Genomic DNA, 57671 nt, shown 5'->3' on the forward strand with positions numbered 1-57671 from the left:
GAAGTCGAGGTTACGGCTGCCCAGGTTGCAGCCGCCGATGCCCTCGATCACGGCCTCGCCGAGCCGGTGCAGCAGCGCCGGGACGAACAGCACCGAGCCGCGGAAGCGGCGGGCGATCTCGGCAGGCAGCACCGCGCTCGTCAGTTTGGAGGCGTCGATCACCAAGGTGCGCTCGGCCTCGTGCAGCTCCACCCTGGCGCCGACGGCCTCGGCGAGCTCGACGGCGCGGCGGACATCCTCGATGATCGGCACGTTGCGCAGCACCGTGCGGCCCTCGGTCGCCAGCAGCGCCGCGCCGATCATCGGCAGCACGGCGTTCTTCGCACCCTGGATGAAGGCGGTGCCACGCAGTGCGTTGCCACCACGCACGCGGTAACGGACCATTCGCGTCAAGCTCCTTGGCAGTAACGGGGGTGGCTCACCGGGGGGGAATTTCGGCTAGTGAGCTTCCGCAGGGGTTATCGCGGCCCACAGTAGCCGTTGTGGGGGGATGACCCGGCCGATTCCAAAGGGTCCGATGGTGAAGATGTGACCGCCCGCTGCACATGCCCGCTCCGGCCTGCGGCCGGGGTTCAGAGCGTGCCGTCGGTTTCGCGGCTTTCGGCGGCTGCGGCGGCGATGTCCGTGCGGTGGTGGGCCCCCGCCAGGCGTACCCGGCCGAGGGCGTCGTAGGCCGCGGCGCGGGCGGCGGCGAGGTCTTCGCCGGTGCCGACCACGTTGAGCACCCGTCCGCCCGAGGCGATGACCCGGCCCTCGTCGTCCAGCGTCGTGCCCGCGTGCAGTACGTAGGCGTCCGGGCAGTCGGTCTCGACGGCCGCAAGCCCCTCGATGACCCCGCCGGTGACGGGGGAGGCCGGGTAGTTCTCCGCGGCCAGGACCACGGCCACGGCCGCGCCGCCCCGGTAGGTGAGCGGGGGCAGCCCGGTCAGGCCGCCGGTCGCCGCCGCGTGCAGCAGCCCGCCCAGCGGGGTGGCCAGCCGGTCCAGCACGACCTGGGTCTCCGGGTCGCCGAACCGGGCGTTGAACTCGATGACCCTGGGGCCCTCGGCGGTCAGCGCCAGCCCCGCGTAGAGCACCCCGATGTACGGTGTGCCGCGCTTGGCCAGCTCGTCGATGGTGGGCTGGACCACGGCCGCCATGACCTCGTCGGTCAGGCTCGGCTTGGCCCAGGGCAGCGGCGTGTAGGAGCCCATGCCGCCGGTGTTGGGCCCGGCGTCGCCGTCGTAGGCGCGCTTGAAGTCCTGCGCGGGGCGCAGGGGCACGGCCGTCTCGCCGTCGCAGAGCGCGAACAGCGACACCTCGGGGCCGTCCAGGTACTCCTCGATGACGACCCGCTCGCAGGCCGCCGCGTGCGCCAGCGCCGCCTCGCGGTCATCGGTCACCACGACGCCCTTGCCGGCCGCCAGGCCGTCGTCCTTGACCACGTACGGGGGGCCGTACGCGTCGAGCGCGGCGGCGGCCTCCTCCGGCGTCGTGCACGTGCTCGCGCGGGCCGTGGGCACTCCCGCCGCCGCCATGACCTCCTTGGCGAACGCCTTGGACCCCTCGATCCGCGCCGCCTCGGCCGACGGGCCGAAGCACGGCATGCCCGCCTCCCGCAGCGCGTCGGCCACCCCGGCGACCAGCGGCGCCTCGGGGCCGACCACGACCAGATCCGCGCCGACCCGCCCGGCGAGCGCCGTGACGTCGGCCGGATCGGTCGCCCGGACGGGATGCACCGTCGCCACGGACGCGATCCCGGCGTTACCGGGGGCGCAGTGAACCTCTTCCACCTGCGAATCCGCCGCGAGCGCCCGGCACAGGGCGTGCTCGCGTCCGCCGCTTCCAATCACAAGTACCCGCACGCGAACGACCCTACCGGTGCCGGATGCCCGGCAGGTTGCCCTCGTGCCCCGGCCGGGGCGGCGTCGAGACTCGATGGGGATTTTGTTGGGTTCCGCATGATCCTGGGGACTCCTTCCGGGTAGGGTTGACCTTCGGTGCGAGGCCCTGTGGTAACTTGGGGCGGCTTTGGTGCCTGCTTGGGATTGGAGGTGGTCCGGGATGAGCTCTGGTGATCCTTGCAGTACGTGCTCGCGCACGTACGTCGTGCGCACGATCGTTCTCCCCCGACCACTCCGATTCGGTCGCCCGGCCTGAGGGCCCACGCGCTTTTCTCTGTCTGACCGGCCTGTCAAGGTCGCGTCGTGCCTCGCGTGGCCCCGCCGACCCGGGCGGGAAGGGAGCGCCATGCGCTCGTCCATGATCTTCCCCCGCATTCGTCACCACCGCGCCGCGGGCGCGCAGCACGGCCGCCGCAAGCCGCCGGTGACCGCCACGCCGGTGGCCCCCGTCGAGTGCGCCCCCGCGGGCGGGTGCGTGCCGCCCAGCGACTCGCTGGTCGACTCCGCGGCCTACCTGGCCGGGGCCAAGGTCGAGGCGGCCGGCATCGAGGCCGCGCTGAGCCTCGTCCGCGCCCACAACGCGAGCAACGGCGGCGGGGGCTTCGTCTGGGTGGGCCTGCACGAGCCGGAGTCGCCCGAGGTCGAGTGGCTGGCCGAGGTCTTCGGCCTGCACCCGCTGGCGGTGGAAGACGCCGTCAAGGCCCACCAGCGGCCCAAGGTCGAGCGCTACGGCGACTCGCTGTTCGTCGTGCTCAAGACCGTCGCCTTCGTCGAGGAGGAGCCGGACAGCGAGATCATCGCGACCGGCGAGATCATGTTGTTCGTCGGGCCCGACTTCGTGGTGACGGTGCGCCACGGCCGGCACTGTCCGCTCACCGGCGTACGCGACAAGCTCGAAGACGACCCCAAGCTGCTCGGCCGCGGCCCGGCGGGCGTGTTGCACGCCATCGCCGACCACGTGGTGGACGAATACCTCTCGGTGGCCGACCAGATGCAGGAGGCGCTGGAGGAGGTCGAGGCGGCGGTGTTCGCCGACGTCAGCTCGCGTGACATCGGCCGGATCTACCACCTCAAGCGCGAGATGATCGAGATGAAGCGGGCGGTGACCCCGCTGGTCGCCCCGCTGGGCGCGCTGCCGCAGCGGCGGGTGATCCCGCCGGAGATGCGCGACTACTTCCGCGACGTGGGCGACCACCTGTCGCGGGTGTGCGAGCAGGTGGAGTCCTCCAACGAGCTGTGCAACTCGGTGCTCCAGGCGGCCCTCGCCCGCTCGAACGCGCTGGCCAACGAGGACATGCGCAAGATCTCCTCATGGGTGGCGATCATGGCGGCGCCCACGATGATCGCCGGCGTCTACGGAATGAACTTCGACTTCATGCCCGAGACCAAGTGGGTCTTCGGCTATCCGCTGATCGTCGGCCTGATGCTGCTGACCTGCATGCTCCTCTACCGCAGCTTCCGCAGGAAGGGCTGGATGTGAGCGGGCTTGCGGGGTTCAGGCCGCGGCGACCGGGCGGAGCGGGCCGACCGGCACGGCGAGCGGCAGGCCGCGTTCGGCCCACAGCGCCCGCATCCGGTCAGGATAGTCGGTGACCAGCCCGGCCACGCCCATGTCGATGAGCCGGGCCGCGTCGGCCGGGTCGTTGACCGTCCACGGCACCACCGGCAGGCCCGCCCGCGCGGCCTGAGCCATCATGTCCTCGCTCACCAGCACGTGCTGCGGTGAGAGCGTGGTCGCGCCGGCCGCCGCCGCGGCGGCCGGGACATCGCCGCCGAAGTCGACGAGGTCCAGCCCGTCCAGCCACTCCGGGTGCATCGTCACCGACTCGACCAGCGCGAACCTCGGCACGTCGGGAGCCAGCTCCCGGGCCGCGCGCAGCACCCGCCAGTCGAAGCCGAGCAGCGCCGACGAACCGAGCCTGCCGTGCCGGTCCAGCTCCTCCACCACCATCGCGGTGAACTCCGCCGGGTCGGCGGTCAGGTCCGGCCGGGTCGGGTCGGTCTTCAGCTCCACGTGCAGCCGTACGTCGTCGGCCTCGTAGGCGCTCACCAGGCCGAGCACCGCGCCGAACGTCGGCATCCGGGTCTCGGGCAGCGGCACCTGCGTCAGCGCGAACGGGTCGTCGGGGTGGCGCGGCAGGCGGACCCCGCAGTCGAGCGTCCGCAACTGCGCGAGGGTCAGCGACCTGATCGGCTTGCCGACATAGGGGTAGCCGGGGTCGCCGCGATGCGCCGGTCGGGTGTCCGCGCTGGTCACCGAGGACACGATCAGATCGTGGCTGAGCACGATCCGCCGGTCGGCGGTGAGCACGAGATCGAACTCCAGAGCGTCCACACCGAGCTCCAGCGCGTGCAGCAACCCAGGAAGCGTGTTCTCCGGCCGGAGCCCTCGGGCCCCGCGGTGTCCGTGGATCTCGACGCGCACACTCGGACCCTACCGGCACCGGGCGAGGAACTCTCGCATCCCCCGCCCGACGCGCCGTCTCGACCTATATCGGCATCACATCGATCGTCGCTCTGGCCGTCACTCTGGCCATCGCTCTGGCCATCGCTCTGGCCGTCATACCAGGGGCCGGAGCTGGAGGGTCTGGGTACGGCCCGGGCCGACGCCGATCGCGGAGATCGGCGCGCCGGACATCTCCTCCAACGTCCGGACATAGGCGCGGGCGTTGGGCGGCAGGTCGTCGAAGGACTTGGCCTCGGAGATGTCCTCCTGCCAGCCGGGGAACTCCTCGTAGATCGGCTTGGCGTGGTGGAAGTCGGTCTGGGTCATCGGCACCTCGTCGTGCCGCACGCCGTCGATCTCGTACGCGACGCAGACCGGGATGCGCTCCAGCCCGGACAGCACGTCCAGCTTGGTGAGGAAGAAGTCGGTGACGCCGTTGATCCGGGTGGCGTAGCGGGCGATGACCGCGTCGAACCAGCCGCAGCGGCGGTCCCGGCCGGTGGTCGTGCCGTACTCGTGCCCGGTGGTGCGCAGCCAGTCGCCGCGCTCGTCCAGCAGCTCGGTGGGGAAGGGCCCGGAGCCCACCCGCGTCGTGTACGCCTTCAGGATCGCGATCACCCGCGTCAGCCTGGTCGGCGGGATGCCCGCCCCGGCGCACGCGCCGCCCGCGGTGGGGGAGGAGGAGGTCACGAACGGATAGGTGCCGTGGTCGATGTCCAGCAGGTTGCCCTGGCCGCCTTCGAGCAGCACCACCCGGCCCTGGTCGAGGGCCTTGGACAGCACGAGCGAGGTGTCCGCGATGTACGGCTTCAGGCGTTCGGCGTAGCCGAGGTACTCCTCAAGCACCTTCTCCGGGTCGATCACCCGGCGGTTGTAGACCTTGGTGAGGACCTGGTTCTTCTCGTTGAGCGCGACTTCGATCTTCTTGCGCAGAATGCCCGGGTCGAGCAGGTCCTGTACCCGCACGCCCATCCGGGCGATCTTGTCGCCGTACGCCGGGCCGATGCCCCGGCCGGTGGTGCCGATCTTGGCCTTGCCCAGGTAGCGCTCGGTGACCTTGTCGAGGGCCTTGTGGTGCGGCATGATCAGGTGCGCGCTGGCCGAGATCAGCAGCCGCTCGCAGGAGATGCCCCGCGCCCTCAGCCCCTCGATCTCCTCCAGCAGCACCCCGGGGTCGATGACCACGCCGTTCGCGATCACCGGGACCACCTCGGGCGACAGCACCCCGGTCGGCAGCAGGTGCAGCGCGTACTTCTGGTCGCCGATCACCACGGTGTGACCCGCGTTGTTGCCTCCCTGGTAGCGGACGACGTAGTCGACCTGGTCGCCCAGCAGGTCGGTGGCCTTGCCCTTGCCCTCATCGCCCCATTGAGCACCCACGAGAACGACAGCCGGCATCGCGAAACTCTCCCCAGCACAAAGCGAAACCCCTGGCGCAAGCGCGTCAGGGGCTCTTGCATACGGATTCTACCTGCTCGGCCCCGGTCAGGTCCCGTTCAGTTCGGCCACGGCGGCCGGGCTCGAATCCTTGAGGAACTGCGAGCAGCGCTCGGCCTCGTCCTTCTCGCCGATCGCCAGGGCGGCCCGGGCCAGCGCGTGCAGGCAGCGCAGGAACCCGCGGTTGGGCTCGTGCTCCCACGGGATCGGCCCGTGCCCCTTCCACCCGGCCCGCCGGAGCTGGTCCAGGCCCCGGTGGTAGCCGGTACGCGCGAACGCGTACGAGGTCACGGCGTGCCCCTGGGCGAAGTACTCGTCGGCCAGCGCCGCCCACGCGGCGGAGAAGGCCGGGAAACGTGCGGCGACATCCGACGCCGCGGCACCGGATTCGAGCGCCTCCCTGGCCTCAGGGGTGTCCGGCAGGTGAGTCGGCGGCGGTCCGGCGAGAAGGTCCCTCTGCGTCTCCATGCACACAGTCTTACCCGTACGGCGTGCGTAACGGGTACCGGGAGGGGGCCTAGATAGCCTGATATTTCGCCCTATCGGAAGATCGCCGACAATCCGGATGCCGATGCCCCTCACCAGCCCGTCCTTCCCGCCCCACCGCACGGCCCTGGCGATCTGCACCCTCGCCACCCTCACCGCCTGCGCCACCCTGGAGACTCCCGCCTCCCGGTCCCTGGGAACCGCGCCGCCCCCCGGACGACACCTCCCGGTGACGCTGACCTTCGACGACGCGCTCGCCTCCCAGGAGACGGCGGTCGAACTGCTCCGTCGGCACGGCCTCACCGCCACCTTCTACATCCCGAGCGGCCTGCTGGGCCGCGAGGGACGCATGACCGCGGACCAGGTACGCCGCCTCGCCGCGGCCGGCCACGAGATCGGCGCCCACACCCGCACCCACGCCCGCCTCACCGACCTCCCCCCGGAGGCCCGCCGCCACCAACTCTGCGCCGACCGCACCGCCCTGACCCGCCTGACCGGCACCGACGTCCGTTCCCTCGCCTACCCCTACGACGCCACCGACCCCACCACCGACCGCCTCGCCCGCGAATGCGGCTTCCACCACACCCGCCCCAACAACGCCCTCACCGTCCTCGACACCACCACCCCGGCCACCCTCCGCCACCACGCCACAAAGGGCGGCACCTTCGTCTTCCACAAGGTCTGCCACCCCCCTTGCGGCCGCTACGCCATCGCCCCCAAGACCCTGGCCGACTTCCTCACCTGGCTCACAACCCGCTAGCCGACCGGTCGCCCTTCGGCGAAGAGTTCTTCGGCAGAGGTGATGCTGATGCACCGCTGTGCCCAGATGCTCATTAGTGCGGGATCGGTACAGGTGGCGATGCGTTCGCGGTCGGCGTCACTGAGCGGGACTGCGCGACGCCCGAGTACGTACAGCAGGAAAGATGCCTTCCCTTCGAACTTTCCCTCTTCCCAGCCGTCGTAGTAGCCCCTGCTGTAATGCTTGTGGGCGAAAGGGCTGCTCACTGGCCAACCTTTGGGAGTGATGAACATCAGATCCTCCGGTGTGGGGGTGGGGCTGGCGGATGCGGATGGTCAGTTCTTGGCGAAGAGTTCTTCGGCGGAGGCGACGGTGAGGCATCGGTCTGCCCACGTGTCGATCTTTGTGGAGTTGCCATAGAAGGTGATGTACTTAATGTCGGCGTCACTGAGTGGGATTCCGCGGTTGGCGAGTATCTCCAGCAGGATGGACACCCTTCCTTCTCGCCTGCCCTCTTCTCTGCCGAGTTCTTGGCCCTTGGAGTAGTGCTCGCGGGCGATGGGGCCGTTCTCGGACCAGTATCCGGTCGTCATGGGTCCTCGGGTGTGGGGGATGAGTCGGGTCTCGCCCTGGGGCGGGTGGGTCAGACCCGGCGGTTGTGGGCGGTCAGTTCTCGGCGAAGAGTTCTTCGGCGGAGGTGATGGTGAGGCATCGCCGTGTCCATATGGTCATCAGTGTGGGGTTGGTGCAGGTGGTGATGCGTTCGCGGTCGGCCTTGCTGAGCGGAACTCCACGCTCTGCGAGGATTTCCAGCAGCATCGATGCCTTTCCGGCGAGTTCGCCCTCTTCGCGGCCCTTGCCGTAGTGCTCGCGGGCGAAGGGGGTGTTCACGGGCCAGGTGGTGGAGCTCATGATCTCCTCCATGAGTTTCCGGGCGGCCAGCGGGGCCATGTCGTATGCGTGTTCATAGTATCGCGTAGCGTGACGAGGATCGAGGCTGTTGCTGCCGTTGAGGACCGCCCTGATGACCTCGGGGCGGTTGCCATGGGCGGCGATGGAGAGGAGGCCGAGTTCGCCGTTGTCGCCGATTTGGGACGGGTCGGTGATGGCCGGGATCTGCTTGGGGCCGATGGCCACCGGGGTGAGGGTGTAGTCGCGGAGGGACGTGACGACGGGCTCGGCGGCCCAGTCGGCGACGGAGCCGGTGGGGCAGACGACGGCGACCGTGATGGGGCAGTCGTACTGGAGCCACAGCGCGGCGGCGTAGCGGGCCAGGGAGTCTCGTTTGTCCTGATCGGGCTGGAGCTGGATCTCGATGATGATGCCGTGCTGGGGTTGTTCGTCGCGGTGGCCGAGGGTGATGACCGTGTCGGCGTAGAAGTCGCGCGACGGGCGGTCGTTGAAGTCACTGGAGACGAGCTGGACCGGATATTCGTCGGGGAGCTTGACGCCGAGTTGGTCGCGAAGCAATTCCACGGCGAACTCGGGCCGTTCGCGGAACAGCTCGTTGAGCGTGTCGTGAATCTTGGACGGCATGTTGCCGAACGTTACATGGTCACTACTTTACGTGAGAGGCGTTCGCTTTCAGCGAAATAGGCGACGTCGCCGTACATGGGAGGACGGCGGGCGTTCCGCGCGCAGCCGGTCCAGTTCCTCGGTGAGCTGGGCGACGCGCAGCGCGAGGCGTTCGTTGTCGGCCTTCAGCCGGGCGGTCTCGGCGCGGTCGCGTCCGCCGGCGGGGCTGGTACCAGGCTTGGTGGCGGTGGCCTCCGCGGCGCGCTGGAAGCCCCAGGTGGCGCCGTCCAGCCAGTACGTGCCCGCGACCTCCTCGACCACGTCGTCCAGGGCCTCGCCGGGGGCGGCGAGCAGCCGGGCGCGGGCGAACGCGCCGGTGTGCTCCAGGCGGGCCGTCACCACCACGTCCGTCTCGTCCAGCGCGATGCTGACCAGCCCGTAGCCGTGCTCGGCCGCGTCCGCGAGCAGGCGGCGCAGTACGTCCGGGCGGGGCACCCACCCTGGCGGGCACAGCAGCCGGTACGGCACCGGCACCGCCGACCTCGGCGTCCGCTCCACGAACCGCACCCGCGGCTCGTTGCGATAGAGCCCGTGGACGAGCAGCAGGTCCAGGTTGGGGCTGTGCTGCGGCGCGCGCCGGTCCTCCGCGAGCGACGCCCACGGCCCTGTCAGCGTGACCCGTACGTCGTGCAGGTCACTGGCCAGTACGCCGTCCACCGTCGCCCGGATGTCCTCGTACGTCGCCCCCGCCGCCTCGACCGTCACGTCCAGGTACGGGACCAGGTACTGCCGCCGTGGATGCGTGCGCTGCCAGCGCATGTGCGGGACGCGGTCCGGTACGAACACCGCGTTGTACCGGGTGACCTGCTCGCGGTCGCGCATCATCATGGACCTGCCGAGATGCCAGCTCCGCGCCCCCGGCTCCAGGATGAACGCGGCCCCGTGCTGGGCGAGCCGGTAGCCGAGTTCGGTGTCCTCGCCGAGCACGAGTTCGGTGGAGAGCGGCCCGGCCGCGCGCAGCAGGCGGGCGTTGACCGAGGCCGCGTTCGTGATGTGGACCCGGTAGGCCATGTTCTTGGCCGTGCGCATGCCGTCCGTGCGTTCGCCCAGGTTGACGATCCACTGGTGGGGTTCGCTCGCGTCCAGGTCGAACAGCTTCTCCCCGGCCCCCGCGGACACGGCGGCGTGCACTTCGGCCGGGGCGGGCCACTCCTCGTCCACGTACCGGACGTAACCCATGACCACCAGGTAGTCCGCGAGGTGGTGCCAGCGCATGTGCGCCTCGACCTCGTCGTGGTGGGTGACCATGTCGGCGTCCAGCCAGTGGATCACATGGCCCTCGGCGACCTCCAGCGCCGCGTTGCGGGCGTTGGACCGGCCCCGGGAGTCCGGGGTGGTGCGCAGCAGGCGGGTGTTGTCCGGCCGGATCTCGCCGAGGGTGAGCGGCGGGTCCGTGCCGTCGTCCACGACGATCACTTCGAGCAGGTGGGCGGGGTAGGTCTGGGCCGCGAGCGCGGCCAGCGTGAGGTCCAGTTTGTCCTGGTGGCCGTAGGCCGCGATGACCACGCTGACCGGCAGGTACGGCTGCCAGTCGCCGATCTCGGGCGGGGACAGGACGGAATAGTCGTTGTGGCGGATGCGAGGGGAGTTCACGCCTGCTCCATGAGTGTGCTCGGACGGAAGCCGCGCCACTGTTCCTTGGCTCTGTGCAGGAAATAGCCGATCGGCTCCTGCCAGGTGTGGCGTCGCCGGGCCGACCTGCGGGCCATGAACCCCAGGCCGTGGGTGCGATAGATAGAGCCCCCCGCGCGCAGGAGGGCCTGGAAGAGTTCGATGTCCACCGAACGGGGGACCGGCCGGAAGCCGCCCAGCGCGCGTAGCGTCTCGCGGGAGATCAGGAAGGTCCCGCCCGCCACGTGGTCGGCCATCACCTCGCTGGTCCACCGCCGGCGGATCGTGAGGTCGATCTGCTCCAGGTAGAAGAACTCCGAGGCCACCCCGACCAGGTCCGCGCCGCTGTAGCGGCGGGCGAGCACCAGGTCGGCGAGGTGGTCGGGCCCGTACCAGTCGTCGTCGTCCCATTTGGTGACGTACGTGCCGGAGGCCCGGTCCACCGCGCGGTTCAGGATCTCCCCGAACGGCGTGGCCGCGTCCGCCGTGACGACGGTCAGCGGCAGCGGGAAATCGGCCACCGCGCCGGCCACCGCCTCCTCCGGCACGCCGTGCAGCCCGAGTACGACCTCGATGTCCACGCCGCGCTGCGCGGCGATCTGGCCGAGCGCGAAGCCCACGAAATCGGGCCTGCGGGTGCAGAGCACCACGGAGATCGGCGGGTCGGGCGGGATGGGCTTCCCAGCCGCCGCGGCGAGGGCCTGCCAGCGGGCGGTGGTGCCGTGCGCGCGCAGGGCGTGGCGGCGCAGACGTACGCTGTGCTCCTCCCTGCGCAGGTCGTCGGCGATGTCGCCGGGTGTGGCCAGATGCGACAGGAGTTCTGCGCCCAGTAGCGGTTCCGCCCAGATGGGGGCCGGGCCGGTGGACACCAGCGGTACCCCGGCCGCCGCCAGTCCGGCGACGACGCGGGCCGCGGCGACCGGGCCGGTGTGCGCGGGACGCCAGTGCAGCCGCAGGCCGCGCAGCGGGCGCAGCCGGTCCACGTCGGCGTCGGCGACCAGGCCGGATTCATGGAAGCGGACCAGTTCCTGGCCTTCGCTGGCCACGCCCCACGCGCCGGTGCGGCCGGTCAGGTCCGCGATGCCCTTGGACGGGTCGCGCAGGAAGCCGCGCGGGTTGACCGACCGCTCGTCTATGGGCGGCAGGTGGTCGGGGGTGGCCGCGGACGCCGCGCGCAGCACCGGGTAGCCGCCGGGCGAGCCGGCCTTGGTCCATGCGGTGTCCCGCCACGAGGCGCGTCCGGCGGCCGGTACGCGATCGTCGGGCCATGCGCTCTGCGGCGCGCGAACGGCCAGGTCACTGGAGGAGATGCCGGACGGTTCCGGCTCGCCCCCGACGGTGACGTCCGGGTCGCCGGGCCGCCAGTCGGCCAGCCCCGGCTCGCCGAGCCCGGCGGCGGGCAGCGGGTACGCCGTCAGGTGGAACCCCGTCCCCCCGGCCGCGACGGCGGTCACGATGTCGCCGGCGGGGGTCTCCTTGCCGAGCCGGGTGGCGACCAGCCAGCCGGACGCGCCGTACCGGGTGATGTGGACCTCGCGCACCAGGCGCTGGCCGACACCGCGCGCCAGCGCGACGTGCGGCGCGTCGTACCACGACGGCGTCGCGGCGATGGCCACCACGACGCGCTTGACGGCCGGGAGCACGTCCCGCAGCGAGACGATCCGCCGTAGGTCGGTGGGGGTGCGGGCGAGGACGACGACGGCTTCGGGCGCGCGGATCGTCCACGGGGAGTCCGCGAGGTCGTCCGCGTCGGCCCACGAGATCGCCGCCTTGGGCAGCAATTCGGCTAGGACGTCACCGGCATCATGGACACCCGAAACCGCGGCGACGACCTTGGTCCCCGCCCCGACGATCCCGCCCGGGATCACGATGTGCTCCGCCGGAACAGCATCGCGCCTTTCTCCGCGGCGTAGGACGTGGCCGTGAGTTCGGGGTATTCGCGCAGCCAGCGTTCGGCGATCTGCTGCTCGTCGGCGCGTACGGTGTCGTCGAGCACGATCCACGCGTCCGGCGCGCAGTGCGGCAGCAGCAGCGGCACCGCCGGGTACCGGGCCTGCGGGCCGGTCTGCTCCGGCGGGCCGTCCACGAAGACCAGACCGGCGTCGCTGAGGTCGTCCAGCGCGGTGGTGTCGTACCACGGCTGCCCCTGCCAGTCGGTAAGCGGCGCGTGCCTCACCTCGACGATCGAGTCGAGCCCGTGCGCCGCCACCAGATCCTGGGACGCCCGCGCGAACCGCTCCTCGTGCTCCAGCGCGACGATCCGGCCGCCGCCGAACCGCTCGATCGCGTACCCCAGCCAGATCGAGGACGAGCCGCTGCCGCACTCGATGACCAGCTTGGGCCGGTCGGCCGCGATCCGTTCCACCAGAAGCCGGATCACGTCGGGCGAGGCCGCCCACCCGCGCAGCCGGGGCATGGGGGCCCGCGGCTGGAGCATCGCGCGCAGGTCGATCATGGCCTCGACCTGGTTGTACTCCGTGCGCGCCCGCAACGCCCTGACGACCTGGTCACGGACCGCCCGGTCCACGCCCTCGATCGACCGCTTCACCTCGGCCAGCCCCGCATCGACCGTACTCCGCTGCGCGTCGAGGGCCTTGGCCTGCCGCTTCAGCAACTCGGTCTGCCCGGCCAGCTCCGCACGGTCCTCCCCGAGCGCGGCCACGACCGTGTTCACCCCGGCCTGCTGCCCGGCCGAGGTCTCCTTGAGCTGTACGGCGAGCGCGCGGACGCTGTCCCGAAGCTGCGCGAGGGCCGCCTCGTTCCGCTTCACCCGCTGGTCGATGCGCAGCGCCTTGCCGTCGGCCCGCCGTACGAGGAGCACGGCGACGGCCAGCCCGGCGAGCCCGGCAGTGGTCAGGGCGAGCTGGACCGCATCGGTCCACTCCACGGTCCCGGACGCCGACAGTAATACCAGGCCCACGATCACAACACCGCCGGTCAGGGCGGAAATGATCAGCAGCCGCCGGGTGGTCGGTGCGGGTAAACGTAGCCTTTCCACTCAGAGAGGATATGAGATGTAAAACGGAAGGACAGGGCATCTCTACTAAGAGTTAGCTGAGAGCTACCTGATCCTCGACTGCCACGGTGGTCGTGGTTCGTCACCCCAGGCACGGCCCTTGCCCAGGCCACGGCGGGGGAGAGGGGGTGCGGCGGCGATTCGGTCACTGGCGTGCCCGAAACCCTCGATCCGGCGACCGGAATACAGTTCAGCGGCAGCCGGCGAGACCCTGTAGTCCCGCCCTTGACCAGGATGTCCGGGGCCTGTAGGACCCGATCACCACGGCGTACCGGAACCCCCGCCGGCCAATCCGACGAGCCTTGCCCCGGCACCCACAACAGGCGTCACATATCCGTCCGGCCCCCACCACACACCCGCAGCCACACCACCCGCCCACCCGGCACCAAGCCCCCACCTCCGGCGAGATAATGCGCCCCGCGCTGAGGGCCCCGCCTCCGGCGAAAGGCCGCGCTGCGCGCCGGGGGACGCCTCCGGCGGGAGTCGCGCTCCGCGCGGCGGGGTCGCCTTCGGCGGGGGTGCGCTTCGCGCAGGTAGTCCGCCTCCGGCGGGAGTCGCGCTCCGCGCCGAAGAACCGCCTCCGGCGAAAAGGCCGCGCTGCGCGCCAGGGGACGCCCTCGGCGGGTGGTGCGCTTCGCGCAGGTAGTCCGCCTCCGGCGGGAGTCGCGCTCCGCGCCGAAGAACCGCCTCCGGCGAAAAGGCCGCGCTGCGCGCCAAGGGCCCGCCTCCGGCGGAAGGCGGCGCTTCGCCAGCCGTCGCGCTACCGCGCGCAAAGGTCCTCGCTGACGCTCGGCCTGTTCTTCCCCATGTCGGGCTCCGCCCGACGCTAGCGCCCCCAGCCCGTCACTCACACCACCCGATCCACCGGTAACGCCCCCGCCAGGGGCAGAATCCATAGAAGTGGATCACCGACAAACCCCGACATCACAACACCGCAGGTCGGCTGTATCCTTGCCGCTCACGAAGGGTGCTCCCCACGCGTGTGGGGATGGACCGCATACGGCCGTGCGGTCCGGTGATCGTCACGTGTGCTCCCCACGCGTGTGGGGATGGACCGGACACCGCCCAGGCTCGGGGCGTCGATATGGAGTGCTCCCCACGCGTGTGGGGATGGACCGTCCTCCTTACCTGCCTCGCGGTCGCCCACGGCGTGCTCCCCACGCGTGTGGGGATGGACCGCTGAACCGGATGATCCGCTGTTTGCTGCCTTTGTGCTCCCCACGCGTGTGGGGATGGACCGGAGGCTGGGGACTACCGGGCCGCGCTGAAGGAGTGCTCCCCACGCGTGTGTGGGGATGGGCCGGACTACAAGGTCGAAGGCCACAAGAACCTGGCGTGCTCCCCACACGTGGGGGGCCAGCTGAGGTCCGGGGCATGCTCACGGCATGCGTGCTCCCTACCCGCGTAGGGGCGGATTTCCGGTTTCTCTGCGATACGCGCGGGGTCCGATGTACTTCCTACACACCTGTCGCTAGACCATGTGCAGGGAGCTTGTGCCGCTCCTTCACTGTCTCCTCCCGGCGGTGGACCGCTGTGTGTGCGGGCCGCGGCGTCTATCCCCCGAGGCCCCCCACACGCACGCGTGGGGTTAACCGAGGGCTAGACGATCATCATTGCGTAGCCCGGTGTGATTCCCACGCAGGTGGGGGTGGACCAGAACGCAATGGCGACCTCGCCGAGGAAAAGAACTGATTCCCACCCACAGGGCCATGCACGTCGCGGAGCCTCTGCTCGGCGGCCTCCTGATCCCTACACACGTGTGGATGACCGACACACCTCTTGGGGCCATCCCCATGCCGCCCACGCTCTCCCACACACGTGGGGGACCAGGGGCGGCTCTTGAGCGGCAGTGTGCTCCCCACACGCGTGGGGTAGAGCAGCGGCGATCACCCATATCGGCGCGTTTGGCGAGCTCCCATATGAGTGCGGTGGACCGGATCCCGTAACGCGTTCGTACTATCTCAGCGGTGCTCCCCGTACGTGAGGGGGTGGACCGCAGACCGAGGTCCTGATCGCCGACATCCGGGTGTATCGAAAAGGCCGCGATCCTGCTTTCCACACCTGTGGGGTGGACCGTTCGCAGCGCTGAACTGGCCCGGCGATGGCCACATGATCCACTCACGCTTAGGAGCGAACCGCGACTGGCCGTGGCCATGGCAGCCAGCGCGGTGTACTCGCCGCACGCGTGGGGTTAACCGCTACCACCCTCATGACGATTTCCTCTCGGGTGCTCGACGCCGCCGGGGCTGGCCTATGGAGATCATGGAGATCATGGAGATCATGGAGATCATCGCGCTGCCCATAATCGTGGACATGGACCGTTGGCTAGGTCCGACTTGGGGACTCGCCGGCGTGCTCCTATGCGCGTGGGGTGATCCTGACCGCCTGGATCTACGGGCTCTGTCCTCTCTGGTCCCCGCACATGTAGGGATGAACGGCCGCCGACGCAGTCCGGGTGGGCGGAGGCCCGGTGGTCCCTATACATGGGGTGGACCCGAGATCCGCATCGGTGACGGGAATGGGGAGTACGGGCGATCCCATACGCGGGGGGGTGGCGGAGACTCGCGGCGCGGAGGGGGCCTCACGTGGGTAGGGATGAACCGGGGCCATGCGCGAGGCTCAGGGGGCTCCTCGCATTCCCCGCACGCGTGGAGATGGCTGCTGGGCGCTCCGCATTTATGTAGGGATGAACCGGTAGCGCTGAGGCGTTCCGCCGAGTGGGGTACATCGGACTTCGGTTGCGAGATCCACGATGGGTCCCACATACGGCACTGTCGCGAAGATCTCAGGGCCACGCGGCCCCGTGGACGCCGACATGGGCCCCGGGAGGCTTCCTCGCCAGTCCGAGACGGGCTGTGCCCGCGGCTCAGGCAAGGGAAGAGCCCGGGGACATGGCGGTCTGTATGTCCGCTTAAGTGGGGAAACACCCTGTAAGGGTTTTCTCTCACCGAGGAACGTGATAGGGATCACAGAAGATACCGGAATGTCCTATCTGTTGAGGAGGTTTGATCGCCTCGTGAGGTACTTCCCGGTGGTCGTACGGCTCGTGCATCGCCTGCACGTGGATCTGTGCCGTCTGAACAGCCAGCTCTGTCCCTGAACGCAATCCCACTCCCTTACCCTCCCTCCCACATGCCCACCTCAGCGTGAGCATGCTGTCCTGCCGGAGTCGCGTTCATGAAGAAAATCTCCTTCTCACTCCAGTTGCTGCTCGGTCTGGTGATAGGCGTCGCGCTAGGTTTCGTGGCCCGCGCCGGTGAAGTCGAATGGCTCACCACCACCCTGACCGAAGTCGGTTCGATCTTCATCCAGCTCCTCAAGCTCGCCGTTCCGCCGCTGGTCTTCACCGCGGTCGTGGTCAGCGTGGCGAATCTGCGCAACGTCAGCGGGGCCGCCAGGCTGGCGAGCAGGACGCTGATGTGGTTCCTGATCACCTCACTCATCGCGGTGGTCTTCGGCCTGGCCCTCGGATTGATCATCAACCCCGGCCAGGGCATCAACATCTCCACCGCCGGGGCCAAGGCCATTGACCAGGAGGACGCCGGAACCTGGCTGGACTTCCTGACCGGCATCATCCCGACCAACGTCGTCACCGCGTTCACCGAGCTCAACGTCCTCCAGATCGTCTTCCTGGGAGTCGTCCTCGGTGCGGCCGCGCTGGCGATCGGCGACAAGGCCGAGCCGTTCATCGGCTTCAGCCGGTCCGTACTCGAACTGGTGCAAAAGGCCCTCTGGTGGGTCATCAGGCTGGCCCCGATCGGCACCGCCGGTCTGATCGGCAAGTCCGTGGCCACCTACGGCTGGGACCTGCTCGCCCCGCTCGCCAAGTTTAGCGCGGGCGTCTACATCGGCTGCGCGCTGGTACTCGTGGTCAGCTACCCGCTGCTGCTGTCCTTCGTCGGCAAGGTCAACCCGCTCACCTTCTACCGCAACGCCTGGCCCGCGCTGGAACTGGCCTTCGCCTCCCGTTCCTCGGTCGGCACCATGCCGCTCACCCAGCGGGTCACCACCGACCGCCTGGGCGTGGACCGCGACTACGCCGCCTTCGCGGTGCCGTTCGGCGCGACCACCAAGATGGACGGCTGCGCCGCGATCTACCCGGCGCTGGCGGCGATCTTCGTGGCTCAGGTGTACAACGTTCCGCTCAACGTCGGCCACTACCTGCTGATCGCGTTCGTCTCGGTGATCGGCTCGGCCGCGACCGCCGGACTGACCGGCGCGATCGTGATGCTCACGCTGACGCTGAGCACGGTGGGCCTGCCCCTGGAGGGCGTCGGCCTGCTGCTGGCGATCGACCCGATCCTCGACATGATCCGTACCGCGACCAACGTCGCGGGACAGATGGTCGTACCGGTACTGGTCGCCCGCTCCGAGGGCCGCCTCGACGAGGCCGTACTCAACGCCCCGCCGCAGCCCCTGGACGAGGCGCCCACCTCGGTCCGCCCCGCCGCGGGCCCGACCCCCGGCCCCGAGCCCGCCCCGGCCTGACCTCAGCACCCACCTGATGAACCGGCACACCGTGGCCCCACCCGCGACCTCAAGGCGCAGGCGGGGCCACGGTACGTTCACCGATCGGCCAGCACCGGTCGGCTGAACCCCGCCGAACCTCGTTGATCGTGGTGGGTGAGCAGGTGACCTGAACGCGGCGTGCGCCGGGGTTCGGTCGCCTTCGCCCGCCAGTCCCATCCCTGCCCACTGGCCGAAGGGCGGGGATGCGGCCATGGTGGGTCTTGGCTGGTGAGGTACGTGTCCGGTGAGCCTGGTGGCCCCCTGCGACCTCAGGGACAGGCGGAGCCGTACGTTCACCGACCCGGCGCGGTACGGCAGGCTGACCTATCAGGGCCTACAGGTCGAAGGGCGGGGATGCGGCCATGGTGGGTCTTGGCTGGTGAAGTACGTGTCCGGTGAGCCTGGTGGCCCGCAGCGGACCGTTGGGCGCCGCCGTCGGCTGTGAAGGGCCGACCGTTGTGGCCCCGGCTGCGACCTCGAAGGATCGTGGCGGGCTTTCCCCACAGCCGGAGTGGCAGACCGGGACGCCATCACCTCGAAGCGCGGGCGGGGCCACAGTATGTTCGCTGATCCGGCGTGGTACGGCAGGCTGCCCCATCACGGTCTCCGGGCGAAGGCCGGGGATGTGGTCTGGCCGGGAGGGGTGTGTGGTGGAGACCCGCGTCGATCCGGGTTCGGGGCGTATTGGATCGCTTGGCCGAGCCGGGGCTCACCGCCGCCGCCACGGTGAAGGGGGGCCGTGCTCAATTGCCGGCGATGTGGGCCGGGAGGCTTTGGGCGACCTTTCTGGCGGCGTCGGAGACGACCTGTTCGTCCAGAGGCTTGGCGGTGACGTCGGTGGAGAGGCTGGTCGTCGTTTTGGAACCGGCGTACTCGACGCGGACGATCCGGTCGCCCGTGAGGAACCACACCTGGCCGCCGCGGGAGTGCTGGCTGCCCATTTTGACCTCGGTGACCTGGGAGAAGGCGCCCTCGGCGAGGCCGGGGATCTCGCGGACGGGTCCGCTGCGGCTCAGGCCATTCTTGGTGGTCGCCCGGTACTGGGCCGTCTTGCGTTCCCTTGCGAACGCCTCGCCCGGCTCGCGTTCGTAGGTGTTCACCTCGATGGTCAGGCGGCTGAGCCGGTACGTCGCGCCCGGGGACGCGTCCGGGTGGCTCGCCCAGGCGCAGTGGACCGACCTGATCGTGCCGTGGGCGCGGTTGGAGGTGCTCCAGTTCTTGGCGTTGACGGAGGCGTTGGGGGTGAGTTGGTCGACCGTCTGCTTGGCCACGACCTTGCACAGGTCCTGGCCGCGGATCTTTCCGGTGAGCCGTCCGATCGGGCCCGCGTCGCCGGGCTTCTTCTCCAGGGCGGCGATGATCTCTTTCGCCACGGTCTGGGCGCCGTCCATGACGGTCTGGGGGGAGATGGCCGAGCGCTTGCCGTACAGTCCGGCCGCCCGGTCGAAGCCGCGGTACTCGACGATCACCACGCCGCCGGGGACGCGGAAGGTGAGGTCGGCGCCGGTCATGAGCCGGTCGGGCTCGGGGGAGCGGTAGGTGGTGCCGAACGCGGCCTCGCCGATGCCCGGCAGGTCTTTCAGCTCGTCGTAGGCGTAGCCGGCGTCGCTGCCGCTCTTGGCCCTCAGCTCGGCGTTCTCCCGCTCCCTGGCGAGCTTGCGCTCAGCGTTGTCCTGCGGGCCGGTGAACGAGGTCAGGGCCACGGTGAGGGTACGGTTGCGCTCGGTCTTCCCGGCCTGCTCGCCGGACTTCCATTCGCACTTGGCGTCCTTCTGGTCGCCGAAATTGGCGTCGCTCGGGTTCTCTTCCCCCTCGGGGACGAGCTTGTCCAGCGTCGCGGGCGTCAGGGCGGAGCAGATGTGCTCGCCCTTGAAGGCGGTGAGGTCCACCTTGGCGGTCCCTTCCGGGCGGGACTCGCTCTCCCTTTCCTTGCCGGGATCAGACGCGGTGTCAGTGTCGTCGCTCGCGGTGGGGGCCGCGGTGCCCTGGCCCGGATCGGACAGCAGCCCGAAGGCGCCCACGGCGACGACGCCGATGAGCAGTACCGCGGCGAGCCCTACCGCGATGAGCACGCCGGTCTTCCGGCCCTGCGGCGGACCGGGCGGACCGGGTGGACCTGGCGGACGCGGCGGCCGGTGATGCCCAGGCGGCATGCCCGGCGGTGGCCCAGGTGGCATGCCCGGTGGTGGTCCAGGCGGCATCCCCGGAGGCCGGTAGGGAGGGCCGGGAGGTGGACCCTGCGGTGGTCGTCCACGCGGTGGCCCGCCCTGTGGGGGTGGCCAGTGCGGCGGGGGTGTGCGGCGATGTGGCGGCTGCGGTTCAGACATGGCGGCCCGCCATCACTTCCCGCCGCCGCGCCCTCCGCGGCGACCGTGCCACGCGGCCGTCGTGTTCAGGTGTGTGCTCGTGGGTCTCCTGGTGGCGGATCGTGCGCGGTGGTGCCAACGTCTACAGCTCCGTGCTCTTCCTCATCGTTTTACAACGTGGGAAACGCTACCGAGGATGCAGTCGCCGAACGCCCGCTTCGGCTTTTCTGAAAGCTTGGGGCGGCGGAAGAGGGCCCGAACCCCCTGCCCGCCGCCCCGCGGCGTGAGGACTCCTCGGCGCGGTCAGGAGAGCTTGGTGCCGGCCGACTTGAGGTTCTGGCACGCCTCGACCACCCGCGCGGCCATCGCGGCCTCGGCCGCCTTGCCGTACGAGCGCGGGTCGTAGGCCTTCTTGTTGCCGACCTCGCCGTCGACCTTCAGCACGCCGTCGTAGTTCTTGAACATGTGGTCGGCGATCGGCCGGGTGAACGCGTACTGGGTGTCGGTGTCGATGTTCATCTTCACCACGCCGTAGGAGATCGCCTCGTGGATCTCGCTCAGCAGCGAGCCCGACCCGCCGTGGAAGACCAGGTCGAACGGCTTGTCCTTGCCGTACTTGGCCCCCACCGCGTCCTGGATCTCCTTCAGCACGCTCGGGCGCAGCTTGACGTGCCCCGGCTTGTAGACGCCGTGGACGTTGCCGAAGGTGGCGGCCAGCATGTAGCGGCCGCGGTCGCCGACGCCGACCGACTCGGCGGTGGCCAGGGCGTCTTCGGCGGTGGTGTAGAGCTTCTCGTTGATCTCGCCGACGACGCCGTCCTCCTCACCGCCGACGACGCCGATCTCCATCTCCATGATGATCCGGGCGGCGGCGCACTTCTCCAGCAGCTCGGCGGCGATCTGCAGGTTTTCGTCCAGCGGGACGGCCGAGCCGTCCCACATGTGGGACTGGAACAGCGGGTCCTGGCCCTTGGCGACGCGCTCGACGGAGATGTCGACCAGCGGGCGCATGAAGCCGTCGAGCTTGTTCTTCGGGCAGTGGTCGGTGTGCAGGGCCACCGTCACCGGGTACTTGGCGGCGACCACGCGGGCGTACTCGGCCAGCGCGACCGCGCCGGTGACCATGTCCTTGACGGTCGAGCCGGACAGGAACTCCGCGCCGCCGGTGGAGACCTGGACGATGCCGTCACTCTCGGCCTCCGCGAAACCGCGCAGCGCGGCGTTGAGGGTCTGCGACGAGGTCACATTGATCGCCGGGTAGGCGAATCCGCCCGCCTTGGCCCGGTCGAGCATCTCGGCGTAGACCTCGGGCGTTGCGATAGGCATCGGTCATCTCCCTGGAGACGGCGGTTTACGGCTTGTCGGCGGGCAGGCCACGGAGAGTGCGGCTGTTGTGCCCGCCTGGCCAGTATCGCGGGTCAGCGACCCTCCCGGGTAGGTGGACCCCACCCCTGTGGACAACCTGGACGACCTCTCCCTCTCCCCTTCCTCCCTGTGGACAAACCCGTGGCGTGTCGCGTGATTTCCCTTACCGAGCCTGGCGGACCGGTAGGCTCCATCCCTGATGAACCTCACGAATCTGCTCGACGCCGAGTGGTGGATCGTCACCTTCGGGCTGATCGGCATTCTCGCCATCATTTTCGCCGAGACGGGGCTGCTGATCGGCTTCTTCCTGCCCGGTGACTCGCTGCTGGTCGTGGCGGGCATCGGCGCGTCGGCGAAGGTGGCCGCGAGCGTCGGCCTGGACGAGCCGTTCCCGCTGCCGGTGCTGCTGGTGGGCGCGCCGCTGTGCGCGATCGCGGGCGCGCAGCTCGGCCATCTCATCGGCGCGAAGACCGGTCCGCGGCTTTTCTCACGCCCGGATTCACGGCTCTTCAAGCAGGAATACGTGGAGAAGGCCAGGCACTACTTCGGCAAGTTCGGCCCGGCCCGCGCGGTGGTGCTGGCGAGGTTCATCCCGATCGTCCGCACGTTCCTCAACCCGGTCGCGGGGATGCTCGGCATGAGCCGCGGCCAGTTCCTGCTGTGGAACATCCTGGGCGGCGTGATCTGGACCGACGGACTGCTGATCTTCGGCTACCTGATCGGCGACCGCATCCCCAACGTCGACCGCTACATCCTGCCCGGTGCGGCGGTGATCATCGTGCTGTCGGTCATCCCGATCCTGCGCGAGATCCTGAAGGGTCGCAAGGAGGCCAAGGCGGCGGCGTACCCGGCGGGCAAGCACCACCGCCCCCAGGCCGCCGCGCAGGCGCCCGACGAGCCCAGCCGCCACGAGCCCTGGTAACACCCGCTCTACACAAGCGGCGGCTACCCTCCGAAGAGTGGGACGCCACAGGTCTGGCCGGATCGGCGTCGCCCGGGTGGCCCTCGCCGTGCTCGGGTGTCTCGTCGTGGCCGCGCTGGTCGTACTCGGGGTCCGCGCGCTGAACGCCCCCGAGCCGCGCCCCCCGCAGCCCCGCCCGGTCCCTGCCCCCAGCACGGTCACCACCAGCCCGGCGGCGACGCCCACCGTCTACATCGAGTGCCGCGCCGACCGCTGCGGGACGGTCTTCGTCCGCGTGCCCGGCGGTGACGTGCTGCTCGACCGCGAGCTGCTCAGGGGCGAGCAGGCGTCCTTCACCGAGCCGAAGCTGGACGTGGTGCTCGCCGACGCGTCGGCGCTCAGGGTCGAGGTGAACGGCGTGCCGCGCCCGCCGGGCGAACCCGGCGAGCGGCAGGCGTTCATCGCCGAGCGGAAGGGCTGAGCCCCAGGTCGGCGAGCGTGTACGCGGTCCGGTACGGCAGGCCCCGCGCCATGATGGCGTCGCCCGCGCCCCGGTCCACGATCGTGGCCACCCCCACGACCTCGGCCCCGGCCTCGCGCAGCGCCTCCACCGCGGTGAGCACGGACCCGCCCGTGGTCGAGGTGTCCTCCACGGCCAGCACCCGCCGGCCGGTGACGTCGGGCCCTTCGATCCTGCGCTGCAACCCGTGCGCCTTGCCCTCCTTGCGGACCACGAACGCGTCGAGCCGCCGCCCCTGCGCCGCCGCCGCGTGCAGCATCGCGGTCGCCACCGGGTCGGCCCCCAGCGTGAGCCCGCCAACGGCGTCGTAGTCGAGGTCGGACGTCCGCTCCAGCATCACCCGGCCGACCAGCGGCGCGCTCTGCCCGTCGAGGGTCACCCTGCGCAGGTCAACATAGAAGTCGGCCTCCTGGCCCGAGCTGAGCACGACCTTGCCGTGCACGACGCCCTTGGCCCGGATCTCGGCAAGAAGCTCCTCGCGATCGCTCATGGCACAAGAGCCTAGTAGAGCCGTGAGCACGCCATGAGCACGGCATCAGCGTGACACCAGCCCGGCATGAGCCCGCCATGAGCAGGGCCGTGCCGGGTAAAGGCCGTTCATCGGTTTAGGCACGTCGCCGTATGCGGAATCATTTGGCGGGCAACCCTCCGTAGTTACGAGGTAACAATGAGTGCGGAATCCCGTCAAAGTGATGCCGAGCTGCTTGAGTCGGTGCGCACCGGCAAGGCCGCGGCCTTCGGCGTCCTGTACCAACGGCACGTGTCGGCGGCGCGGTGCCTGGCCAAGCAGCTCGTGTCCAGCCCGGCAGAGGCCGATGACGTCGTCGCGGAGACGTTCGCCAAGATCCTGGATCTGGTGCGCAGGGGCGGCGGCCCGGAGATAGCGCTGCGGCCCTACCTGCTGACCGCGCTCCGCCGTACGGTCTACGACCGCTCGCGCGGCCAGAGCAGACAGGTCCCCACCGACGACATGGAGGCCCACGACCCCGGCGTGCCGTTCGTGGACCCGGCGCTGACGGGGCTGGAGCGGTCGCTGGTGGCCAGGGCGTTCATGTCGCTGCCCGACCGATGGCGCATGGTGCTGTGGCATACCGAGGTGGAGAACGCGCGGGCCGCCGACCTGGCCCCGCTGCTCGGCCTGACCCCCAACGCGGTGGCGGCGCTCGCCTACCGCGCCAGGGAGGGCCTGCGGCAGGCGTATCTCCAGATGCACCTGGGCGATCTGCCCCGCCAGGGCTGCCGTCCGGTGGTCGCGAAGATGGGCGCGTACGTGCGCGGCGGCCTGCCCAAGCGGGAGAGCCGCATCGTGGACGAGCACGTCGCGAGCTGCGCCGAGTGCCACGCGATCTTCATCGAGCTGAACGACGTCAACGAGGGGATGCGCCTGGTCGTCGGGCCGCTGGTGGCCGGGCCCGCCCTGATGGGATACGTGGCCGCGCTGGGCAAGGCGGGCGGTGCGGCGGGCGGCGGCGCGGCCGGGGCGCTGCTCGGGCGGGTGCGCCGGGTCCCGCGGCGGCAGTTGCTCGTCCTGGCCGGTACGGCCGCCGCCACCGTCGTCATCGTCACCGGCTACCACCTGCTGGCCGGGGCCCGCCCGGTCGCCGCCCCCGGCCCGGCCGACGCGGTCCCGATGATCTCGCCGAAACGGTCGGTCCCGGTGACCGAGCCGCCGGCCCCCCGGCCGGAGCCGTCGCACACCCGCGCCCGCCGTCCCACCCCCGCTCCCACACCCGCGCCCCCCGTGCGGCCGGTGGTCCCGAAGCCCGTCCCGGCGCGGGCCAGGCTGGTGGCGAGCATCGCGCCGGTGGGCGCGCTGGTGCCCGCCCATCCGGGCATCGTCGGCATCCGGCTGCGCAACGACGGCGTGCGCGCGAGCGACGAGCTGGTGGCCGTGGTGGAGCTGCCCGCGGGGGTGACCATGCTGCCCGCGGCGAGCGGCGGCACCCGCCCGATGGCCGTTTCCGCCGTGCGTCCGGTCGGCACGGTGGACGGCTGGTCCTGCCGCCCGGCCGCGCGGGGCGCCCGCTGCACCCGGGGCCCGCTGGCCCCCGGCCGGATGACGTCGGTCTTCATGCGCGTCCAGGTCGCCAGGGAGGCTCCCGCGGGCCTGGGGCCCGCCGTACACGTGGCGTCGGGCAGGCAGCGGGTGGCCGCCCGCGCGGCCTCGGGGGTGAGCGCGGCGGGGGCCGCGGCCAGGTTCGCGACCGACGGCCGGGTGACCGCCAAGGCGGTCGGCAACACGCTGCTGAGCTGCCCGGCCACGACCAAGGGCTGTACGGCGGCGCGGCGCGGCACCGGCGGCCGGGCCGACAACGACCTGTGGACGATGGCCCCGGTGGACGCCGACGACGACAAGTCCACCAAGAGTTCCAGCGCGGCGAAGCTGACCCTGCCGCCGGGCGGTGAGGTGGTCTGGGCGGGCCTGTACTGGTCGGGCGGCGGGCGGGCGAAGGCGTCCGGCACGACCGTCAAGGTCAGGCCGCCGGGCGCGAAGCGGTACACGAGGGTGCGGGCCACGGACGTGATCGACCGGACGATGCCCGCCGGTTCGGGCTATCAGGCGTTCGCCGAGGTGACCCGGCTGATGGGCGACGATCCGGAGGGGACATGGTGGGTGGCGGACGCCCGGCTGCGCGAGGGGGTCTCCCGGCACGCGGGCTGGAGCCTGGTGGTGGCGGCGACCGATCCGCGCCGGCCGTACAGCCAGGTGGTGGTGCTGGACACCGCGACCGTGGTGGACGGGCGGCACGACGGGCTGCGGATGCCGCTCGCCGGGCTGACGCCCGCGGCGGTCCCGGCCAGGATCGACCTCGTCACCTGGGAGGGCGACCCGGGGCTCGACGGGGAGAAGGTGACGCTGGGCGGCGGCCCGCTGCGGCCGGAGGGCGGTCTGCGGGAGGCGGACAACGCCTTCGACGGGTCGGCCAATGGCGCCGAAGGGTGGAAGAACACTTTCGGTCTGGATATCGATACTTACCGTCCGGTGCTGGGCGAGCATCCGGTGTTGCGCATTTCCACCGGTAAGGATGTGGTCCTTTTCGGAGTGGCGGTGGTGGGGGTTCATGCCCGCTCCTGATAGCGGGTTCCAATATCAGGACAAACTGGTACGGTCGGCGTGAACGCCCTCGCATAAGGTCGGGCGCGGGCTGAATCGTCGGGATTCACCCTCGCGCGATCGGTGGCTTCACTAACCTGGAGATGGGCCGACTGACGGCTGCCGGGGCTTCGAGCACAGTAGGTCCAGCCATGTAGGAAGGCGGTGTCGCGTGGATCGCTGCGCGCTGTTCGTGGACGCTGGCTACCTGCTGGCGGACGGCGCGATGGCGGTGCATGGGACCCGCCATCGAGAAGCCGTCTCGTGGGACTATCCGGGGCTGCTCCAGCTTCTCACCGCCCTGTCCAGAGAGCGTACCGGGCTGCCGATGCTGCGCTGCTACTGGTACGAGGCGACCGTCGAGGGCCGCCGCACCCCGGAGCACGACGCGCTGGCCGACATCCCGGGGCTGAAGCTCCGGCTGTCGCGGATCAGGCCGGGGCGGCGCGAGGGCGTGGACGCCCAGGTCCACCGCGACCTGATGACGCTCGCCCGCAACTCCGCGATCTGCGACGCGGTGGTGGTCAGCGGGGATGAGGACCTGGCCCAGGTGGTCTGCGACGCGCAGGACCTGGGCATCCGGGTCACCGTCGTGCACATCGCGGCCGACGGCAACTGGGCGGTGTCCCGGTCGCTGCGCCAGGAGTGCGACGACCTGATCGAGATCGGCGGCGGTCACCTGCGCTCGTACGTCTCGCTGACGCAGGTCACCGCGACGGCCGTGGAGCCGGTCAACGCCCTGGCCAACGGCCACCACCAGCCGCTCTCCGCGGGCAACGGCCAGCACGCCCAGCACGCGCAACCGGCTCAGCCCGTTCAGCCGGCCCAACCGGCTCAGCCCGTGCAGTCCGTGCAGCCGGTTCAGCCCGTGCAGCAGAGCACGCAGTCGTCCGCCGGATCTTCCAGTACGCCGCCCGCGCTGCCAGGCGGGCAGCAGACCCTCGGCCCTGCCCCCACCACCGGCTCCTCCGGTGGTCACGCGGCGAGCCCGTCGGTCCAGCAGTCCGGCAACGGCCAGATCATGACGTCGTCATCCGGTTCCTCCGGCTCTTCTGGTCCGTCCGGGGCGTCGCACGAGGGCCCGGTGCAGCGTTCGACCGGCGGGCACGCGGCCCCGCCCGCGCTGCCGTCCTCGCTGCCGTCATCGTTGCCGTCCACGTCGTACCCGGGCTACCCGGCCGAGCCGCAGCAGCCGTCCGCGTCGGCGCAGCAGCCGCCAGCCACCGGCCCCGCCACGACGTACTCGCCCACCACGACCGGCGGCTACCCGCCCTCACCGCAGCTCGGCGGCCACTACACCGGCCCGCAACCGGCCCCGGTGCCCCCGCAGCAGGCTTCCGGCAGCGGCACCACCACGCTCGCCGAGGCGGTCAAGGCCGCGCACAAGGAGGGCCACGACTTCGGCGAGTCCGTCGCCCGCGACGCGCCCGCGCTGTGGCTGGAGGCCGTGCTGGCCCGCAAGCCGCGCATGCCCTCCGATCTGGAGGCCCGGCTGCTTCAGGGGTCGTCGCTGCCGATCGACTTCCTGCTGCACGACGAGGTGCGCCACGCCCTGCGCCGCGGCTTCTGGGACGCTCTGGAGCGCGCCCGCCGCTGATTTTGGACCGTGCCCGGCAGTCGCGGGGGCCCGTGGCCGCCGCCACGCCCCCCACAGGCGTGTACGGCGGGCCGTGCCCTCAGCTCAGCGCGTCGAAACCGGCGCGCAGGTGGGCCAGTCGTTCGGCGAGGTCGGTGAGCGGCCCGGTCAGCGATGAATCGTTCGACTTGCGGGCCAGGTCGCGTACCCGGCCCAGCTCGTCTTCGGCCGCCGTCAGCCGGCGGGACAGCTCCGGCAGGATCGACGCCTGCTCGCCCTCCTCGCCCGGCGGCAGCTCCGCCGCCACCCGCTCGCGCAACAGCGCGGCCTGCTCGGTCATCCGGCGGTTCATCGTGTACAGCTCGACAAAGACCGAAACCTTGGCCCGCAGCACCCACGGGTCGAACGGCTTTGTCAAGTAGTCGACCGCGCCCGCCGCATAACCGCGGAAGGCGTAGTCAGGAGCGCTGTCGACCACGGTCAGGAAGATGATCGGGATGTTGCGGGTGCGCTCCCTGCGCTTGATGTGCGCCGCGGTCTCGAAGCCGTCCATGCCGGGCATCCGCACGTCCAGCAGGATCAGCGCGAACTCCGTGCTGAGCAGCGCCTTCAGCGCCTCCTCCCCGGACCTGGCCCGCACCGGCACGATGTCGAGCGAACTCAGGATCGCCTCAAGCGCGATCAGGTTCTCTTCGCGGTCGTCGACGAGCAGGATCTTGGCTCGGTCTGGCATGGCTCACGACCCTTCGTTCGACTCGGTGGGCACGACCTTCCCCCGGGACAGCCAGCCCCGGAGGCGTTCGAGCAGGCGGTCCACATCCACCGGCTTCGGTACATAGTCGGAGGCCCCGGAGGCGATGCTCTTCTCCCGGTCTCCTCTCATGACCTTAGCCGTCAGCGCGATGATCGGGAGATCCGCGAACTGCGGCATGCGCCTGATCGCCGACGTCGTCGCCCAACCGTCCATCTCCGGCATCATGATGTCCATCAGCACCAGCGCCACGTCTTCGTTCCGTTCGAGCTGCTCGATGCCCTCACGGCCGTTCTCGGCGTAGACGACGGTCGAGCCGTGCCGTTCCAGGACGCTGGTGAGCGCGAAGACGTTGCGGATGTCGTCGTCCACGATCAGGATCTTGGAGCCGACCAGGGGGTCTTCGCCCTGCCACTTGACCTGCGGCTCGGCCGCGGCCGGGGCGACCGGCAGCGGCTCGCGGAACGGGATCGTGGCCAGCACGTCGTCTTCCACCGGCTCCTGGACGAACGGCAGCGGCTCGCTGTCGGCCGGGGTCCGCTGCCGGGCGGCGGCGCCGCCGTCGCGGGAGGCCAGCGGCCCGGTGTAGGAGGGCGGCAGGTACAGCGTGAACGTGCTGCCCTTGCCCGGCTCGCTGTCCACGTGGATCTCGCCGCCGAGCAGCCGGGCGATCTCCCGGCAGATCGACAGGCCGAGGCCGGTGCCGCCGTACTTGCGGCTGGTCGTGCCGTCCGCCTGGCGGAACGCCTCGAAGATGACCTCCAGCTTGTCGGGCGCGATGCCGATGCCGGTGTCGCAGACCTGGAACCCGAGCACGCCGTCGGCGTTCTGCAGGGTCTCGTCGTCGAACTCCACGTCCTCGGGGGCGCGCACCACGCGCAGCCTCACCTCGCCCTTGGGGGTGAACTTCACCGCGTTGGACAGCAGGTTGCGCAGCACCTGCTGCAGGCGCTGCTCGTCGGTGCGCAACTCCTGGGGCACCGAGTCGTCCACGTCGATGGCGAACTCCAGCCCCTTGTCCGCCGCCAGCGGCGCGAAGGTCGCCTCCACGTATTCCACCAGCTTGGGCAGCAGAAGCTGCTGCGGGTGGATGTCCATCCGGCCCGCCTCCACCTTGGACAGGTCGAGGATGTCGTTGATGAGCTGGAGCAGCGCCGACCCGGCCCCGTGGATCGTGCGGGCGAACTCCACCTGCTGCGGGGTCAGGTTGCCCTCGGCGTTCTCGGTGAGCAGCTTGGCCAGCACCAGCAGGCTGTTAAGCGGTGTGCGCAGCTCGTGCGACATGTTGGCCAGGAACTCCGACTTGTAGCGCGAGGAGACCGCGAGCTGTTCGGCCCGCTCCTCCAGCGTGCGCCTGGCCTGTTCGATCTGGAAGTTCTGGATCTCGATGGCGCGGTTCTGCTTGGCCAGCAGCGCCGCCTTGTCCTCCAGCTCGGCGTTGGAGCGCCGCAGCTCCTCCTGCTGGCGCTGCAGCTCGTCCGAGCGCTCCTGGAGCTCGCGGGTGAGCCGCTGGGATTCGGTCAGCAGCGCCTCGGTCCGGGAGTTGGCGATGATGGTGTTCATCGTGACGCCGATGGTCTCCACGAGCTGGGCCAGGAAGTCCAGGTGGACCTCGCTGAAGTCGGTGAACGACGCCAGTTCGAGGACGCCGAGCACCTTGCTCTCGAACAGGATCGGATGCACCACGATCTGCGCGGGCGGCGACTGGCTCAGGCCGGTGTCCACCGTGATGTACCCGGCCGGGACGTTCTCCAGTACGACGTGCTTGCCCTCCAGCGCCGCCTGGCCGACGATGCCCTCGCCCATCGCGAACCGGCCGCGCGGGGTGGTGCCCGGGCGCACGCCGTACCCGGCGATCAGCATCAGGTCGCTGTCCTCGCCCTTGGCCTCGACGCTGTAGAACGCGCCGTAGCGGGCCGACACCAGCGGCGTCAGCTCGCTCATGATGAGCTTGGCGACCTCGATCAGGTCGCGGTGACCCTGCATGAGCCGCTGGATGCGGGCCAGGTTGGACTTCAGCCAGTCCTGTTCCTGGTTGGCCTTGGTGGTGTCGCGGAGGTTGGACACCATCGTGTTGATGTTGTCCTTCAGGTCGGCCAGCTCGCCCTGGGCGTCCACGTCGATCTTGCGGGTCAGGTCGCCCTTGGCGACCGCCCCGGTGACCCCGGCGATGGCGCGGACCTGGGTGGTGAGGTTGCCCGCCAGCTCGTTGACGCTCTCGGTGAGGCGCTTCCAGGTGCCCTCCACGCCCTCGACCCGCGCCTGGCCGCCGAGCTGACCCTCCGAGCCGACCTCGCGGGCCACGCGGGTGACCTCAGAGGCGAAGGAGGAGAGCTGGTCGACCATGCGGTTCATCGTGGTCTTCAGGGCCAGCATCTCGCCCTGGGCGTCCACGTCGATCTTGCGCGTCAGGTCGCCGGTGGCCACGGCGGTGGTGACCTCGGCGATGTTGCGGACCTGGAGGGTCAGGTTGTTGGCCATGAAGTTGACGTTGTCGGTGAGGTCCTTCCAGACCCCGGAAACGCCCCGCACGCGGGCCTGGCCGCCGAGCTGGCCTTCGGTGCCGACCTCCCTGGCGACCCGGGTCACCTCGTCCGCGAAGGACGAGAGCTGGTCCACCATCGTGTTGAGGGTGTCCTTCAGTTGCAGGATCTCGCCCTGCGCGTCGGCGGTGATCTTCTTGGACAGGTTGCCCTGGGCCACCGCCGTGGCGACCGTCGCGATGGCCCGGACCTGGGTGGTCAGGTTGCCCGCCATCACGTTGACGTTGTCGGTGAGGTCCTTCCAGACGCCGGACACGCCGCGTACCTGGGCCTGCCCGCCGAGCTGGCCTTCGGTGCCCACCTCGCGGGCCACCCGGCTCACCTCGGAGGCGAAGGAGGAGAGCTGGTCGACCATGCGGTTCATGGTGGTCTTCAGGGCCAGCATCTCGCCCTGGGCGTCCACGTCGATCTTGCGCGTCAGGTCGCCGGTGGCGACCGCCGTGGTGACCTCGGCGATGTTGCGGACCTGGAGGGTCAGGTTGTTGGCCATGAAGTTGACGTTGTCGGTGAGGTCCTTCCAGACCCCCGACACACCGCGCACCCGGGCCTGCCCGCCGAGCTGGCCTTCGGTGCCCACCTCACGCGCGACCCGGGTCACCTCGTCCGCGAACGAGGAGAGCTGGTCCACCATCGTGTTGAGGGTGTCCTTGAGCTGGAGGATCTCGCCCTGCGCGTCGGCGTTTATCTTCTGGGAGAGGTCGCCCTGGGCCACCGCGGTGGCCACCGTGGCGATGGCGCGGACCTGGGTGGTGAGGTTGCCCGCCATGAAATTGACGTTGTCCGTCAGGTCCTTCCAGACGCCGGACACGCCGCGCACCTGGGCCTGGCCGCCGAGCTGGCCCTCGGTGCCGACCTCGCGGGCCACCCTGGTGACCTCCTCGGCGAACGAGGAGAGCTGGTCCACCATCGTGTTGACGGTGTTCTTCAGCTCGAACATCTCGCCGACGGCCTCGACGGTGACCTTGCGGCTCAGGTCGCCCTTGGCGACCGCGGTGGTGACCTCGGCGATGTCGCGGACCTGTGCGGAGACCCGGCTCGACATCGTGTTGACCGCGTCGGTGAGGTCACGCCAGCTTCCGGACATGCCCCGGGCGTTGGCCCGCCCGCCCAGCCGGCCCTCCGTCCCGGCCTCGCGGGCGACCCTGGTCACCTCGGAGGTGAACTGCGAGAGCTGGTCGACCATGCCGTTGATCGTCTTGCCCAGCCGCCGTACCTCGCCGCGCGCCGAACGGTCCAGCTCGATCCGGCGGGAAAGGTCGCCCTTGGCCACGGCGTCGATCACGTCGGCCGCGCCGCTGACCGGGCTGACCAGGGCGTCGATCAGCGTGTTGACCGTGTCGACCTGGTCGGACCAGGCGCCCGACCCCGGCCCGTGCGCCAGACGCTCGCCGAATCGGCCCTCCCTTACCACCTCTTTCTTCGCTCTCTGAAGCTCCTTGGCCATGTGCTCCTGGCGATCGGCGATCTCATTGAGGACGATCTGCACCTCGCTCAGCACTCCGGTGGGCACGCCGGGGACACGCCGGCGGAAGTCGCCGTCGCGTAGTGCCAGCAGTGCCTGCAGAACCGGCCTGAGCTCCGATTCCGTGTAACACCGTTCCTCGTTGTCCGACACGGTGCCGGCGGTGTTCATTCGACCCTCCTCCACTCCCGGTGGGCAGCCGTGAGTGATGCCAGTCTGTCACGATGGGTAGCCTGGAGTCCTGCCCTCGATTTACCCCATGTCAGTGGAGAGTGTGGTAGGCACAAGACAGTGACCGAATCTCCACGAGCCGTCCTCGCCGCGACCTTCGCGCCCGGTGACTCGGCCGTACCAGCCGCACGGCGGTTCACACGCGAGGTGATGAGCGCGTGGGCCGCCGGTGTCGTGCTGCCCCAGGCCGAGCAGATAACCGAGCAACTGGCCCTCGCCGCCGAGCGGGCGCCCTTCGAGGTGGTCTGGGGCCACCAGGGTGACGCGGTGCGCATCGAGGTGCGTCAGAAGGACGCCTCCGAGTATACGAACGCCGCCGAGTACACCAAGGCTCCGACGGTGCCCGTCGAAGAGTGGGGCGTCACCTTCTCCGGCCGGCTCCGGACGCAGTGGGCCAAGCTGGCGCTGCCCGGCTCGGCGGCGCGGGCGGCCGACGACTGGGCGCGGGAGGAGTCCAGGGGGTCGTTCTGGCTGGGGTTCCTGGCCGACGCCAGCGACCTGCTGGCCGGCACGCTCGACCCCGACATGGTCCCGGCCATCGTCGCCCAGATCGTGGTGCCCAGGCTGTCGGCCTGGTGCGCCGTCTACACCTCCGACGCCGGGCTCGGCCCGCTGCGCCCTTCCTATCTGTGGCACGCCGACGAGGCGCGGATCGACTCGCTTCGCGAGGAGCTGGCCACGATCGAGGTGCCGCCGCCGCAGCGCCCGCAGACCGTCCCGCTCACCATCGGCGACTACCACGTCCTCGCGGTGCCGCTGCTGGCCAGGGGGCGCGGGCTCGGGGTGATGCTGCTCGGCCGTACCGACCGGTTCCCCGACGACATCATCCAGTTCGCCGAGGACATCGGCCGCCGCGCCGCGCTGGCCATGGACAACGCCCGCCTGTACGCCCAGCAGGCCGCCGCCAACCGCGCCCTGCAGCGCAGCCTGCTCCCGCCGGACAACCCCGAGGTCCCCGACATCGACTACGGGGTCATCTACGAGCCCGCGGGCGAGACCAACGAGGTCGGCGGCGACTTCTACGACCTCTACCGGGCCGGCGAGAACGGCACCTGGCGGTTCGCCATCGGCGACGTCTGCGGCACCGGGCCGGAGGCGGCGTCCGTCACCGGCCTGGCCAGGACGACCCTGCGGCTGCTTGCCAGGGAGGGCCACAAGATCGCCCATGTGCTCGTCCGGCTCAACGAGGCGATCCTGGAGGAGGGCGAGCGGGCCAGGTTCCTCACCCTGCTGCACGGCGAGATCACCCCGACCGAGAGCGGGATGGAGGCGCGGCTGATCTCGGCCGGGCACCCGGAGGCGCTGCGGCTGCGCCAGACCGGCGAGGTCGAGGTCGTGGCGACGCCGCAGTCGCTGCTCGGGGTCTTCTCCGAGGTGACCTTCGAAGAGGACATCGTTCAGCTCAACCATGGAGACGTCCTCCTCGCGGTGACCGACGGGGTGACCGAGCGGCGTTCGGGCGGGCGGCTGCTCGACGACGACGGCGGCCTGGCCAAGCTGCTCGCCGAGTGCGTGGGCCTTTCCGCGCAGGCGGTGGCCGAGCGGATCAGGCGCGGCGTCCAGGACTTCGCGCCCGAGCCCAGCGCCGACGACCTGGCGATCCTCGTGCTGCGGGCGCCCTGAGCGGCGCTCAGCCCGGTCGGCCGGTGGGCCCGGCCACGCCCGTGAGCCGGAGCCGCTTCCTGGCGAAGTCCAGTTGCGCCGCCATCTGCTCGATGCGCTCGGCGACGACCAGCGAGCCGTGGCCCGCGTCGAAGCGGTAGACCTCGTGGTCGTGGCCGCGCGCGGCCAGCCTGGCGATGTAGTTCTGGACCTGCCTGATGGGGCAGCGCGGGTCGTTCTCCCCGGCCAGTACCAGCACCGGGGCCGTCACCTGATCGACGTAGGTGATCGGGGAGCTGGACGCGTAGCGTTCCGGTACCTCCTCCGGGGAGCCGCCGAGCAGCGCCCGCTGGTAGGCGCGCAGCCCCTCCGTCTCGTCCTCGTAGGTCGCCACATGGTCGGCGATCGGCACTGCCGCGATCCCGGCCGCCCAGGTCTTGGGCTGTACGCCGAGCGCGAGGAGGGTCAGGTAGCCGCCCCACGACCCGCCCGCGATCACCAGGCGTTCCGGGTCGGCCAGGCCGCCCGCCACCACGTGCTCACGTACCGCCGTGACGTCGGCCAGCTCGATGTGCCCGACGTCGCCGTGCAGGGCGTCGCGCCAGGCCGAGCCGTACCCGGTGGAGCCGCGGTAGTTGACCCGTACGACGGCGAAGCCGTGATCGACCCAGGCCGCGACGGCGGGTAAGAAAGAGTCGTCGTCCTGCGCGGTCGGCCCGCCGTGCAGCAGGAAGACCGTCGGATGCGGCGCGGTGCCCCGCTCCGGGCGGGACACCAGCGCGTGGATGCGCCCGCCCGGCCCTTCCACGTCCAGATCCTCCACCGGCACGGACGGCGGCGCGGACGGACCCGCCGGGTTCATCACGACGTGCCCCGCGCTGGAGCGGATCACCGGCGGGTGCGAGGAGTTCGACCAGGCGTACTCCACCGTGCCGTCGTGCCGGGCGGCGGCCGACTCGATCACCCCGTGCGGGGTCTCGATCGGCGTCATCCCGCCGCCGCCCAGGTCGTAGCGGTGCAGCCGGGTGCGTCCGCGGTGCTGCCTGACGATCAGGAGCGACCTGCCGTCCTGGAACCAGTCGGCGGTGACCTCGCCGGGGTCGCGCAGCCAGACCTCGCGCTGGTCGCCGGTGAGCGGGTCCCACAGCAGGGGCTCGCGGCGGCCACGCCGTTCGTGCAGGGCGAGCAGCCGGCGGTCGCCCGCGATGGGGGAGAAGCGCACGCCGAGCAGGCCCTTGCCGGGCCCGTCGCGCAGGTCGCCGACGGTCGTGCCGTTCGGGCGGATCACCCGCAGGGCGGGGTGCAGCGCGTCGCCGTGCTCGCTGTGGTCGATCAGGATGAGCGAGCCGTCGAGTGACATGTCGGCGACGTAGGCGGCCTCGGCGTGCTCGTAGACGACCGTGGGGGCCTCGCCCGGCTGTACGTACAGGACCTGGAAGCCGCTTCCCGGCCTGGCCAGCCCGATCGCCGCGGTGCCGACCGAGGACAGGCCGATGCCCGCCGGATGGCCGAAGGCCAGGCCGTCCGCCGCCTCGGCGGGGATCGCGCTCTCGTCGGGGCCGCCGCCGAAGGGCTGCCGCATCCACTGGCCCCACTCGTCGCCGTCGGTGTCGGCGAACCACCAGATCCACTTGCCGGTGGGGTCGAGCACGGCGTGCGTGGTGCCGTTGGGCCGGTCGGTCACCTGGCGGAACGCGCCGGTACTGCGGTCCCAGGCGTAGATCTCCCACGAGCCTGACGCGTTGCTCTGGTAGATCGCCCGGTTCGGGGCTTTGACGGCGAACTGGGGCAGCGTCATCCGCGGCGCCCGGAACCTGGCCCGCCAGCGTTCCTCCGCCTTCATACGGCGCGTCCCTCCCTGTCAGGATCTCCGCAGCCGGACGGAGACCCTACGCGTTCCCCGCAAACGGGTTGGCGGTTGTGGTCCAGTATGTCGCGCTGAGGCAAGAAATGTTCAAGGAATGTGGGGGAATTTGGGACCAAACGTCCCTTCAGTACCATCTTTCGCGTCAGTCAGTCAAATATCACCCTTGATCAGGAAGGTCGTTTCGAGCTACACAGGGACTTTGAACTCCTCCCCAGCTGAAGGCCGGAGATTGTCCCGTCGCGTAGCCGCTAAGCGGCGCGCGCGGGGGTTGACGCTTCGCGGACCGGGCAGTCCCGAGGTCTCCACGTCCTGACACCACAGTTCCTGCGGCGTTGCGAATGTTGATCGCGGCGTTGGTGTCGGCGTGGCCGGTCCACCCGCATGTGGGGGCGGCGCATGAGAACCGGGTGCCGTCACGGCAGGCCGGGTCGCGGTGCCCGCACCGGTGGCAGGTCTGTGACGTGCCCGGGGTGGGGACCTTCACCACTCGCCCGCCGCGATCACGGGTTTTGTACTCCAGCAGGGTGACCGTGCGGCCCCATGCCTCGCCAGTGATGGCGCGGTTCAGCCCTGCCTTCTGCCTTACCTTCCGGCCAGGTTGTTCGATCGTGCCCTTGGCAGAGCGGAGCATGTTCGTAATCTTCAGATCTTCCACCACGACCACGCTGAAGGTGTCGGCGAGTTCGGTGGTGGTTTGGTGCTGCCAGTCGACGGCTCGGCGCTTGGCTGTCGCGCGAAGCCTGGCCATCTGGTCATAGGTGCGGGTCAGTCGATGAGAGACCGGCTGATCGGGGGTGTGGGCGGCGCGCTGGCGGGCGGATTTCTTCTCCAGACGGCGTAGGTGTTCACGCTTACCGCTGGTAAGCCACGGGCCGTGCTCACGCACGCTCTCATCCGACAGCGCCAGGGCCACGGTGATGCCCCGGTCGATCCCCACGGTCGGACCGGGATGGGCGGCCATCACCGTGGCGGCCATGGTCTCGGTCCGGAACACGATCTGCCAGCCGAAGGCGTCCTTGACCAACCGGGCTCCGGTGATCCGCCCGGCGGGGCCGCCTTTGGTGATGCCGGGCAGGTCTTTGGTCCACCGAAACCGCACCCGCCCGGCCTTGGGCAGGTTGACCGCGCCCCACCGCCGGTTGATCCGCTTGACGCGCAGGTCACGGGCCTGGGGCACATCGACGGCCGGTCGGGATCGAAGCCGCGCCTTGAACGTCGGGCGTTTGGCGGGATGATCAGAGTTGTAGAAGTTCGCCCACGCCTGCCGGTAGGTCTTCAACACCGCCTGAGCCGCCTGGGCGGGCAGCCGGCCCATCCAGGCGATCTCACGACGAGCCGCCCGGATCGCCTCGTCGCACTCCTTCAACGTCGCGTACCGGTCCTGCCGGAAGGTGAAGTACTCGTGCAGCAGGTTCCACAGTGCGCGGGCGGTGTGCGCCTGGCCGTCCAACACCGCCACCTGGGCCGCGCTCAACTCCAGACGGGCTACATGTGCCCGCGCCTGCTTCACCCTCTCCACTCCCTGATCGTATCGTTTGGTTTATGTCACCGAGGTGGAAACCCAACCCAGATGTACGCACGGGGCGGCATGTTGTCCACGTCCTCCATGCTCATTTGGTCTTCGTCACCAAGTGCCGGAGGGGAGCATTGACCGACCCGATGCTGGTCCGATGCGAACAGATCATGCGGGAGGTCTGCGTCGGCTTCGAGGTCGAGCTTCGCGAGTTCAACGGCGAGGACGACCACGTCCACCTGCTGGTCCACTATCCGCCCAAGGTCGCTTTGTCCAAGCTGGTCAACTCGCTGAAAGGAGTTTCAGCTCGGATGCTGCGCAAGGAGTTCGGCACTCATGTTCGCAAGTACCTATGGGGTGAGCACTTCTGGTCGGGCTCCTACTTCGCAGGGTCGGTCGGCGGGGCACCGCTGACCGTGGTCAAGCAATACATCGAGCAGCAGAACCAGCCGGTCTGATCGGGGCGGACGACGGTTCGCCTGGCGGCGAATCGGCTGCTCTTGCCCCCGCCACGCGGGACAGCCCGCCTCCCCCCCGGGACTGAAGGCCGGAGCACTACGGGCGAAATCGGTAGACCGACACCACGAAAGACGCGGTGACAATGACCGGATCGGCGAGGTCGATCTCGGCCGCGCCCTCCCGATGCCAGGCGCTCGGGCCCATCCCCACCACCGCCGCGACGGCGGCGGAGTCCAGCCGCATGGCGAACTCCACCTTGTGCCTGACCCGCTCGGTGAAAAGCCCGCGCAGGCTCTTTCCGACCCTGCGTTCCTTGTCCTCGTCCACCGACAGCAGGCCGAGGCGGTCCACCAGCGGCGACAGATGCGCGGGGCCGGGGGTCGCCACCACGAGCCGCCCGCCCGGGCGCAGTACCCGGGCGAACTCCGGCCCGTTGCGCGGCGCGAACACGTTGATCACGACATCGACCGCGGCGTCCTTGACCGGGAACGGCCGCCAGACGTCGGCCACCACCGCCCCGGCCCGCGGATGCGCGCGGGCCGCCCGCCGGGCGGCGTGCTTGGACACGTCGAGCGCGACCCCGCGCGCCCCCTCGTGGCCGAGCACGGCGGCCAGGTAGTGGCCGGTGCCCGCGCCCGCGTCGAGGACCACCTCGCCGGGGGCCACGGCCGCGGCCTCCGCCAGGCGTACGGCCAGCGGTTCGTAGTGCCCGGCGGACAGGAACGCGTCGCGGGCGGCCACCATCTCGGCGGTGTCGGCCGTGCCGGGGGAGCGGGAGCCGGACAGCAGGCTCACGTAGCCCTGGCGGGCCACGTCGAAGACGTGCCCGGCCGGGCAGCGCACGGTCCGGTTCTCTTCGGCCAGATCGCCGCCGCAGACGGGGCAGCGCAGCACGTCCAGGACATCCCCCAGCATCCCCCCATCATCCCGCGCCGGGCGGGTCAGGCCGCCTGGGCGATGACCTGACGCAGGAAGGCGGCGTTGGAGGGGGTGCCGCCGAGGCGGTCGATCAGCAGTTCCAGGGCCTGCGGCTTGTCCAGCCCGCCCAGCGTGCGGCGCAGCCGCCACAGCAGTTGCCGCTCCTGCGGCGGGATCAGGATCTCCTCGCGGCGCGTACTGGAGGCGTCCAGATCGACGGCCGGGAACAGGCGGCGGTCGGCCAGCGCCCGGCTGAGCCGCAGTTCCATGTTGCCGGTCCCCTTGAACTCCTCGAAGAACGTGTCGTCCATCCGGGAACCGGTCTCCACGAGCGCGGTCGCCAGGATGGTCAGCGAACCGCCCTCGCTTACGTTGCGGGCCGCGCCGAAGAACCGGCGCGGCGGCAGCAGCGCCTGCGCGTCGATGCCGCCGGCCAGGATGCGCCCGCCGTTCGGGGCCTGGTTGTTGTAGGCGCGGCCCAGCCGGGTCAGCGAGTCGAGCAGGACCACGACGTCGCGCCCCTGCTCCACGAGCCGCTTGGCGCGCTCGATGGCGAGTTCGGCGACGGCGGTGTGGTCGCGGTCCGCGCGGTCGAACGTCGAGTGCGCGACCTCCCCGGCCACGGTCTCGGTCACCTCGGTGACCTCCTCGGGGCGTTCGCCGACGAGGACCACCATCAGGTGGCAGCCGGGGTGGTTGCGGCTGATCGCCGCCGCGACGGCGTGCAGGACCATCGTCTTGCCCGCCTTCGGCGGGGCCACGATCAGGCCCCGCTGGCCCTTGCCGATCGGCGCGAACAGGTCGATCAGGCGGGTGGTCAGCACGTCGCCGCGGGTTTCGAGGGTCAGGCGCTCGCGGGGGTGGGTCGGGGTCATGTCGGCGAAGTCCGGGCGGTCCTGCCATTCGGTCAGGCCGTTGACGGTCTCGACGGACGCCAGCTTGTCGTACGGCCGTGCGGACGTACCGGCGACCAGGTCGCCCCGGCGCAGGCCGTACCGCCGCACCTGGGCGAGCGGCACCCGGACGTCGCGCCGGGACGGAAGATAGCCGCCGATCCTGAGAAAGGCGGTCTTGCTCTGGATGTCGAGCACCCCGCTGACGGGCGTGGGCTCATCGGATGTGGTGGTAGTGCTCAAGGGTCTTCCTCTCGGGAAGCGGCCCCTGGCTGAGGGTGGGCGCGCAGGACGCGCGGCTTCGAGTAAGGAACCTCCCGCCCTCAGCGGCGGGGGCGGTGAAAGGGAAGCGGCCGGAAGCTCGCCCGAAAGAGGGGGCGGTTCAACAGCCGCTACCACAGTACCACCACCGGTCGGTCACTCGGCGAGGCAGACGGCGCCGGGCTCCGGGTGACGTGGGCGATGACGCACTCGTCGCCCGACCGGTACAGGACATGGAGTCTCAGTGTCAGTGTCAGGCCGATGGCCGGTCGTGTCACGCTCCGGCGTGACCGTGTGGCCACGCTATGGAGCCTATGACGGCAAGGGTTCTCAGGGAGTGGACGGCCGGAGTAAAGCGAGTTGCAAGGTGTCCGGGGTGTGATGGGTCCCGCACACGAGAACGGCACTGGAGTGGCAACGGCCGTACGGCTCCCGTCGAGGGGGCGGGAGCCGTACGGCGAGATCACTCGGTGAAGTCGGCGCTGGTCAGGCGGCGGCGGTCGACCTGGAGGCGGAAGACGTCCGGGCGGTTGTAGTGGCCCGCCGGGTCGAAGTTCTGCCGCTCACCGGCCAGGAACGCCGGATCGACGTCGGCGACCAGCAGGCGCTCCTCGCCGGAGACCGGCTCGATGATCCATCGTCCGTCCGGGCCCGCGATGGCCGAGCCGCCGTCGTAGCCGGAGGAGTGCGCGGCCAGCTCCTCCTTGAACGGGAACCCGGCCGGGACGTCGCCGTAATCGATGATCGCCCCGGCGGCCAGTGAGTAGACCCGGCCCTCTCTGGCGATGAAGCGGGTGATGTCGGAGGTCAGCCGGGTCGAGCCAGGCCAGACCGAGACGTGCACGCCGGTGCCCTGGGCGTAAAGGGACTGGCGGGCCAGTGGCATCCAGTTCTCCCAGCAGTTGAGCCCGCTCACCCGGACGCCGCCGACCTCGTGGGTACGCAGGCCGTGACCGTCGCCCGCGCCCCAGACCAGGCGCTCCTCGTAGGTGGGGACGAGCTTGCGGTGCACGCCGGCGATGCCGTGCTCGGGGGAGAGGGCGACCAGGGTGCAGTACACGGTGCCACCGGACCGCTCGGCGATCCCGAGGTAGGTGAAGACCTTGAGGTCACGTACGGCTTCGGCGACCACCTTGAGCTGGGGGCCGTCGATCTCGACGGCGGCGTCCAGGTACCAGGCGTACGCCTCCTTCTGGCGGGGGTCATCGAACGCCGCCCCACCGGTGAGGCTCAGCCAGTGGGGGTAGCCGGACAGAAAGGTCTCGGGAAAGGCCACCAGGTCGACGTTCTGGTCGGCGGCCCGCCGCAGGTACTCAAGGATCTTCTCCACCCCGGCACCGGGGTCAAGCCAGGGCGAACGGACCTGTGCCGCAGCAATACGCATATCCCGGACTCTAAGCCTCCGCCCAAGCCACACGCTACCGCGCCCCCAATGCCCCGCCTCCGGCGGAAAAACGCGCTCCCGCGCGCCCAATCGCCTTCGCTTCGCTCAGCCGTGTCTTTCAAAGCCGGGCTTCGCCCGGCCGCTTGCGCCGCCACCCCAGGGGTCTTCTCCGCCTCCCCGCCCCTGAAAAAGCGCAAAGCTAAGCAGGCGATGCACTACTTCTTCGAGTACTCGCCCCGACAAAGGCCAAAAATGGTAATCGTCCACCAAAAGGTGGAGTCCAACCCGATACCACATCAACCGTGGAAAAATTCGGCTGTATTGGACAATGGCTGGCTCGCCATTCACCGCCAAGATACTCTCGCTGCATAAGCCCCCCTGCCGGAGGTCTCCATGCCCGCCAGACCCGTCATTGAGGCCGAGCGCGACCTGATCACCCACTCCCCGGACGGCGAATCGCGAGGCGCGATCTTCCGCGTCGGCGACATCTTCCCGATGGCCCCGATCGAGCACATCCTCTCCGCCCCCGCCACACCCCCCAGCTCCGCCAGGCCATGGGGCCTGCGCTTCCTGGTCGCCCCGATCAACGCGGGCAAGCACGAGGGAGGCAGCAACGAGACCAGTAACACCAGTCTGGACGGAAACGGCGCCAATGAGGAAACGAGCAAGGACTAAGGGAAGTCAGTGGCGCACACCGTCCTGATGATCACCGACGAATCCGACACCGTCGCGGAGCGCGTCGCGGTGGAACTGATCGAACGGGGAGTACCCGTCTTCGCCATCAACACCGCCGACTTCCCCACCAAGATCTCGATGTCCGCCTTCATCGAAACCGGGAGCGGCGGGTGGAGAGGCATCGTCAGCACCGCGCACGGAGAGCTGGATCTGGCCCGCGTGGGCGCGATCTACTGGCGCCGGCCCACGCGGTTTCGGATGGATGAGCGCATGTCCGCCCCGGAACGCGTCTTCGCGTACGGCGAGGCCCGGCGCGGATTCGGCGGGGTCCTTACCGCGTTGCGGCAGAGCGGGGCGCTGTGGGTGAACGATCCGATGGCCGCGGCGCGGGCGGAGTACAAGCCGGTCCAGCTCGCCGAGGCCGCCCGTGTCGGGCTCGACATCCCCAGGACCATCATCACCTCACAACCCCGCGCCGCCCACGCGTGGGCGAAGAACCTGGGCGCTCCCATCATCTACAAGCCGTTGGGCGGCATCTGGCATGCGGATGAGGGCCAGGTACGGGTCCTGTACACCACACCGGTCACGGACCTGAACGATTTGCTGGACCCTGCCGTGGCGCACACGGCGCAGATGTACCAAGAGCGGATCCACAAGGCGTGCGAGGCCCGGGCGATCGTCATCGGTGACACGGTACTCGCCGTACGAATCGACGCCGGCAGCGAGCAGGGCAGGATCGACTGGCGCAGCGACTACGATTCGCTGGTCTACAAAAGAATCGAGCTTCCCGGCGAACTGCGTGATCGCCTGGTGGAATTGCACCGGCGGCTGCATCTGGTTTATGGAGCCGTTGACCTGGCCTGCGACACCAATGGCCGCTGGCACTTCCTTGAGACGAACCAATCAGGGGAGTGGGGATGGCTGAACCTGAAGACGGGGCTGCCCGTGGCCGGGGCCTTGGCCGACGTGTTGCGGAAGGGGCCGGAATGGGCGAGGTGACCCCGCCGGAGGGGCGAAGCGCCGGAGAGTTCGCCGGGCGGCTGGCCGACGTACTGCGTGGGCAGGGTGACCTGACCGATCCGGAATGGGCGCGCTCCCTTCATGAGGTACCGCGTCATCTGTTCACTCCCGCCACCGCGTGGGCGGTGCCCGATCGCCATGGCGAACGGGGCGGCCGGATCGATGTGATCGGCGATCCTGCCGCCTGGTGGCGAGCGGTCTACTCCGAGTCCTCCATCGTCCTTCAGGAAGCCGATGGAGCCGGGGATCCGGCTTCCGGCCAGGGGCGTTTCACCTCCTCGCTTTCGGCGCCGGGAATGGTGTTCTCCTTTCTCGAATTGCTGGACCCTCGCCCCGCTGATCGCATTCTGGAGATCGGCACGGGATCGGGCTGGACGGCCGCATTGCTGGCCTGGCGGGCCGGACCGCAGGGCATCACGTCCATTGAGGTGGACCCGCAGATCGCGGCGCAGGCCGCGGCCAACCTGCGCGCGGCCGGGTGGGCCCCGCATCTGATCGTCGGCGACGGCGTCAAGGGCTGCCCGGAACGGGCGCCGTTCGACCGGGTGCACGTCACCGCGGGGGTGTCCGACATCCCGCCCGCCTGGATCGAGCAGACCAGGCCGGGCGGCGTCATCGTGTTGCCCTGGCACACGAGCGGGCGGACGGGGCTGGGGCATCGGCTTCGGCTCACCGTCCTGGACGGCGGTACCGCGCTCGGGTCCTTCCACGGTCCGGCCCGCTACATGATGCTGCGCGACCAGCGGTGCAACGCCCGCTGGAACAGCCACCACCATGAGGCGGCCACCCACTCCACGACCCGGCTCGACCCGCGCAAGATCGTGGCCGCCGAGCGGGTGGTGTCCCTGATGTGCGCGGCGCCGGCTCCCCGGGTCGGCTGGTACGAGGCGAGCGGGCCTGATGGCACCTCGCTTCTGCTGTACGAACTCGATGACGCCGAGGGGGCGTGGGCGGCATGTGATCAGGAGCCGGGGGTCGATGAGTATCAGGTCGTTCAGTATGGGGAGCGTCGGCTCTGGGATGAGGTGGCGGGGGCCTACCTTCGCTGGGTGGGGCTCGGGGGTCCGGCGTATGAGCGGTTCGGGGTGACCGTCGCTTCGCGGGGGGTCGAGATCTGGGTGGACGCGCCCTCGAACGTGATCACGCGTCCGGTGTAGGACACGGGCTTGACCTCGGCAAGGGCATCGTGTCTCTATCTTTCTGTTAGGAAGCTTTCCTAACAGTTAGACGCATCGGGGTACCCGCCCACGACCCGCCACACCGCTGGAGGCCAGCGAAAATGCACATCCGCAAGCGCGTCGCCGCCCTGTCCGCGACCTTACTCACCGCCGCCGCACTGATCGCCACCGCCACCCCCGCGCATGCCGCGCCCGCCAACTGCATCGGCGGGACGAAGGATCATGTCGGCACAAGTGGAACTGCCTGGTACATCTGCACCGGCGGCACTGGCGGGTACGCCTTCAAGTACCGCGTCAAGCACCAGAACCCGCAGGCCGACACCTGGCTCTACGGCTACCAGACCGCCTGCGTGCCCGTCCCGCAGTGGCTCGAATTCCGATACACCTGGGGTCAAAGGGAGGTCACAGGGGTCGCCTTCTGTTAACGCATGATCGGTGATCCGTTCCCGCCGGCGGCCACCGCCGTCGGCGGGTACGTCTCGCGCGCCGAGCCGTCCGGTGTTGGACGCGAATTCGACCTTGACGTGGCACCTGGCCTCTTTATCTTTTCTGTTAGGAAGCTTTCCTAAGAGTGCAAGCAATCTGGGTACCCGTCCACGGTCCGCCGCCCCGCTGGAGGCCAGCGAAATGCACATGAGAAAGCGCGTCGCCGCTCTGTCCGCGGCGTTACTCACCGCCACCACTCTGATCGCCACCGCCACCCCCGCCCACGCCACCCCCACCGACTGCAGGGGCGGCACCCGGGACCACGTCGGGCTGAGCGGGGTCGCCTGGTACATCTGCACCGGTGGTACCGGCGGATACAGGTTCAGCTACCGCCAGAAGCACCCCCACCCCGAGATCGACTACTGGTACTTCCGGCAGACCGACTGCGTGCCCGTCCCGCAGTGGCTCGAATTCTCCTACACCTGGGGCCAGAAAGAAGTGATCGACGTCGTCTTCTGCTGATCCCGGCCCGGCGATTCATTCCCGGCGATTCATTCCCGTCCACGTTCCACCCATCGCTGGAGGTCAGCGAAATGCACATGAGAAAACGCATCGCCGCTCTGTCCGCGGCGTTACTCGCCGCCACCACACTGGTCGTCACCGCCACCCCCGCCCAGGCCGCGCCGAGCAACTGCCGGTCCGGGAAGGAGCACCACGGCGGGGGGCCGAGCGGAACCTTCTGGTACATCTGCCTCTCCGGTGACGGCGGGTACTACTTCAAGTACCGCGTCAAGCACCCGAACCCACAGGTGGACGAGTGGAGGTACGGCTACCAGACCGAGTGCGCGCCCGTCCTGACCTGGCTTGAGTTCTACTACACCATCGGCCAGCGGGAGATCACGGAGATCGCCTACTGCTGACATTCCCACCCGGGAAAACGATCAAAGCCGGGTCCGCGACCTCCAGTAGGCGAGGCGGTCGCGGACCCGGCGGGTCAGGGCGGCCTCGGGGCCGAAGACGCGTTCCATGTCCGTGAGCAGCGCCGCGTACCCGCTCGCCGCGGCGTGCGGGTCGCCGGCCTCGCCGGTCCAGCGGGCCACGTACTCGCGGACGACGAGCGTGTCGAAATGGTCCGGAGCGAAACGCCGGACCCGTACCGCCAGCACCGCCTCGCTCTGGTCGCGGGCCGCGACAGGGTCGCCCGCCTCGCCCGTCCAGTGGGCCAGGAAGATGCGGGCGACCAGCGCCACGTGGGACTCCGGGCCGGAGATCCGCTCACAGTCGGGGACCAGCGCCGCGTAAAGGTCGCGGGCGCCCGCCGGATCGCCCGCCTCGCCCACCCGGAACGCCAGGTTGGAACGGGCCCACAGCGTGTCGGGGTGGTCGGGGCCGGAGACGCGTTCATGGGCGCTGAGCAGGCTCATGCACGCCTTGAGCGCGGCCTCGGCGGCGCCGCTCTCCCCGAGGAACCGCGCGTACTGGTCGCGCGCGCTCAAAGTGTCGGGGTGTTCGGCGCCCCAGATCCGTTCCATCCGCGGCAAGAACTCCTCATAACGCACCCGCGCCGCCTCCGCGTCGCCCGCCTGGCCGGTCCAGAACGCGATCTGGTGGGCCAGCCGGATCGTGTCGCGGTCGTCCGGGCCGGAGATCCGCTCCCGCAGCGGCAGCAGTTCCAGCGCCCGATCGCGGGCGATGCCGGGGGAGCCGGACTGGCCGATCTGCTCCGCGTGGGCCTCGGCCAGCCAGAGCGTGTCGGGATGTTCCCCGCCGGAGACGCGTTCCCGGATCGGCAGCAGCGCGGCGAGCAGGTCGCGGGCCGTGGCGGGGTCGCCCGCCTGGCCGATCCGCACCGCGCGCAGCGCGGCGGCGGTGAGCGTGTCGGGATGCTCTGGCCCGAGACGGCCCAGTATGTCGGCGTGGATCTCGCCCTGGACCCTCGCGGCCGTCCGGTAGTCGCCGCCCGCCGCCAGGTAGTCCACGATCTCGCGCATCCCCGGGGCCGATGGTTCCAGCGCCACATGCGCGTGCGGGACGAGCCGCGCGTACAGCGGCCAGTTGGCCACGAGATCGGGACGTCCGGGCAGGGCGTCCTCGATCAGCGCGGCGGCGGCCGCGCGCCACGCCTCCCGCGCCGCGGGGGACATCCGGTCGGCGGTGACGGCCTGGACGAGCCGGTGCACCGACAGTACGCCGGGCTCGGGGCTGGCGACCAGCGAGTACCTGCGCAGCTCGGCGACGGCCTCGGCGATCCTGATCGGGTCGCCGGCGAGCCCGGTCAGGCCGAGCGAGTCCGGCAGGGACGTCCGTCGCCCGGCGAGAAGGGTCCGGATCGGTACGTCGTCGGGGGCCAGCCGGGACAGCAGGCGCAGCAGCGCGATGGCGTCGGGGGCGTCGCGCTCAAGGCGCTGGAAGGCGAGCGTCCACGTCGAGGCCACCGAACCGGCGTAGTCGTAGGGCTCACCCCGTTCCAGCAGTACGTCGCGCCGGGCGCGCAGCCCGTCCAGGTACTCGGCCAGCGACAGTCCCGCCGTGCTGATGAACGCCCCGGCCTGCTCCAGCGCGAGCGGCAGCGCGCCCAGCTCGGTCGCGACGGCGGCGGCGGCGACGCCGTCGTCCTGTCCAGTGCGGTCCAGCAGAAAGCGGGCCGCCGCAGAAATGTCCGGGGGCGTCACCTCGATGCCCAGCGCCAGCGGCCAGTGCGCCGACCGGGACGTGATCAGCAGCTTGCCCGGCCCGGCCGCGGGCAGCCACCCTCGGATCGCGGTGTGGTCGGTGACGTTGTCCAGTACCAGCAGCCAGGGCCGGTCGGCCTCGGCGAGCGCGGTGTGCACTTGGGCGACAGGCCCGCCGCCGTCGTCGGCCAGCCGCAGCCGTACGGCCAGCGCCGCGAACCCGCCCGCCAGCGCGGTGTGGTCCTCGGCGGCGAAGTGCCAGATCAGCCCGTGCCCGGACCGGACCCGATGCGCGAACTCCACCGCCAGGCTCGTCTTGCCGATCCCGCCGAGGCCGTGCAGGACGATCTGGACGGGCGTGTCCGACGGCTCGGCGAAGGCGTGGTGCAGCCGGGTCAGCAGCGCCGCCCGCCCGGCGAGCCGCAGCGGCCGGGGCTTCAGCCCGAAGACGCCGGACCTCCGGACGCCCCCGCCGGTGTCCGCCGTCGCCCGCCTTCCGCGCGCCTGTCGCAGGAGCCGCGCCCAACCGGGTTCGTCCAGCAGTTCGCCGACCTGGTGCCCGCGCCGGGCGCGTCCGCGGGCGTGCTCGGTCAGGACCCTGACCAGGGTGAGGAAGGCCGCTTCCGCGCCGGGCAGGTGGTCGCCGTTCTGCCAGGCGCTGATCTGCCGGAAGGTCACCGTCCACGAGGCGTCCCTGGGACGCCTGGCCATCGTCCTGGCCGCGGCGCGTTCGAGCGTCAGGCCCGACTCCTGTACCAGTGCCGCAAGCCGTACCGCGAACTCGCCGCCGCGCCGCCCGTCGCCCACCGCGACACCCCCCACCAACGGGTGCAGGTTCCGGACCGGACCAGACCGGAGAACTCAACCTAACGCCCCCACCGGCCACGCGGCCCCTCCGTACGCGAGCCGGCATATGTCCCGTAGGCCCAGCCGTGGCCCGATTGGTGTCCCGCGCGGCATTCGCCCTGCGGGAGAACGTCAGGAGGACCCGCATGACCACTCGGCGTACCGCCCTGGTCCGGCGCTGCCGGACCCTGATCGTCGCCCTGGGCACGGCGCTGGCGCTGCTCACCGCGCTCGGGGGGACGGCCCAGGCCCAGGCCCCGGCCCAGACCCAGAACTTCGCCAAGACCTACTACTGGAACTACGACATCCACGCCGGGGACTGCACAATGTTCCACGGCACCTCGTGGACCCTGAGGCCGGACGGCACCGCGTCCTTCTACGCCGTGGTGACCAGCAGCGACGACAACGACGCGTGGCTGATGTGGGCGAACCTGAAGAACTCCAGCGGGCAGTACCTGGGCCGGCTCGTCGCCAACACCCACTGGGACGACCTGACCAAGTTCGTGTTCAACCTGCCCGACTCCTCCCGTCAGTACGTCTGGCGGCAGAACGCGACCTTCAACCCCTCGCTCTACTCGCAGGTCGCCTCGATGAGCCTGGACAACCACTGCTGAGTCAGAACCCCTGACCCGCCCCCGGCCGGCCACCCGGCCGGGGGCGCTCCCATCACCGACCTCCGGTGAAGGTGAGCGAGGCGGGGATGGCCGCGAAGGTGATGCGCAGGTCGGCGATGAGGTCCGCATGGGTGGGGGTGTGCGGGCGGGCGGTCCAGGCGCGCAGGGCGGCGTGGAAGGACGCGACCACCATTTCCAGGGCCAGCCGGGGGCGGGGGTCGTCGGGGGCGAGGTCCAGGCGGCGGCGCAGGGTCTCCTCGATGACCGCGCTGGTGTGGTCGCAGTACTGCCACCCGTGTCCGGCGATGGACGGCGTACGCGCGGCCAGCCGCTGGCTCAGCCGCACCCGGCGCACCCACACGCCCTCGCCGTCGTCCATCCGGGCGAGGGCGGCGAGCAGCGCGGACTTCAGTACGTCCAGAACGGGGGCGTGCCCGAGCGGCAGGTGCTCGACGTCGTCGCGCAGGCCGTTCCACATGGACTCCAGCGGGGCCGAGGCGACCTGTTCCTTGCTCGTGAAGTTGCGGAAGAACGTGCGTTTGGAGACCTCGACGGCGGCGCACAGCTCGTCCAGGGTGACGCCGTCGAAGCCGCGTTCGGTGAACAGCGCCAGGGCGGTGTCGATCAGCGCGGACCTGGTCTTGAGCTTCTTGCGCTCGCGCAGCGGGAGCCGCGCGGCGGCGGGCGCGTCGTGGGTCATCGCCGCCAGTGTACCCACATAGGCAGATGCCGCTAGATGGCTTATGCTCCTGAGTGGCACTTTATGGAGAGAGAAGGAAGCCATGCGCGCTCTGCTCGTCGACCATTCCGTCCCGTCCGGCCTGCGCCTGGGCGAGGCCCCCGACCCGATACCCGCCTCTGACCAGGTACTTGTCCGTGTCGCCGCCACATCGCTCAACTTCGGCGAGGTCCGGCACGGCATCGCGAACGCCGAGGACGGCACGGTGCTCGGCTGGGACGCCGCCGGCGTCGTCGTCCAGGCCGCCGCCGACGGTTCGGGCCCGCCGGTGGGCACCCGAGTGGTGACCCTCGCCTGGGCCGGTGGCTGGGCGGAGCTGCGGGCCGTGTCCACCGACATGATCGGGATCGTCCCCGAGCACGCCGACCTCGGCGCGATCAGCACCATCCCGGTCGCGGCGGCGACCGCCCTGCGCGCCCTCGACCGGATGGGCCCCACGCTGGGGCGGCGCATCCTGGTGACCGGCGCGACGGGCGGCACCGGACGTTACGCCGTCCAGCTCGCCCGGCTCGGCGGCGCGTACGTGATCGCCTCCACCGGCGACCCGGCCAGGCACGGCGACGCGCTGCGCGCACTGGGCGCGCACGAGGTGATCCGCAGTCCGGAGGAGGCCGACCCCGGGCTCGACGGGGTGCTCGACATGGTAGGGGGTCAGCAGCTCGTGACGGCGTTCGACCGGCTCGGCGACGGCGGCACCCTGATCGCCATCGGCCATGCCACGGAGGAGGGCGAGCGCTTCCCGTTCGGCGCGCTGATCAACAGCGAGGGCCGCCAGGACCGGTCGCTGGTCACGTTCTGGCTGATGTACTGCCGGCGGCTGGACCGCAGCCTGACCTGGCTGGCCGAGCAGGTCGCGGACGGCGTGCTCAGCCCGGAGATCGCCTGGCGCGGCGGCTGGGACGACGCCCCCGAAGCGGTGAGCGCCCTGCTCGAACGCCGCCTGCACGGCAAGGCGGTGCTCGACCTCACCTGACGGGCCCTCGTTGCGCGTGTTGCGTACCTGTCGAACGTCGTACCGTCGCCCCGCCCGCTCCCACGGTCCGTCCCGATGATTGCAGCAGCAAGCGTCGGGCTCGTGACTGTGGGTGAGAAGGTGCGGATGATGGGCGATATGCCGGTCGGCCAGGAGGCGTTCGCGGTGTGGGAGGTGGAGGCGGGGGATCGCGGCGCGTGCGGCGTCACCGACAGCCGGGCCACCGCCCAGCGCGAGATGGTGAGTGCGCTGGAGTCCTTTCCGCGCGGGCGGGGTCGGGTACGGCTGGCCTGGCCGGCCCCGGGGCTCGTCTACCGGTACGGCGAGACGCTGGTGACGGCGCACCGGTACGGGCGGGTGTTCGTGTCGGTCCGGGGCGACGCCTGGGAATCCGGACCCCCATGGACAGGCTGACCCCTGCCGAACGAGCGCACCTGGGCGCGCTGGAATCGACCTTCCCGGGGTGGGGGATCACGGTCCACCAGGGGGTCTGGCGGGCGACCCGGTACCGGGCGGTCACCCCTGAACAGCGGCGCAACGGACTCCACCGCGAGATCGCCCGGCCCGATCCCGTGGCGCTGTTCTACGCGCTGTGCGGGCAGTTGGCGATCCTGGTCCGGATGGGGGAGGCGTGATCAGGCAGGGGTGATCAGGCGTCGGAGTTCGGTGGCGTGGGGATGGGTGCGGGCCTGCTGGGGAAGCGCCTTGGTGATCTTGTTGGCGACGAAACGGCGGGCCGTGCTCATGGCGCCGGTCTGGAGGGTGGTGACGGCGTGAGTGAGGCCGTCGTCGATCTCGCGCCGCCGTACGAGGTCGAGCGCGCGGATCAGTTGGAGAAGGGAGACCGTGCCAGGAGTGTCTGCGGAGTAGCGGGCGAGCGCCTGGTCGAAGACGTCTTGGGCTTGGTCGTCGCCGATCATGGTGAGCAGATGTGCCTCATGCCAGTGCAGCCACGCCTCGCCCAGGGCGTCTTCCGGTCGGCCGTGACCGCCGGGCGGAAGCCGCTCGAAGGTCTCCGAGAAGGCCCGCAGGGCGGTGCGGGCCTCGCCGCCGTGGCCATCGGCCGCCAGTCGGCAGCGCACGATGTGCGCCCGCAGGATTCCGTAACTCGGTGTGCCTCCGGCCCGATGCACCGCCTGGTCGGCGAGTTCCCGTACGGCGTGCGGCGAGGAACCGGCCCACCACAGGTCATCCGCTTCCTTGGCACGGACATATACCGATAGTTCCTGATCCCCAGAGGCGTCGGCGGACCGCCGGGCCGCCCGCCACACATGCCGGGCCACTCGCGCCTGGCCGGAGTCGTGCAAGTCCGTGGCCAGCAGGCTGGACAACTCGGCGGCCACCCGCAACAGCCCGGCCTGTATGCGCGGGGCGTTCCCCTGGTTCAGGAGGTGACTCACGGCGGTGATCTCGGCGGTCAGATCGGCCGCCAGTGCCCCGACCGGCCGCCGGACGAACTGATAGCCGTATTCGTGGACGGTGCGTTCCCAGTCGTCGAGGTCGATCCGGGTGTCGAGGATGTGGTCCATCGCGGTGAGGGACTGTTCCAGATCGGCCAGGGGGATCACGGCTCCGGCGGTGGCGATGAGCTGTATCGCGGTACGCCGTTCCATTTCGTCGCCTTCGTCATCGATGGGGGAACCGTCAGGGGTTGTACCCTTACGACGACGTTCGGACGCCACGGTGTCGGCGTGCATGGCGATGAGTTCGCCATCACAGCCGAGGCATTCGTCCACCAGACGCGCGGCTGATGCAGTGGGCCGGTTAATTCCACCCTCCCACCTGCTGACCAGGCTGAAATGCACATGCGCGGCATCGCCGATATCGCGTACCCGGAGCCCTCTGCGCTCCCGGTGCCTGCGCATCGCCCCACCGAACACGCCCCATACCGGATCGAGTCCCATCCCCGAATCCTTACACCTCAGCGCATCCGCATGCTCACAATCCGTGAAACAGGCTCAGCCCAGATCGGCGATTTCGATCAGTTCGACATGCCAGGGCAGGCGGGCGCGGGCCGCCTCCCATCGCTTGGGGCTGGGCGTCAGGATCGGAAAGTCCAGGTAGCGGGACACCGCGACGGCGTGGGCCGCCGCCATGTCCTCGGGCTCGCCCAGGTGTATGGAGACGGCGGACAGATGTAGCACATCGGACGTCGAGCTCACCACCGCGGGCTCGGTGTGTGTGAGGTGCAGGAACATGCCGTGGACGGCTTCTATCTGGGCGTTGCTCAGGCCATGCTGCGCCACGGCGAGAGCCAGGACGGGGATGCTCATCCGAACGTCGTGCGCGTCAAGGCTCGCCACCAGGTTGGCGATGACGGGATCGCCCCGCCCGAGTTCGCAGATCGTTACATCGTCGAGCACATAGCCCATGGTCACGTGGTGGCCTCGGGGCTGTGGAGGGATTTGCGTCGCTGCAGGTATTCGATCGCACGGGCGGCCATTCGGGTGCCCTTGGCGACGGCTTCGGGATCGGCCTGCGAGGCCGTGAGGATCTCCTCGAACGCCATGCGCCGCCGCACTTGTGTCGCTTCGTGCTCATCAAGCAGCCTGGTGAGCGCATCGGCGAGGGTGGTCCCACGCCCATGCTCGTCGGCCAGAGCGCTGAGACGGTCACGGAGAGCCTTGGGAACTTTGATGGTGGTCATATCGGATCGCGTCATACCTGCAAACTACCGAGCATACTTTCAGTATACCAGGGTCGATCGCGCACCGTGACCATTTGATCGCCTAAAGAAATGGGAGGCGTGAGGCGCGGGCCCCTCCATAGGGTGATCTCGTGCTGAAGCCGCAATATCCCATCGAAACCGCCCGCCTCCTCCTCCGCCCCTACACCATGAACGACCTCGACGGTCTGTATGGTTTTCACTCGCGGCCTGACGTCGCCCGCTACCTGCCCTGGGAAGCGCGTACGCGTGAGGAGACCGAGGCCGCCCTGAAGACCAAGATCGGCCAGGCGGAGCTCAACGAGCAGAACGACGTACTTTGCATCGCCGCCGAGCTGCGCGACACCGGCGCGCTGGTCGGGGACATGTACCTGTTCTGGCGGAGTAAGGAGCACCGGCAGGGGGAGATCGGGTTCGCCTTCCATCCCGATCACCATGGGCGGGGGCTGGCCGCCGAGGCGTCCAGGGAGATTATGCGGCTCGGCTTCGAGGAGCTGGGGCTGCACCGGATATACGGCCGGTGCGACGCCCGCAACAGCGCCTCGGCCAAGCTGATGGAGCGCCTGGGCATGCGCCAGGAAGCGCACCTCGTGGAGAACGAGATCTTCAAGGGTGAGTGGGGCGAAGAGCTGGTCTTCGCGATACTCCGCCGCGAGTGGCGGTGACCGTCGTCAGCGACCGTGCAGGATGGACGGGCTGGTAAGGCGGCGAGTCGGCGACGACGTTGTGAAGATCGTCGCCAGGACGGGGAAGCCTTTCCCTGCCCGGGCGCGACTGCCCAAGATCTCAGAGTGGATCACAGCCACATGAATCGAGGAGACCCAATGGTCAGCGTCAGTATGGAGACTGCGGAGCAGACGGAAGCACGCCTACGACGCGTGATCGCCGCAGCCGGGTTCGTCGTGCACAACGGCGTCTGGTGTTTCGAGGAGTCCCCGGCCGACCGCCCACCAGCCCTTACCGGTGACACACTGGCGGTGGTCCGGGACAACGAGAGCTGGAGCGCCTTGGTCCCGTTCGCCCAGGAGCACGACGGTGTCGAACGATTCGGCGTCTTCTCCTTTCACTTCCCCTCCGACCTGGACAACAGTGGCTTCGTCGGCTGGCTGGCCACCCGTCTCAAAGTTCAGTTGGGGACCGGCGTATTCGTCATCTGCGGCAGCAACCGTGCCGGCGGAGGAATCTACGACTACTGGGGCTGCCCCATCGACCTGGTGAATGACGCTGTCGCAGTCATCAAGGAACTACGCGCCGACTGACCCGACCCTTCGTGCACTCGCACCAGGTCACCGGGAGTGACGCCACGTGCCTGCGGGGAGTGGCGGCCAACACGATGACATGCCGTACGAGATCGTTGCACTACACCCGAAGGTGGAGGTCAGTTGTTTCTTTCTCGCCGCGGGAGTGAGCCTTCGTCCGCCGCGGTGATGGACCGCGGGGCCGGAGCGGCCTGGGGGACCACCAGGGTGGCGGGCATGTAGATGGTGGCGGTGAGGCCGCCGTACACCGACGGGGCGAGGCTGACGCCGATGCCGTGGCGGAGTGCGAGGCGGGCGACCACGAAGAGGCCGAGGTGTTCGGTGTCGGCGAGGTCGAAGTCGGGGGCGGCGGAGAGCTGCTGGTTGAGGGCTTCGAGCTGGGCCGAGGGGAGGCCGAGGCCGCGGTCCTCGATGTGGATCAGGAGGGCGCCGGGGGAGAGTTCGCTGCGGACCTGGACGGTGGTCTGGGGCGGGGAGTAAAGGGTGGCGTTCTCGGCGAGTTCGGCGATGAGGTGGATGATGTCGGCGACCGCGTGGCCCGCGAGGGCCCCGGAGGGGGCGGGCTGGATCTCCACGCGGGGGTAGTTCTCGATCTCGGCGACCGCCGCGCGCAGCACGTCGTAGATCGGGATGGGGTGCCGCCAGCCGCGGCCCGGGGCCTCGCCGGACAGCACGATCAGGTTCTCCGCGTGCCTGCGCATGCGGGTGGTGAGGTGGTCCAGGCGGAACAGTTCGGCGAGTACGTCGGGGTCCTCGGTCTTGCGCTGCATCGCGTCCAGGTGGCCGAGCTGGCGGTACAGCAGGGCCTGGTTGCGCCTGGCCAGGTTGACGAAGACCTTGCTGACGCCCGCGCGCAGCGCGGCCTGTTCCACGGCGGCGGCGACGGCGGTGCGCTGCACGGAGGAGAAGGCCCGCGCGATGCCCGCGATCTCGGCGGTGTGGCCGCCGCTGGGCAGCGGTTCCAGCACGCCGGGGTGGGGGTCGCCCGCGCGGAGGCGTTCGACCAGGCGCGGCAGGCGTACTCCGGCCAGCTCGCGGGCCGCGTCGCGCAGACCGGCGAGTTCCCCGGCGAGCCGGCCGCCGAAGCGGACGGTGATGAGCACGGACACCAGTACGGCCAGCAGGCCGATGCCGCCCGCCACGGCGAGCTGGACCCAGATCTCGGTGGCGGCCGGGCCGGTCTGGGCGCGCAGGAGTTCGGCGGTCCTGGCCTGGTTGCGTTCGACGGCGGCCCACAGCGCGTCGGCGGCGGCCTCCCACGAGCCGGTCTCCTGCGCGGACAGGGCGAGGCCGGGGGCGGCGACGCCGATCCGGTCCTCGACCCGGGCGAAGCGGGTGGCGACCGGGGCGACGGCGAGGCGCTGGTGCGGGCCGCCGAGTTCGGAACCGAGGTCGGCCAGCGCCCACCCGTGCAGGAACCTGCGGGTGGCGACGGTCCCGCGGAACGCCAGCCGTTCGGCCGGGGTCACCCGCCCCGCCAGCGCCACGGCGGCGATCAGCGCGCGTTCCCGGGACAGCAGCTCCTTGACCTCGCCGAGCGCGGTGACGGCCCGGCCCTCCTGGTACATCGAGAAGTCCGGGACCAGCACCATCGAGTCGTACATGCGGTAGACGGCGGTGATGATCCGGCTGTAGTGCTGGACGACGGGCAGCGGGTCGCCGCCCGCGTCCACCCGCTCGCGCAGCGCGGGCAGCTCCGCCAGGCCGGCGGTCAGCGTCGCCAGGTGCGGGCGCATCTCGGCGGAGCCGGCGGTCGCGCTGCGCGCCCGGAAGTCGGCCGCCGCGCGGTCGGTGGCGGTGCGCTGCCGCGCCAGTTCGGTACGCCGGGCCCGCTCGCCCTGTTCGGCGCGCAGCGCCCGTACCGACGCCAGCCGTTCCCGCTGTAACTCCGCGACCACCCGTTCGGACGGGTCGGCGACGGTGTCGGCGAGCGTACCGGCCGCCACCAGCCGGGCCCCGTCACCGCCGGTGAGCACCACCGCGAACGCCCACAGCGCGATCAACGAGACGAGCGGCACCAGGAGCAGCAGGGTGATCCTGAAGCGGATGGGCCTGTCCATACGAGCATGTCCCCACAGCGTCCGGTGCGAAGCCCGCGTATGCGGGCAAGGTACGCGTGCCTGAGATCGCAGTGAGGCTACACCAGCCCGGCCTCCCACCGTGGCCGGTTGCCCACGGTGGCCTCATTCGGCACCGAACTCCCGCCGGACTCCCGCCGGGCCGCAGCAGACCGCGGAGCCCGGCAGGGCCCGGCGGCTATGCGGAGGTCATCGGGGTGCCCCGCAGCTTGGCGACCATCTCGGCCTTGAACCGGTACGCCTCCTCCAGCGTGGAACCGTCGCGCAGCGCGATCACCACGTCCTCCTCGGCGTCGGCGTAGGCCAGGGCGTCGCCGAGCACGTCGGTGGTGGGCAGCGCGATCACGCCGTTCCAGTCCATCACCACGGCCATGCCGTCGGTGACCTGTACGCCCGCGATGTCCACCGGCTCGCCCACGGAGGCGACGTGGAGCTCTTCCCCGACGCCGGCCGTGGCCTCGTACAGCGCCCAGACCGGCAGGTCCAGGTCGCGGAAGGCGTCGGCGTCGCGGACACCGCCCTCCACAAGGACGCCGAACGCGCCGCTGGCCAGCGCGGCGCGGGTCAGGATCTCACCCCATACGGCTCCGGCGCTGACATGACCGCCGGCGAGCACGAGGACCCGGCCGTCCAGGTCCTCGTCCAGGAGCCGGTGCAAGGGGAAGAGGCCGTCGTCCCCCGGACCGCTCGCGAGCCGGACCGTCCTGGCGGTGCCCAGGACGCCTTGGGAACGGTACATGGGCCGAAGGGGTGGGCTGAGCCATCCGGTCAGGCCCCGTAGCTGGAGTACGTCCGCGATCGCGGTGGTCGGGGGAACCACGAATAATCACCTCATATGAATGAATAAAGAGAAACTTCGGGATCCTTCACCTCGAAAAGCGTCCCGGGTTCTCACGGCCCGCCGTACCCCCCGTCGTCGTTGCCGGGCAGGACGACCTCAAGGCCGGCCACCGCCCGCTGGGGACGGCGACCGGTCGCCTCTCGCTGTCGATCGGACACGCTCGGACCCGTCAGCCCGCCTCGGGGCCGTGCACGGCCTCGCGCAGCCGCTCCACGAGCTGCCGCGGCTTCTCCGAGCCCCACACGTTGCGGCCGAACGCCACACCGGCGCCACCGGCCGCGACGATGCCCTTGGCCACGGCGACCAGCTCGTCCTCGCTGTCCATCTTCGGCCCGCC

49 protein-coding genes, 1 pseudogene and 1 CRISPR repeat array (2 of these 51 only partly in view) are annotated in these 57671 nt (G+C 70.3%); of the genes and pseudogenes, 21 read left to right on the plus strand and 29 right to left on the minus strand.

What is annotated here, in order from left to right; genetic code table 11:
* Both murA and purD read right to left on the minus strand, forming a co-directional pair.
* On the minus strand, positions 1-393 hold the beginning of the coding sequence (murA, locus tag DP939_RS01350; RefSeq protein ID WP_113977866.1) for a UDP-N-acetylglucosamine 1-carboxyvinyltransferase. It extends 885 nt beyond the left edge of the window; 393 of the gene's 1278 nt are visible here — the first part of the coding sequence; it begins with the start codon at positions 391-393; the stop codon falls past the left edge of the window.
* Positions 394-572: 179 nt separating this feature from the next.
* The gene (gene purD, locus DP939_RS01355) at positions 573-1844 is read right to left on the minus strand and encodes a phosphoribosylamine--glycine ligase (RefSeq protein ID WP_113977869.1); all 1272 of its coding nucleotides are present in this window, start codon (positions 1842-1844) and stop codon (positions 573-575) included.
* 385 nt (positions 1845-2229) lie between these two features.
* Between purD and corA the strand changes: the two genes are divergently transcribed.
* On the plus strand, positions 2230-3363 hold the full coding sequence (gene corA, locus DP939_RS01360) for a magnesium/cobalt transporter CorA (RefSeq protein WP_113977872.1): 1134 nt from the start codon (positions 2230-2232) through the stop codon (positions 3361-3363).
* A gap of 15 nt (positions 3364-3378) precedes the next feature.
* Here corA and DP939_RS01365 read toward each other — a convergent pair whose 3' ends face one another.
* The 3 genes from DP939_RS01365 to DP939_RS01375 form a co-directional block, all read right to left on the minus strand.
* Entirely contained in the window at positions 3379-4308 is a 930-nt protein-coding gene (locus tag DP939_RS01365) for a glycerophosphodiester phosphodiesterase family protein (RefSeq protein WP_113977874.1), read from the minus strand.
* A gap of 135 nt (positions 4309-4443) precedes the next feature.
* Complete coding sequence (locus tag DP939_RS01370) at positions 4444-5727, minus strand: adenylosuccinate synthase (protein ID WP_113977877.1); 1284 nt, start codon at positions 5725-5727, stop codon at positions 4444-4446.
* An 87-nt stretch (positions 5728-5814) separates the two neighbouring features.
* Positions 5815-6234 (minus strand): DUF3151 domain-containing protein, encoded by a 420-nt coding sequence (locus DP939_RS01375; protein WP_113977883.1) that lies wholly within the window; start codon positions 6232-6234, stop codon positions 5815-5817.
* Between the two features lie 103 nt (positions 6235-6337).
* Between DP939_RS01375 and DP939_RS01380 the strand changes: the two genes are divergently transcribed.
* Positions 6338-7012 (plus strand): polysaccharide deacetylase family protein, encoded by a 675-nt coding sequence (locus DP939_RS01380; RefSeq protein WP_158578422.1) that lies wholly within the window; start codon positions 6338-6340, stop codon positions 7010-7012.
* On the opposite strand, the gene DP939_RS01385 is transcribed toward DP939_RS01380, so the two are convergent.
* From DP939_RS01385 to DP939_RS01405, 6 genes are all read right to left on the minus strand, one after another.
* Positions 7009-7284, minus strand: coding sequence for a hypothetical protein (locus DP939_RS01385; RefSeq protein ID WP_199564898.1), 276 nt, complete (start codon positions 7282-7284; stop codon positions 7009-7011). The two genes, DP939_RS01380 and DP939_RS01385, sit on opposite strands and share 4 nt — an antisense overlap.
* Before the next feature lie 42 nt (positions 7285-7326).
* Entirely contained in the window at positions 7327-7584 is a 258-nt protein-coding gene (locus tag DP939_RS01390) for a hypothetical protein (RefSeq protein WP_113977890.1), read from the minus strand.
* A gap of 73 nt (positions 7585-7657) precedes the next feature.
* Positions 7658-8527 carry an RpnC/YadD family protein gene (locus DP939_RS01395; protein ID WP_113977893.1) on the minus strand — a complete coding sequence of 290 codons (870 nt, stop codon included), beginning with the start codon at positions 8525-8527 and terminating at the stop codon, positions 7658-7660.
* A 48-nt stretch (positions 8528-8575) separates the two neighbouring features.
* Positions 8576-10159, minus strand: coding sequence for a glycosyltransferase (locus tag DP939_RS01400; RefSeq protein ID WP_158578423.1), 1584 nt, complete (start codon positions 10157-10159; stop codon positions 8576-8578).
* Positions 10156-12045, minus strand: coding sequence for a glycosyltransferase (locus DP939_RS45930; RefSeq protein ID WP_158578424.1), 1890 nt, complete (start codon positions 12043-12045; stop codon positions 10156-10158). Before DP939_RS45930 ends, DP939_RS01400 begins: the two co-directional genes overlap by 4 nt.
* Entirely contained in the window at positions 12042-13175 is a 1134-nt protein-coding gene (locus DP939_RS01405; RefSeq protein ID WP_113977898.1) for a class I SAM-dependent methyltransferase, read from the minus strand. The genes DP939_RS45930 and DP939_RS01405 overlap by 4 nt, the downstream gene beginning before the upstream one ends.
* 985 nt (positions 13176-14160) lie before the next feature.
* Positions 14161-14433: a CRISPR direct-repeat array (repeat unit 29 nt; unit sequence GTGCTCCCCACGCGTGTGGGGATGGACCG).
* Between the two features lie 1937 nt (positions 14434-16370).
* Here DP939_RS01405 and DP939_RS01410 point away from each other — a divergent pair.
* Complete coding sequence (locus tag DP939_RS01410) at positions 16371-17681, plus strand: dicarboxylate/amino acid:cation symporter (RefSeq protein ID WP_113977901.1); 1311 nt, start codon at positions 16371-16373, stop codon at positions 17679-17681.
* Between the two features lie 764 nt (positions 17682-18445).
* Here the strand turns inward: DP939_RS01410 and DP939_RS45935 are convergent.
* Both DP939_RS45935 and fbaA read right to left on the minus strand, forming a co-directional pair.
* A complete protein-coding gene (locus DP939_RS45935; RefSeq protein ID WP_158578425.1) occupies positions 18446-19774 on the minus strand; it encodes a hypothetical protein in 1329 nt (442 codons plus the stop codon).
* Between the two features lie 537 nt (positions 19775-20311).
* The gene (gene fbaA / locus DP939_RS01420) at positions 20312-21334 is read right to left on the minus strand and encodes a class II fructose-bisphosphate aldolase (protein ID WP_113977904.1); all 1023 of its coding nucleotides are present in this window, start codon (positions 21332-21334) and stop codon (positions 20312-20314) included.
* Between the two features lie 238 nt (positions 21335-21572).
* Here fbaA and DP939_RS01425 point away from each other — a divergent pair, with 238 nt between their 5' ends.
* Both DP939_RS01425 and DP939_RS01430 read left to right on the plus strand, forming a co-directional pair.
* Positions 21573-22295 carry a DedA family protein gene (locus DP939_RS01425; RefSeq protein ID WP_113977907.1) on the plus strand — a complete coding sequence of 241 codons (723 nt, stop codon included), beginning with the start codon at positions 21573-21575 and terminating at the stop codon, positions 22293-22295.
* A 37-nt stretch (positions 22296-22332) separates the two neighbouring features.
* The gene (locus tag DP939_RS01430; RefSeq protein WP_147267811.1) at positions 22333-22755 is read left to right on the plus strand and encodes a hypothetical protein; all 423 of its coding nucleotides are present in this window, start codon (positions 22333-22335) and stop codon (positions 22753-22755) included.
* On the opposite strand, the gene pyrE is transcribed toward DP939_RS01430, so the two are convergent.
* Positions 22733-23284 (minus strand): orotate phosphoribosyltransferase, encoded by a 552-nt coding sequence (pyrE, locus tag DP939_RS01435; protein WP_113977911.1) that lies wholly within the window; start codon positions 23282-23284, stop codon positions 22733-22735. The two genes, DP939_RS01430 and pyrE, sit on opposite strands and share 23 nt — an antisense overlap.
* A gap of 177 nt (positions 23285-23461) precedes the next feature.
* On the opposite strand from pyrE, the gene DP939_RS01440 reads away from it, so the two are divergent.
* Positions 23462-25870, plus strand: a complete 2409-nt coding sequence (locus DP939_RS01440) for a sigma-70 family RNA polymerase sigma factor (RefSeq protein WP_113977913.1) — start codon at positions 23462-23464, stop codon at positions 25868-25870.
* Positions 25871-26060: 190 nt separating this feature from the next.
* Positions 26061-27485, plus strand: a complete 1425-nt coding sequence (locus DP939_RS01445; RefSeq protein ID WP_113977914.1) for an NYN domain-containing protein — start codon at positions 26061-26063, stop codon at positions 27483-27485.
* Between the two features lie 79 nt (positions 27486-27564).
* Here DP939_RS01445 and DP939_RS01450 read toward each other — a convergent pair whose 3' ends face one another.
* On the minus strand, positions 27565-28197 hold the full coding sequence (locus DP939_RS01450; RefSeq protein ID WP_113977915.1) for a response regulator: 633 nt from the start codon (positions 28195-28197) through the stop codon (positions 27565-27567).
* A gap of 3 nt (positions 28198-28200) precedes the next feature.
* Positions 28201-32391: a HAMP domain-containing protein gene (locus DP939_RS01455; RefSeq protein ID WP_113977916.1), complete on the minus strand. Its 4191-nt coding sequence runs from the start codon at positions 32389-32391 to the stop codon at positions 28201-28203.
* A 120-nt stretch (positions 32392-32511) separates the two neighbouring features.
* On the opposite strand from DP939_RS01455, the gene DP939_RS01460 reads away from it, so the two are divergent.
* Positions 32512-34074, plus strand: a complete 1563-nt coding sequence (locus DP939_RS01460; RefSeq protein WP_225877991.1) for a PP2C family protein-serine/threonine phosphatase — start codon at positions 32512-32514, stop codon at positions 34072-34074.
* A gap of 7 nt (positions 34075-34081) precedes the next feature.
* On the opposite strand, the gene DP939_RS01465 is transcribed toward DP939_RS01460, so the two are convergent.
* Positions 34082-35896, minus strand: coding sequence for a S9 family peptidase (locus DP939_RS01465; RefSeq protein WP_113977918.1), 1815 nt, complete (start codon positions 35894-35896; stop codon positions 34082-34084).
* A gap of 181 nt (positions 35897-36077) precedes the next feature.
* Positions 36078-37430 (minus strand): RNA-guided endonuclease InsQ/TnpB family protein, encoded by a 1353-nt coding sequence (locus tag DP939_RS01470; protein WP_225877992.1) that lies wholly within the window; start codon positions 37428-37430, stop codon positions 36078-36080.
* A 32-nt stretch (positions 37431-37462) separates the two neighbouring features.
* On the opposite strand from DP939_RS01470, the gene tnpA reads away from it, so the two are divergent.
* Positions 37463-37891 (plus strand): IS200/IS605 family transposase, encoded by a 429-nt coding sequence (gene tnpA, locus DP939_RS01475; protein WP_113977919.1) that lies wholly within the window; start codon positions 37463-37465, stop codon positions 37889-37891.
* A gap of 97 nt (positions 37892-37988) precedes the next feature.
* Here the strand turns inward: tnpA and DP939_RS01480 are convergent, their stop codons facing one another.
* The 3 genes and pseudogenes from DP939_RS01480 to DP939_RS01490 form a co-directional block, all read right to left on the minus strand.
* Positions 37989-38807 (minus strand): putative RNA methyltransferase, encoded by an 819-nt coding sequence (locus DP939_RS01480; RefSeq protein ID WP_113977920.1) that lies wholly within the window; start codon positions 38805-38807, stop codon positions 37989-37991.
* A gap of 26 nt (positions 38808-38833) precedes the next feature.
* Positions 38834-39973 (minus strand): annotated as a pseudogene (rho, locus tag DP939_RS01485) (transcription termination factor Rho); the annotation flags it as partial.
* 454 nt (positions 39974-40427) lie between these two features.
* Positions 40428-41348 (minus strand): carbon-nitrogen hydrolase family protein, encoded by a 921-nt coding sequence (locus tag DP939_RS01490; protein ID WP_113977923.1) that lies wholly within the window; start codon positions 41346-41348, stop codon positions 40428-40430.
* 393 nt (positions 41349-41741) lie between these two features.
* On the opposite strand from DP939_RS01490, the gene DP939_RS01495 reads away from it, so the two are divergent.
* The 6 genes from DP939_RS01495 to DP939_RS01520 all read left to right on the plus strand — a co-directional run bounded on the left by DP939_RS01495 (position 41742) and on the right by DP939_RS01520 (position 45567).
* Positions 41742-42023, plus strand: coding sequence for a hypothetical protein (locus tag DP939_RS01495; protein WP_113977926.1), 282 nt, complete (start codon positions 41742-41744; stop codon positions 42021-42023).
* A gap of 9 nt (positions 42024-42032) precedes the next feature.
* Positions 42033-43022 (plus strand): ATP-grasp ribosomal peptide maturase, encoded by a 990-nt coding sequence (tgmB, locus tag DP939_RS01500; protein ID WP_113977928.1) that lies wholly within the window; start codon positions 42033-42035, stop codon positions 43020-43022.
* On the plus strand, positions 43010-44200 hold the full coding sequence (locus DP939_RS01505; protein WP_113977931.1) for a protein-L-isoaspartate O-methyltransferase family protein: 1191 nt from the start codon (positions 43010-43012) through the stop codon (positions 44198-44200). Before tgmB ends, DP939_RS01505 begins: the two co-directional genes overlap by 13 nt.
* Positions 44201-44322: 122 nt before the next feature.
* Positions 44323-44646: a hypothetical protein gene (locus DP939_RS01510; RefSeq protein ID WP_113977934.1), complete on the plus strand. Its 324-nt coding sequence runs from the start codon at positions 44323-44325 to the stop codon at positions 44644-44646.
* A 208-nt stretch (positions 44647-44854) separates the two neighbouring features.
* Positions 44855-45169: a hypothetical protein gene (locus tag DP939_RS01515; protein WP_147267812.1), complete on the plus strand. Its 315-nt coding sequence runs from the start codon at positions 44855-44857 to the stop codon at positions 45167-45169.
* Positions 45170-45246: 77 nt separating this feature from the next.
* Positions 45247-45567: a hypothetical protein gene (locus tag DP939_RS01520; protein WP_147267813.1), complete on the plus strand. Its 321-nt coding sequence runs from the start codon at positions 45247-45249 to the stop codon at positions 45565-45567.
* A 21-nt stretch (positions 45568-45588) separates the two neighbouring features.
* Here DP939_RS01520 and fxsT read toward each other — a convergent pair whose 3' ends face one another.
* A complete protein-coding gene (gene fxsT / locus DP939_RS01525) occupies positions 45589-48141 on the minus strand; it encodes an FxSxx-COOH system tetratricopeptide repeat protein (protein ID WP_263972293.1) in 2553 nt (850 codons plus the stop codon).
* A gap of 170 nt (positions 48142-48311) precedes the next feature.
* Here fxsT and DP939_RS01530 point away from each other — a divergent pair, with 170 nt between their 5' ends.
* A complete protein-coding gene (locus tag DP939_RS01530) occupies positions 48312-48779 on the plus strand; it encodes a DUF6294 family protein (RefSeq protein WP_113977944.1) in 468 nt (155 codons plus the stop codon).
* Between the two features lie 52 nt (positions 48780-48831).
* Here the strand turns inward: DP939_RS01530 and DP939_RS01535 are convergent, their stop codons facing one another.
* Entirely contained in the window at positions 48832-49479 is a 648-nt protein-coding gene (locus DP939_RS01535; RefSeq protein WP_113977946.1) for a TetR family transcriptional regulator, read from the minus strand.
* 82 nt (positions 49480-49561) lie between these two features.
* Here DP939_RS01535 and DP939_RS01540 point away from each other — a divergent pair, with 82 nt between their 5' ends.
* From DP939_RS01540 to DP939_RS01550, 3 genes are all read left to right on the plus strand, one after another.
* On the plus strand, positions 49562-50491 hold the full coding sequence (locus DP939_RS01540) for a zinc-binding dehydrogenase (protein WP_113977949.1): 930 nt from the start codon (positions 49562-49564) through the stop codon (positions 50489-50491).
* Between the two features lie 102 nt (positions 50492-50593).
* Positions 50594-50905, plus strand: coding sequence for a hypothetical protein (locus DP939_RS01545; RefSeq protein WP_147267815.1), 312 nt, complete (start codon positions 50594-50596; stop codon positions 50903-50905).
* Complete coding sequence (locus tag DP939_RS01550; protein WP_113977954.1) at positions 50893-51126, plus strand: hypothetical protein; 234 nt, start codon at positions 50893-50895, stop codon at positions 51124-51126. Before DP939_RS01545 ends, DP939_RS01550 begins: the two co-directional genes overlap by 13 nt.
* On the opposite strand, the gene DP939_RS01555 is transcribed toward DP939_RS01550, so the two are convergent.
* From DP939_RS01555 to DP939_RS01565, 3 genes are read right to left on the minus strand one after another with little or no spacing between them, the layout of a single operon-like run.
* Positions 51127-52395 (minus strand): helix-turn-helix domain-containing protein, encoded by a 1269-nt coding sequence (locus DP939_RS01555; RefSeq protein ID WP_113977956.1) that lies wholly within the window; start codon positions 52393-52395, stop codon positions 51127-51129. It abuts the gene before it with no gap.
* Positions 52396-52449: 54 nt separating this feature from the next.
* Complete coding sequence (locus tag DP939_RS01560; RefSeq protein WP_147267816.1) at positions 52450-52863, minus strand: hypothetical protein; 414 nt, start codon at positions 52861-52863, stop codon at positions 52450-52452.
* A 2-nt stretch (positions 52864-52865) separates the two neighbouring features.
* The gene (locus DP939_RS01565) at positions 52866-53153 is read right to left on the minus strand and encodes a hypothetical protein (protein ID WP_147267817.1); all 288 of its coding nucleotides are present in this window, start codon (positions 53151-53153) and stop codon (positions 52866-52868) included.
* A gap of 116 nt (positions 53154-53269) precedes the next feature.
* Between DP939_RS01565 and DP939_RS01570 the strand changes: the two genes are divergently transcribed.
* Complete coding sequence (locus DP939_RS01570; protein ID WP_113977964.1) at positions 53270-53821, plus strand: GNAT family N-acetyltransferase; 552 nt, start codon at positions 53270-53272, stop codon at positions 53819-53821.
* Positions 53822-53980: 159 nt separating this feature from the next.
* A complete protein-coding gene (locus DP939_RS01575) occupies positions 53981-54415 on the plus strand; it encodes a DUF6196 family protein (RefSeq protein WP_113977967.1) in 435 nt (144 codons plus the stop codon).
* A gap of 119 nt (positions 54416-54534) precedes the next feature.
* Here the strand turns inward: DP939_RS01575 and DP939_RS01580 are convergent, their stop codons facing one another.
* The 3 genes from DP939_RS01580 to DP939_RS01590 form a co-directional block, all read right to left on the minus strand.
* Complete coding sequence (locus tag DP939_RS01580; RefSeq protein WP_113977970.1) at positions 54535-56475, minus strand: sensor histidine kinase; 1941 nt, start codon at positions 56473-56475, stop codon at positions 54535-54537.
* A 196-nt stretch (positions 56476-56671) separates the two neighbouring features.
* Entirely contained in the window at positions 56672-57313 is a 642-nt protein-coding gene (locus tag DP939_RS01585; RefSeq protein WP_113977972.1) for an RraA family protein, read from the minus strand.
* 190 nt (positions 57314-57503) lie between these two features.
* Positions 57504-57671, minus strand: partial view of a class I fructose-bisphosphate aldolase gene (locus tag DP939_RS01590; RefSeq protein WP_113977975.1) — the end only. 615 nt of this gene lie beyond the right edge of the window; 168 of the gene's 783 nt are visible here — the last part of the coding sequence; the start codon falls outside the window, past its right edge; the stop codon is at positions 57504-57506.

The sequence above is a fragment of the Spongiactinospora rosea genome, assembly GCF_003315795.1.
In the GTDB taxonomy this organism is placed as follows: domain Bacteria; phylum Actinomycetota; class Actinomycetes; order Streptosporangiales; family Streptosporangiaceae; genus Spongiactinospora; species Spongiactinospora rosea.

Coding starts and splice junctions, on each gene's coding strand:
- corA (WP_113977872.1), top strand. CDS start 2,230: ATGCGCTCGTCCATGATCTTCCCCCGCATTCGTCACCACCGCGCCGCG.
- DP939_RS01370 (WP_113977877.1), bottom strand. CDS start 5,727: ATGCCGGCTGTCGTTCTCGTGGGTGCTCAATGGGGCGATGAGGGCAAG.
- DP939_RS01375 (WP_113977883.1), bottom strand. CDS start 6,234: ATGGAGACGCAGAGGGACCTTCTCGCCGGACCGCCGCCGACTCACCTG.
- DP939_RS01380 (WP_158578422.1), top strand. CDS start 6,338: ATGCCCCTCACCAGCCCGTCCTTCCCGCCCCACCGCACGGCCCTGGCG.
- DP939_RS01385 (WP_199564898.1), bottom strand. CDS start 7,284: ATGTTCATCACTCCCAAAGGTTGGCCAGTGAGCAGCCCTTTCGCCCAC.
- DP939_RS01390 (WP_113977890.1), bottom strand. CDS start 7,584: ATGACGACCGGATACTGGTCCGAGAACGGCCCCATCGCCCGCGAGCAC.
- DP939_RS01395 (WP_113977893.1), bottom strand. CDS start 8,527: ATGCCGTCCAAGATTCACGACACGCTCAACGAGCTGTTCCGCGAACGG.
- DP939_RS01410 (WP_113977901.1), top strand. CDS start 16,371: ATGAAGAAAATCTCCTTCTCACTCCAGTTGCTGCTCGGTCTGGTGATA.
- fbaA (WP_113977904.1), bottom strand. CDS start 21,334: ATGCCTATCGCAACGCCCGAGGTCTACGCCGAGATGCTCGACCGGGCC.
- DP939_RS01425 (WP_113977907.1), top strand. CDS start 21,573: ATGAACCTCACGAATCTGCTCGACGCCGAGTGGTGGATCGTCACCTTC.
- pyrE (WP_113977911.1), bottom strand. CDS start 23,284: ATGAGCGATCGCGAGGAGCTTCTTGCCGAGATCCGGGCCAAGGGCGTC.
- DP939_RS01440 (WP_113977913.1), top strand. CDS start 23,462: ATGAGTGCGGAATCCCGTCAAAGTGATGCCGAGCTGCTTGAGTCGGTG.
- DP939_RS01450 (WP_113977915.1), bottom strand. CDS start 28,197: ATGCCAGACCGAGCCAAGATCCTGCTCGTCGACGACCGCGAAGAGAAC.
- DP939_RS01455 (WP_113977916.1), bottom strand. CDS start 32,391: ATGAACACCGCCGGCACCGTGTCGGACAACGAGGAACGGTGTTACACG.
- DP939_RS01465 (WP_113977918.1), bottom strand. CDS start 35,896: ATGAAGGCGGAGGAACGCTGGCGGGCCAGGTTCCGGGCGCCGCGGATG.
- tnpA (WP_113977919.1), top strand. CDS start 37,463: ATGTCACCGAGGTGGAAACCCAACCCAGATGTACGCACGGGGCGGCAT.
- DP939_RS01480 (WP_113977920.1), bottom strand. CDS start 38,807: ATGCTGGGGGATGTCCTGGACGTGCTGCGCTGCCCCGTCTGCGGCGGC.
- DP939_RS01490 (WP_113977923.1), bottom strand. CDS start 41,348: ATGCGTATTGCTGCGGCACAGGTCCGTTCGCCCTGGCTTGACCCCGGT.
- DP939_RS01495 (WP_113977926.1), top strand. CDS start 41,742: ATGCCCGCCAGACCCGTCATTGAGGCCGAGCGCGACCTGATCACCCAC.
- DP939_RS01505 (WP_113977931.1), top strand. CDS start 43,010: ATGGGCGAGGTGACCCCGCCGGAGGGGCGAAGCGCCGGAGAGTTCGCC.
- DP939_RS01510 (WP_113977934.1), top strand. CDS start 44,323: ATGCACATCCGCAAGCGCGTCGCCGCCCTGTCCGCGACCTTACTCACC.
- DP939_RS01515 (WP_147267812.1), top strand. CDS start 44,855: ATGAGAAAGCGCGTCGCCGCTCTGTCCGCGGCGTTACTCACCGCCACC.
- DP939_RS01520 (WP_147267813.1), top strand. CDS start 45,247: ATGAGAAAACGCATCGCCGCTCTGTCCGCGGCGTTACTCGCCGCCACC.
- DP939_RS01530 (WP_113977944.1), top strand. CDS start 48,312: ATGACCACTCGGCGTACCGCCCTGGTCCGGCGCTGCCGGACCCTGATC.
- DP939_RS01535 (WP_113977946.1), bottom strand. CDS start 49,479: ATGACCCACGACGCGCCCGCCGCCGCGCGGCTCCCGCTGCGCGAGCGC.
- DP939_RS01540 (WP_113977949.1), top strand. CDS start 49,562: ATGCGCGCTCTGCTCGTCGACCATTCCGTCCCGTCCGGCCTGCGCCTG.
- DP939_RS01550 (WP_113977954.1), top strand. CDS start 50,893: ATGGACAGGCTGACCCCTGCCGAACGAGCGCACCTGGGCGCGCTGGAA.
- DP939_RS01555 (WP_113977956.1), bottom strand. CDS start 52,395: ATGGGACTCGATCCGGTATGGGGCGTGTTCGGTGGGGCGATGCGCAGG.
- DP939_RS01560 (WP_147267816.1), bottom strand. CDS start 52,863: ATGGGCTATGTGCTCGACGATGTAACGATCTGCGAACTCGGGCGGGGC.
- DP939_RS01565 (WP_147267817.1), bottom strand. CDS start 53,153: ATGACGCGATCCGATATGACCACCATCAAAGTTCCCAAGGCTCTCCGT.
- DP939_RS01575 (WP_113977967.1), top strand. CDS start 53,981: ATGGTCAGCGTCAGTATGGAGACTGCGGAGCAGACGGAAGCACGCCTA.
- DP939_RS01580 (WP_113977970.1), bottom strand. CDS start 56,475: ATGGACAGGCCCATCCGCTTCAGGATCACCCTGCTGCTCCTGGTGCCG.